Consider the following 57,671-nt stretch of genomic DNA (forward strand, 5'->3'; position numbering starts at 1 on the left):
GCGTCGAGCGCCGGCAGGTCGAGGTTCCACAGGTGGACCACGGTCCGGATGGACGGGTCGAGGTCCGCGAACAGCTCCCGCAGATCGTCGGCCGAGTCCGGCCGGACGGTCGCGTACGGTTCGCCGAGCCGGTAGGCGCGGCCGGGACGTACGAGCCGGCACTGCCCGCCACGGGCCCGCACCAGCTCGCCGATCCGGTCGGCGAGGCCGTCCGCATCGGCGAACAGCAGCAGGCCGGGACCCCGCGTACCCGACGGGCCGACGGACGCCTCACCTCCGGACCCCTCCGGTTCGGGCTCCTCCGACGCCACTTCCTCCCAGCCGACCTCGGCCAGCCAGCCGTCGATGGTGCTCAGCTTCACCGCCGACGCCACGCTGTCCACCGCCGCCGCGCGGAAGCCGGTGATCCTGCCGAGCGGGGTCCCGTCCTCGGCGTACAGGGCCAGATCGCCGATCAGCTCCTCGCCGTTCTCCTCGGTGACGGTGGCGTGCGCCCACAGCGGCCGGTCCCCGACCGGTTCGAGGCGCACCTCCTCGATCCCGACGGGCAGGCGGATGCCGGCGGAACGCCCGCCGTCCGGGGACAGCGCGGTCAGCATGGTCTGGAAGCAGGCGTCCAGCAGCACCGGATGCGCGTGGCAGTCCGCCGCGTCGGCGCCGATCTCCGGGGTGGGACGGATCAGGGCCAGCGCCTCGCCGGGCCCGGTCCACACCTCGTCGATGGCCTGGAAGGCCGGGCCGTAGTGATAGCCGAGCGCCGCCAGCTCTCCGTAACACGCGGTCCGGTCGAGACGGCGCGCACTGCGGGTCCGGACGGACTCGGCGTCCAGTGGTCCCGTGACCCGGCGCGGCTGGCCGGTGCGTACGACTCCGCTCGCGTGCACCGTGGGGTCGGCCGCTCCGGTTCCGGCACCGGCGTCCGCGGGGGAGGCGATGGTGAACCTGGCCTCCTCCGGAGCGAAGGAGAGCTGGACGGTGGCGGACTCACCCTCGGGCAGGAACAGGGCCCGGGAGAACTCCACGTCGGCCAGGGTGGCGACATCGCCGCCGGTCATCGCACGTACGGCCTGGGCGGCCATCTCCAGGTATCCGGCGGCCGGGAAGACCGTACTGCCCTCGATCCGGTGGTCGGCCAGGTACGCCAGGCGCTCGGTGTCCAGGCGGCTCTCCCAGGTCGGCTGGAGCGAGGCGGTGCGGCGGCCGAGCAGGGGGTGGTCGAGCAGGCCGAGGCGGATCTGCTCGACCGGCCGGGGCTCGACCCAGTACCGGTCCCGCTGCCACGGGTAGCGGGGCAGCGGCACGGGCCGCCCCTCGGGCTGGAGCACCGTCCAGTCCACCTCGACGCCCAGGGTGTGGAGTCCGGCCAGGGAGCGGGCGAACCGCTCGGGTTCGTCCTCCCGGCGGCGGATCGAGGGCAGGGTCAGCCCGTCCGCGGCCCGGGCGTCCAGGCACTCCCGGATCGAGTGACCGAGGACGGGGTGCGGGCCGAGCTCCAGGAACAGGGTGTACCCGTCGTCGACGAGCCGGTCGATCGCGGAGCGGAACCGGACGGGCTGCCGGACGTTCTCCCACCAGTAACCGGCGTCCAGTTCGGGGCCGCGCGCGCGTCCGTCCCGGGCCGTCAGGTACAGCGGGAGCGTCGCAGGACGCGGCTCGATCCCGGCCAGCGCCTCGTGCAGCTCGGCGCGGATCGGGTCCATCCGCACGCTGTGGTAAGGCACTTCGACGTCGAGGAACCTGGTGAAGACCTGGTCCCGGCCCAGCCCGTCGGCGAGTTCGCGGAGGGTGTCCGGGTCCCCGGAGAGCGTCACCGAGGCCGGGCTGTTGACGGCGGCCACCGACACCCGGTCCCGGTACGGGCGGACGAGCCGTTCGGCCTCCTCCTCGGGCAGGTTCGCCGCCAGCATGGTGCCGGTACCGGCGAGCCGGTGCTGGAGGCTGCTGCGGCCCAGCGCCACCCGGACCGCGTCCTCAAGCCCGTACACCCCGGCCTGGTGGAAGGCCGCGATCTCGCCGGTGCTGTGTCCGACCACCGCGTCCGGCCGTACCCCGTAGTGCGCCCAGAGTGCCGCAAGACCCGCCTGGACCGCGAAGTTGGCCGGCTGGGCGAGCCAGGTCTCGGCCATCCGGGACTCCGACTCGGGCCTGGTCAGTTCGTCGAGCAGCGACCAGCCGGCCTGCCGGCGGATCTCCCGGTCGCAGCGCTCCACGGCCTCTCGGTAGACCGGCTCCGCGTCGAGCAGTTGGCGTCCCATGCCCCACCACTGCGGCCCCATGCCGGTGAACACCCAGACCAGCCGCCGCTGCCCGGCGTCCCGCCGGCGGCCCCGTACCGCCCGGGGGTGCGGCTCACCGCGTTCGCAGGCGGCCAGCGCCTCGTCCAGGGACTCGCGGGAGGAGTGGACGATCGCCAGCCGCTCCTCGAACCGCTGGCGGCGGTGCGCGAGCGTGTGCCCGAGGTCCGCGAGGGGAACCCCCGCGGCGATCTCCCGGCGGATGCCGCCCGCGAGTTCCGCCAGCCCGGCCGCGTGGCGGGCGCTCAACGGCAGCACGGAGAGGGGCGGCGCCTGGTCCGCCGCACTCCGCTCACCTCGCTGGATCTGCGGCGCCTCCTCCAGCAGGACGTGCGCGTTGGTGCCGCCGAAGCCGAAGGAGTTGACGCCCGCCCGGGCGGGGCCTTCGTGCTCCGGCCAGTCCACCGCCGCGGTCGGGATCTCGAACGGCAGCGCGGCGAAGTCGATGGCGGGGTTGGGGCGTTCCAGGTTCAGGTGCGGAGGGACGCGACGGTGCCGGAGGGCGAGCGCCGTCTTGATCAGTCCGGCCACTCCGGCCGCGGACTCCGTGTGCCCGATGTTGGTCTTGACCGAGCCGACGTAGCAGCGCGCCCCCGGTGCCCGGCCGATCGCCAGCACCCGGCCGAGCGCCTCGGCCTCGATCGGGTCGCCGACCGGCGTGGAGGTGCCGTGCGCCTCGACGTACTGGAGGCTGCCGGGCGCGACCCCCGCCTCGGCGCACACCCGCTCGATCAGCCTGGCCTGGGCGTCCGCGCTGGGCACGGTGATGCCGTTGGTCCGCCCGTCCTGGTTGACGCCGCTGCCGATCACCACCGCGTGGACCGGGTCGCCGTCGCGCAGGGCGTCCGACAGGCGCTTGAGGGCGACCACGCCGACGCCCTCGGCCCGTACGTAGCCGTCGGCGGAGGCGTCGAAGGCCCGCGAGCGCCCGTCGGGGGAGAGGAAGCCGCCCTTGGTCTCGGCGATCGTGTACTGCGGCGCCAGGTGCAGCAGGGTGCCTCCGGCCAGGGCCAGTTCGCTCTCGCCGCGCAGCAGGCTCTGGCAGGCCAGGTGGACCGCGACCAGGGAGGAACTGCACGCCGTGTCGATCGAGACGCTGGGGCCGCGGAAGTCGAGGCAGTGCGAGATGCGGTTCGACACCATCGTCATCATGGTGCCGGTGGCGGTGTGAGCGGCCAGCGTCTCGAAGCCGAGGTCGGCGAACTGCAGGATCTTGTAGTCCAGCGTGAAGGCGCCGATGAACACCCCGACGTCCCGCCCGGCCAGCTCGCCCGGCTTCTGCCCGCCGTCCTCCAGCGCCTCCCAGGACACCTCCAGCAGCTTCCGCTGCTGCGGGTCCATGTGCTCCGCCTCGCGCGGGCTGATGCCGAAGAAGTGGGGGTCGAACTCGTCGAAGCCGTCGATGTAGCCGCCCCGGCCACCGATGAGCCGGCCCGGCTTGGCCCGGTCACGGCTGCCGAGCGTGGTGGTGTCGTACCGGTCCGCCGGGGTGGGGACGAGGCAGTCCCGCCCCTCGATCAGGTTCCGCCAGAAGGCCCGGTGGTCACCCGCGTGTCCGGGGAGACGGCAGCCGATGCCGATGATGGCGACCTTGTCACGGAAGGCGGCGTTGGGTGAGTCGGTCATGGTCCAATCCGGAAGTGATGGCGCCTCGGTACGGGCCAGGCGAGGGGCGGTTTTCGGGCACGACGCCCGTACGGCACGGGGCTACGCGGCACGGGGCTACGCGGTGCGGGTCGGGCGGCGCCAGGGATGGAGCAGGCCGGCGAGGACCGCCCCGGTCTCCGGGAACGCCGTCGGATCCTGGACGCCCACCACGGCAGGCCGGCGGCCCGGCCGCCAGGTGAAGCTGCCGAAGAGACGGTCCCAGACCGACAGGTCGACGCCGTAGTGCCCGGCCTCGGCCACATCGGCGCTGTGGTGCAGCCGATGCTGTTCAGGGCTGGCCAGCACGTGATTGAACGGCCCGAGCCGGACATCGACATTCGCGTGCACGAAATAACCCTGAACGATGGTGAAGAGCGCCACCGCGAAGAGACAGTCGGGAGAGAACCCCAACAATCCGAGACTCAATTGAACGACACCCTGTTTGAACGCGACGTCCAGCACGTGATTGACGCCGTTGTTGGCGACATTGACCTTCCCCGGAACATGGTGAATCCCGTGGACCTTCCAGAGCCACCGATTGGAATGCGCGAATCGGTGCGCCAGGTACCCGGCCAACGAGGAAGCCAGCAGGGCCACCGGCACCTGCACCCACAGCGCAAGCCCGAGCCCCCCTCCCGGAGCCGCCGCGACGACGAACGCGACGACCGTCTGGGCGAGTACGGCTCCCGCCATGGTGAACACGAAGTAGGCCGCGTACCAGCAGAGTTCTCGCACGCTGGGATGCCAGTCGGAGCGATGGGGGATCAGTCGTTCCAGCACCGCGAGATAGAGAATGGCACCGACCAGGAAGAACTGGACGGCCTGCCCGCGGTCCCAGCCGTAGTGCAGAGTCGAGCTGAAAAGCCAGACCGCGGAGAGGGCCAGAAGCGGATAGGCGACATGCCGAAGCACCTCGCGCGAGGAAGCTCCAATGGCCCACGATTTAGCCGAAAGTGACCCCATCTCGGGTCGATTTTCCATGCGGAGAATCTCCCTCACGTCCGAATGAGGGACTGAACACTAGCAGCGGCCGAGAGGGCCCGTTCATTCCTCGACGACGCTTTTTGGCCAGCGCGCGGCGAGCGATTTCGAACGGCGATTGATAGGAAGAAGTGCTTTACGTTCGTGATCACCGGCATATCCGGGATGACGATGCAGGCGGGCCGGCCCGTCGGCAGCAACGATTCAGCGCCGCTGTGAAGCGCCCGTGGCCTCCCGCCGTCACCACCGGCCGATGCGCGTCGGGCGCGGGGCCGGACCGCCGCACCACCTCCGACCGCCACCGGCTCGCGACGGCGCGGAGGCGGATCAGGGGAGTGCCCCCGAAAACGGAAACGCCCGAAAACGCAGCCTCGGCACAGCCGGAGGAGGCCATCGCCTCACATGGCGCTCAGCCGCACCTCCGGCAGGTATCCCGTCGGCGGTTCGGCGTGCGGCGGCGGTGCGATTACGCGATCACGCGGCGCGGTACCGAAGCGTGGGGATGGCATGATCTGGTCATGTCACAGGTGTACCGGGGTGGGGGAATGACAGAGACCACCGAGGCAATCGGGGAGCAAGAGCAGGGCCGCGACGCAAAGGCATGCCCCGCGTGCGGGGAGCGGATGCCGGTCGATCCGCGGTTCGTGGTGTGGTGCGCCGCCTGCGGTTGGAACGCGGATCCGGGAGGCGGCGAGCCGGCCGAAGGCGGCAGGATCGACCGGATGCGGCGGGGTATGGCGCAGCGGTACGGGGAGCAGCTGTTCGCCGAGCTGGCACACGAGCCCGACGCCGCCGCCGTACCGGGACCCGGTGCCGCGGGCGTATGGGCGGCGGCCCTGGCCGCGGTCGTCCACGGGCTCACCGCGGCGCTCGTCGCCCTCGGCCTGTGGCTCGTGATCGCGGGCTGGGGCGAGGGTCTCCAGCCCGTGCTCGGCCTGCTCGCGCTCGGCTTCGCCTTCGTCCTGCGGCCCCGGTTCGGCAGCCTGGCCGGGGTCCGGCAGGACGCGCCCGTCCTCGAAAGGGCCGACGCTCCGGGGCTCTTCGCGCTGCTCGACGAGGTGGCCGGCGCGGTGGGGACCGTGGGCGTCGAGGCTGTCGTGGTCGGCGCGGAGGCGAACGCGAGCGTGTGGACGTACGGCGTCCGGCAGCGGCGCGTGCTGCGGCTCGGCATGAGCCTGTGGGCCACTCTGGGGCGGCAGGAGAGGATCGCTCTGCTGGGCCACGAGTTCGGGCACTACGCGCACGGCGACACGCGGCACTCCCTGTGGGTCGGCAGCGCCCTGCGGTCGCTGGACACCTGGAGCTACCTGCTCGCGCCGAACGACGGCGACACCCTGATGGACCAGTTCGTGAACATGCTCACGGCCCTTCCCCGCTGGACCGTCCACGGCCTGACCCTGCTCCTCGACCAGACGACGCTGCGTGCCTCCCAGCGCGCCGAGTACCTCGCGGACAGCTCCGCCGCCCGCGCCGCCGGACCGGCCGCAGCCGCCGCCCTGATGGACGGCCTGCTCTGCGCCGAAGGCGCCGAGACCACGCTGCAGCGCGAGACCGTCGCCGCCCGCACCCGGCTCGGCGGGGCGGCGGCCCGGCACGACGACCCGGCCGACGGGCTGTGGGACCGCATCGCGACGCAGATGGCGGCCGTCCCGGATCACGAGCGCGCCCGCCTCCGCAGGGTCGCCGAGCTGCGCGGCCACTCAGTCGACGCCACTCACCCGCCCACCCACCTGCGCCACCGCCGCATCGCCGAAAGCGAAGCCCGCACAGCCCGCGTCGTCCTGGACGAAGAACGCGCGGCCACCGTGGACCGCGAACTGGCCGGGGCGGCCCAGGCCGTGGCACGACGGATCATGCGCGACGGGCACGCGTAAGAGCCGAGCGGCGACGCTTCCCCGCCAAGGCGTTCGGCTCAGGTCGTCACGCCGGGACGTAGTCGACGGTCTGCATCATGCCGAGGTCCTCGTGCTGGAGCTGGTGGCAGTGGGCGATGGTGCGGCCGGTGAAGTCCTCGTACTTGACGAGGAAGGTGACGGAGTCGCCGGGTTTCCCGCCGGCCAGGCCGATGGTGTCGTGCCAGACCGGCGGATCAAGCCGTCGGCCGTTGCGGTGGGTGAGCAGGACCGGGTTGGTGTGCAGGTGGAACGGGTGGTGGTGCGGGGGCAGCGTCTCGTCGGTGCGGACGGTCCATCGCTCGATCGTGCCGAGGCGCAGGGTGTGGTTGGTGAAGCCGGCGTCGAACAGGCCGTAGGCCGGGTCGCGGGTGAGGTCGCCGTGGGGATCGGCCGCAGGCGTGGGGTTGGTGCCCAGGACGCGGTAGGCGTTGGGGAACGGCCCGCCGAAGACACCGGCGTCGGCGTGGAAGACCACCTCGCGGTCGGCGCCGGGGTTCGAGATGTCCTTCTCGTCGAGGAACGGCCTGCCGGGCGGCAGGGAGGCGGGCAGTTCCATCGGCGGCTGTACGGGCTCTCCCGCGACCTCGATCGTCATCAGCGGCCCGGACACCCGGTCGGCCCGCAGTTCGTACCGGCCGGGGGCACCGCCCCGGATCAGGACGTCGGCACGGTTGCCCATGGCCAGGTCGATCCGGTCCTGGACGACGGGCTTCGCGAGAGTGACCCCGTCCTGGGCGATCTGGTGCAGTGGCAGGCTGCCGCTGTCCCCGCTGACCTGGAGCCGCAGCGCGGTGAACGCGGTAGCGCAGACCAGCCGCCACCGCTGCACCTCGCCCGGGCGCAGCTGGAGGGTGGGGTTGACGGCGCCGTTGACGGTGAAGGTGGAGGGGACGCCGGTCACCCAGCCGCCCGAGGTGAAGGCGGGGATCTTGCCGTCCTTGACCTTGAGTTCGTTGACGCACACGACGATGTCGGCGGCCGCCCTGATCTCGGGGACCTCGTCGACGTCACCCTCGATGATGACGACCCCCGCCATGCCGCCGGCGATCTGCTCGGCGATCGATCCGTGCAGGTGCGGGTGGTACCAGTAGGTGCCGGCGGGGTGATCAGCCGGCACGTGGATGGTCGTCTCGTACCGCGGCTCGGCGGCACCGGCGGTGACCTCGTCCGAGGTGCGCGGCGCGAACTCGCGCAGGACGTTGTCGGCGTCCCCGGACGGACGGACGTGCAACCCGTGGGTGTGCACGTTGAAGCTGTTGGGACGGTGTGGCGTGTTGGCGCGGCTCATGTGGGGAGGGTTGGGCGGCAGCCCGTTGACGTGCGTCAGCCGCAGGGTGTGCCCGGCCCGCAGGCGCAGCGTCGGTCCAGGGAACGCCCCGTTGTACGTACGCGTGGTGACCCGCCCGAACCCCGGCACGGAGACATCCGTCAACCGGACGTCCAGCGTCTGCTCCAGCACCCCCGACGCCCACCAGGGCACCGCCCGAGAGGCCGAGACGACAGGCTGCGGAAAGCCCGCCGACGCCGCGACGGCATGCCGCGAGGCCAGGATGTGGCCGGGCACCACCGCGAGCCCCACGGCGGGGATGGCCTTCAGCACCGAACGACGGGTGATCCCGTCACCATTTCCCATAGCGGGGCAATCTAGTCCAAATCACCACTGGCATCCTGGATGGCGCACCGTGGGCCTCCGGCACGCCATGAGGCCGGAGGCGTGAGGCCGAGACGGAGGCCTCGGGCCAGGTGCTCCTCCCCGCCCAGCGGGCCCGGGCCGCCCCCGATGTCAGGACGGCTGCCGGCCCGCCCAACAGCATGACCGTGGAGGGCGAGGAGGGGCCGAGGGCCGGGAGGAACAGGGGCGCGGCGGCGACCAACGCGGCAGCCGCGGCGGACGTACCCCGCGGGTAGCGCCCCGCGCGTCCGCCCCGCGGTCGTCACGCGAACGAGGTCATCGGCGGGTCGGGAAGCCGTGGTGGCGGGCGGTGGCCGTGACGGTCAGGGTGAGGGCCAGTAGCGCCAGGGCCGACCAGGGCAGCGAGAGCGGGCCCGTGTGGTCGAGGAGGAGGCCGCCGGCGAATGCGGCAGCGGCTGACGCCGAGGTCCGTGCTCATCGCCGGCAGGACACCGGCCGGCAGGGCCTCCGTCATCAAGGTGACGAACCCGGCGGTGCTCAGGGCCAGCAGCGCCGGCCAGGGCAGTCGGGGCGGGTGCGTGGGCGGTGCCATCGGACGGGTGGGGGAACGGAGTTCGTTCGTCGACATGGGCGGATCGTCTATCGTTGACATGGAATCAAGGAGTACCTGTCGGTGGTCAGCGAGCTCGCCGTCCCCCCGGCCGGGGCCGGCTCGGAACTGCCTGCTTGACCTTGACACGAGTGTCAAGGTCGGAGGGTGTGGCCATGACCTACTCCGCCATCCGGCACACCGCATTCGGCGACGGCACGCCGCTCGTCCTGATCCACGGCTACACCGTCGACCACCGCGTTCTGCTGCCGCTCGAACCCGCCTTCGCCGACCGCCCCGGCTGGCGGCGCCTCTACCTCGACCTCCCCGGCCACGGGGCCAGCCCCCGCCTGCCGGGCCCGACCTCGGCGACCGCCCTGGCCGAAGCCGTCTTCGAATGGATCGACGCCGAGCTCGGCGACCGGCCGTTCGCGGTGGTCGGGCAGTCCTTCGGCGGCCAACTGGCCCGGGCGGTGACGGCACGGTACGGGGGGCAGGTGCTCGGCTCGGCGCTGCTGGTACCGGTGGTGCGCTGGGGCGCCGACCGGACCTTGCCCGGGGGAACAGCACTGGAACGCGACGAGGAACTGCTCGACCGCCTCCCGGCCGCCGACCGCGCGCTCTTCGGCTACGTCATGGCCCACCTGGACAAGCCCAGATGGGAACTCTTCGAGCGATACGTGCTGCCCGGCTGGCGGGCCCACGACGAGGCGGCTGCCGCCGAGCTGGAGACCGACTTCCTCCTGCCGCACTGGCCCGAGCACCAGGCCCCCGCGCACCACGGGCGCCATCTGCTGGTCACCACCCGGCAGGACGCCCTGGTGGGCTGGCGCGACCAGCTGGCCCTGCTCGACCACTACCCCCGGATGGCGGCAACGGTGCTCGATGCCGCCGGGCACAACCCGCAGGTGGAGTGCGCCGAGACCGTACGGGGCCTGTTCGGGCGCTGGCTCGACGGAATCGCGCGCCCCTGCTGATCGTTTCGGCATGCCGTCCTGAGTCGCGGACGGTCCTGGAGGCCGGTGCCGGGCGTCCTCCGAGGCGCGGTCCTGACTGTTCCTGACTGTCTGTATCCCTCACGGCGTGTGGCGCACCCTCGCCAAGGGCCATTGAAAGGATGGTGGGGTGGAAAGGGTGGCCTTGCTCCTCGAACGAGGTGCAGAGCCGACGCTTGGAGAAGACCTTGAAGCGTGTTCCGTTCCGCCGATCCGCAGGGCTGATGGGCGCCGCCGTGGCCCTGATGGCAGCTCCCGCCCTGTCCGCCCACGCCTCGACCCCGACTGCCCGGACCGAGCAGCAGACCTATTCCGAGCAGGCGCGCGCCGCCGGCCTCAGCGACGAGCAGGCCGGGCAGCTCCAGCGGCGGGTCGACGCCGTTCTCGCCCGGGATCCGCGGGCGCGCCAGACCTCGGCGAACACCCTCGCCATCCCCGGCGGCACCGCGACGGTCCCGGCACCCGGGCAGCCTGAAGCCCGCGACCTGGCAGCCCCCGACGCGCCCCGGGCCTGCAACGAGGGACACCTGTGCATCACTGACGGGCGCGGCGTCAACTACGACTACTACCGGTGCGGCTACTACGACTTCAACGGCATCGGCGACGGGACCTTCAACAACAACCAGACCCCCGGCACCCGCGCCCGCTTCTACAACAGCGACGGCAGCGAACGCTGGTCCCACGTAGCCAAGGGCTCCGGCACCGCGTCCTGGACCCCCGTCTACCACATCCGGCCCTGCTGATCCCCCATCCCATCCCACCCCCCACTCCGCCCTCCCTGAGGGCGGAGTGGGGGCGCAGCCCGCGGCCTTGCCCGAACCCGGTGCGCGCCGTGCCCAGAACGGAGGGTCGGCTGCCGATATACTTCGTAGGTCGATATATGCTCGGTCCATGACACGACAGAGCCCGTCCCTGACGGAACCGCAGTACTTCATCCTCGCCGCGCTCATGGACGGGCCGCTGCACGGTTACGGCATCATCAAGGCCGCCGAGCAGGCCACCGACGGGCGGCTCCGGATCGCCGTCGGCACGCTCTACGGCGCTCTGGACCGAATGGAGCGGGCCGGGCTGGTGGCCGCCGGTGACGAGGAGATCGTGGACGGGCGGGCTCGCCGCTACTACCGGATCACCGAGGACGGCACCCAGGCGCTCGGCCGGGAGGCGCTGCGGATGCGGCAGGCCGCGGCCGTCGTCCTCGGGCGGACCCGGGATGTCGGGGTGGCCCCGGCATGAACCGTCTGCTGCTCGCCGCCTACCCCGAGCCCTACCGCTCCCGGCAGGGGAAGGAGTTGCTGGACTGTCTCGCCGACGCGTACCCCGGCCGTTCCTGGCCCCCGCCGAGGGAGGTCGTCGCCGTGGTACGTGCCGGGGTGCAGGCCCGCGCCCGCGCCGTCGTGGACGACACGGCCCGCCCGTGGTGGCTGGACGGCATCCACCTCACCGCCCTCGTCCTCGCGGCGCTGGCACTCGTCCCGTACCTCCAGGACGTGTGGCACTGGGCCCTGCACATCGATCCCGGCCGGCACGCCATCGCCTTCGACTTCTCCGGCTGGTACCCGTGGGCGCAAGGTCCCGACACCCGGACACGGATCCTGCCCTACGGGCTGCTTCCGCTGGTCTGCCTGGTCGCTCTCCTGCGGGGCAAGGCGTGGATCGCCCTGCCGGCCGCAGCGGCGATGATCCTCGCCGGCGCCACGTACGGCAGCAGCCCGTTCTTCGGCGACGAGGGCAAGGCGGGCCTCGGCTACTACGGACTCGGCGCCCCGATCACCGCCCGGGACCTGATGCTGTCCGGGGCCCTGTGCACCGCGTGCGCCGTGCTGACGGCCTGCCGTCCCGGCCGGCTGCGGCGCCACTCGTACGGTCGGCTGCTCCCCGTCGTACTCGCCATGTTCGTGGCCGGGTCCCTGCACGTCATCTCCGTCAGTCCGGCCTTCCAACGCGGCCTGTTCACCCTCGAAGTCGCCGCGCTGCTCGGCGCGTGGGTGGCGACGGCCGCCACCGGCGACCGACGGTGGCTGATTCCCGTCGCCACGTTCGCCTTCATCCGTACCCAGGCGATCGTCGGCCAGCCGAACGGGTTCATGCAGTCCCTGCCCGACCTGGTCGTGCTCGTCCTTCTCGTCGCTCCCCTCCCGGCCCTGGCGATCACCGCCCAACGCCGGCAGAGCCGGGCGCTCCTCGGATAGGAGCGGAATCCCGGTGGGCCGACCGGGTCGGCTCATCCCTGCCGGCCCAGTCGGACCTGCCGACTCACCCCGCGCCTGAACCCGCGCCCGAAGCGGCACGTGACTGTGCTGCCCGCCCACGACGACAGAGAAGACGATGACTCAGCACGATCCCTCGACCACCCTGTCCACGCGCCCGAACCCCGGCCAGATCCCGGGCACCACGATCGGACCCGGACCCGGACCCGGACCTGCACGCGCACGGCCGGCGCGCCTGCGGATCTCCGCTCCGCTCTGCCTCCTGACCTTCCTGGCGGTCTACCTGCTCGCCGTCTGCACCCCGTTCGGGCAACGCGCGGAGAACGCCCTGCTCAGCGGAGACGGCGCCAACCCGGCGTGGATATACGACTGGTCCGGCGCCGCCTACCAGTCCTCGGCCCTCCCGCCCCTGGAGCACACCGCGATGCCCACCCTGCTCGTGGGCATCGCGGTGATCGTGGCCGTCGCTCTGGTGCGCAGGCGCTGGTGGCAGGGGGTCGCGGCGATCGGGATCGTCATCGGGACGATCGGGTCCAAGGAGCTCGCCAGACTGGTCCTGCCACGCCCCGATCTCGTGGACGCGGGGGTCTCGCTCACCGAGGCCAGCTTCCCCAGTGGACACGTGGCCGTCCCCGCCGGGCTCGTCCTCGGCGCCACCCTCATCGCCTCTCCCCGCCTCCGCCCGTACGTCACCACCGTCGGCGTGCTGTGGCTCGCCGTCACCGCCGGCGCCGTCCAGGCCACCTACCACCACCGCCCCAGCGACGTACTGGGCTCCACGCTGCTGGCCTGCGCCTGCTACGCGTTCGCGACCCGCTTTCCGCGCACGGCCGACGCGCCGGGCGCCGCCCGCCACCCCCGCGTCCTGTCGGCGGTGGCCCTGTCACTGGCCGCGGCGGGCGCGCTCGTCGCCGGCGCGCGGGACGACTCCGTCACCCAATCGCTGGTCTTCGCGGCGGCGGCCTTCCTGTGCGCGGGCCTGTTCTGGCTCACCACCGCGGCCGCGAGCCCAGCCTGCCGTCCACCCGCATGGGCTTGAGGTCAGCGAGGGGCGAGAAGGCAGAACTCGTTGCCTTCCGGGTCGGCCAGAACCGTCCAGGAGATCGCGCTCTGGTCGATCCCGGGGTCGGTGGCGCCCAAGGCGCGCAGTCGGGCTTCCTCCGCCTCCAGGTCGTCACCGGGGTAGGGGCGGACGTCGAGGTGGACGCGGTTCCATCCGCTCTTGGTGTCGGGGGTGCGGATGAACTCCAGGTAGGGGCCGACGCCTTGGGCGGAGCGCATGGCCGCCTGGCCGTCGGTGACTTCGTGCACCGTCCAGTCCATCGCCTGGCCCCAGAACCGGGCCATCTCCCGTGGGTCGGCGCAGTCGACGACGACCGCGGCGACCGGCCCGGTGTCCTGGTAGATCGGGCGGGGCTCCAGGACGCAGAACTCGTTGCCTTCCGGGTCGGCCATGACCGTCCAGGGGACGTCGCCCTGACCCACGTCGGCGAGCGTCGCACCGAGATCCCGCAAGCGCGCGATCAACTCCTTCTGGTGGGCGGTCGAGGTGGTGGCCAGATCGAGGTGCACCCGGTTCTTCACCGTTTTGGGCTCGGGGCGCGCGACGATGTCGACGCAGACGGCCACGGGGTCGGGGTAGGCGAACCCCACGGGTTCGAGGTTGGTGACGCCGGGCGCCTCGCTGTCGATCCCCCAGCCGAGCGCCTCCGCCCAGAACCGGCCGAGCGCGGCGGCGTCCTGGGCCTTCATGTTGATCTGCACGAGTCTTGTCGCCATGCCCAAGATCCTAAAAGCCAAGTCGGTCCCAGGCCGCCGCGGTCATGGGCTGGTCGCCACGCGACACCACCGACGGACGGCCCCCTGCCCCCCCCCGAGAACGCTCTCGGCGTCCTCGTGCCGGCCGTGCGCCCGGACAGCGCGTCATCCGTTCCACGTGCTCTGCGGAGCGCCACCGGCGCCGCCGCCTGCCCCGCTGGGGTGCTCGCGCACCGCGATCCGGGCCAGCTTCGTCAGCATCATGCCGTTGCGGATCGAGACGACGTAGTCCACGGGCAACCCGTGCATCCGGGTGCCGGGTCCCCGCAGGGGATGCCAGTCGAGGACGAAGAGCGTGTTCTCGCCCCAGGGGATCAAGTTCATGGCGATGCGCGCGGCACCGAAGTGGCCTGCCTTGGCTTCCAGCTCCAGTCGGCGTCGCGGCTCACAGATGCGTACGACACAGGTGTCGTCGAGGACCAGGGGGCCGACGCCGACCCGGACCCGCAGGCGGGCGCCCACCTCTGGCCAGTGGGGGTCCGTGGCGATGACCTGTTGTGTCCCTGTGACCCATTCCCCGTAGCGATGGCCGGCGGACAGCAGGCCCCAGACTCCGGACGGCGAACTCAGGATCAGCCGACGATTCCGGGACACACCGACCACGCTCCTTCCTGCCGTGGGGACCGGCTCTCATGACCACGCCGTCAGGCACGGAAGCGCCTGATCAGCTGCTCGGAGTGCTCCTCGACCCTAGCCGCGGTGCGCACCCCCGGCATCTGCGGCAAGGGTCAGGCACGGCACCGGCGTGGCATCGAGAACGGAGGGTGACCGGGCCACCCGGCGCGGCCATGCCCCTTTGGGTGCCGTCCCTCCAGGACGGCTCAGAGCGGTGCGCGCGGCCAAGCGGGTGACGGCGGCCACGAAGAGGGCGGCATCGTCGTTCCTGCCGACTGACGGCGCCGGGAACGCGTGTGACCCAGGTCATAGTGCTGGTTCTCGTCTTTCCGTTATCCAGGTCCGGTCGGTGGCTCTCCCTTGCACAGGGATCTCCACAAGAGGCAAGTGAGGGGCGGTCGGCGTGCAGCGGACGACGGGTTTGACGCATCTGACGGAGGCGGAGCTGATACAGGCGGCGCAGTACGGGGACGCCTGGGCGCGAGAGCAGCTGATCGGCGGCTGCCGGCCTCTTGTCCACGCGCTCGCGGCCCGTGCTCTGGAGGGCCGGCCCGGGGCGGATGCCGCCGTGCACGCGGTGGTGCGGGACACGCTGAGCCGTGCCGAGTTCGCGCTGGGCACCCTTCCGTCGCCGGACGCCTTCCGCTCCTGGCTCCTCGGGATCGGCGTGGCGAGCACACTCGCTCACGCCGCCGGCCTGCCCGTCCAGGCCGCTCCCTCCGCCGTTGTGTGCTGGCTCGACATCGAGGACGCCGTGCTGGCCGCCCTGTGGTCGCTGGAGCAGGAGGGCCTTCTGGGTCGTTACGAGACGGCGGCGGCGTTGCACTGGTCGCCGCAGGAGCTGGCGCTGCGCCTGGACGAGGTGCGCGTACGCCTGGACGCGGCCCGGTCGGTCACGACCGCTCTGGCCCGCGCCCCGCGTTGTCCCGCCCTCGACGAGCAGGCTGCCGTCTGGGACGGCCGTCCCGGCGCCGGCCGGCGTGACGAGCTGGCCGGGCACACCGCCCGTTGCGGGTACTGCGCGACCGGGATCTCCGCGGCGGGGGTCGTCGGCACTCCTCCGGCGTACGCGGCGACTGTCGCGGGCGTTGCCGGGCCGGGTGTCTCGGCAGGCGGCGCGGTCGGCGGCTTCGGCGCGGTCGGGCCCGAAGCGCTCGCCCCGACCGAGACGTTCGCGGCCGTCCCCTTGGGCGCGCCCGGGCCCCCCGCCCCCGAAGAGCGGGCCGCCACCGTCACCGCAGCAGGGCGACGTGGCACCCGGGCCGACCGTCGGCGTCGTCGCCAGGCCGACGAGCGCAACCGTCGCCGCGTGGTCGTCGCGGCGGGTCTGGCGGTCGTCGCGGTCACCGGCGGCGCGTTCACGCTGAACGCCGGACGCGGCGGTGACGAGGACCTGCTGGAAGCCAACCGGGCCGCGGCCCCGGGCCTCGACCTCCCCCTGACGAACGACCCAGGCACCCTCACGGCCTCGCCGTCCACCACCTCGACATCCCCCTCCGCGTCCGCGTCCGCGTCCGCTTCCGCGACGCAGACCCCCGGCGCGCCGAAGTCGCCCGCCGCGACCCCGAGCAAGGCCCCCCGTCCCACCACGGCGGCCCCCGCCCCCCAGCGCACCACCGCATCCGCCGCCACTACGCCCGCCACCCGGCCGAAGACGACCCCCACCCGGGGCTCGCGGCAGGACTCCGGCCAGTCCTCGGTCGCCGCCCAGGTCGTCGCCCTCGTCAACGCCGAGCGCGCCAAGGCCGGCTGCGGCCCCCTGACCTTCAACGCCACTCTCGCCAGGGCGGCCCAGGGCCACTCCGACGACATGGCGGCCCGAGACTTCTTCGATCACACCAATCCCGACGGCGCCGGTCCCGGTGACCGGGTGACCGCCGCGGGCTATCCCTGGTCCACGTACGGCGAGAACATCGCCAAGGGTCAGAGCAGCCCGGAGCAGGTCATGGAGGCCTGGATGAACAGCCCCGGTCACCGCGCGAACATCCTCAACTGCGACTTCAAGGAGATCGGCGTCGGCATCCACGACGCCGGCGGCCCGTACTGGACCCAGGTCTTCGGGGCCCGCTGACGCCGGGGCAGGGCCGGAGGGCGCAGGACAGGTGTCACCGGCCCGCCCCGCCCAGCCGCGCCACGTCGAAAGCTCCTGACGTTCGCCGACTCGACGTTCTCCTGGGCTGCCGAATCGTTTCGTTGACAAGGGGACTATGATCTACGGTGACATCGCGTGTCGATCACCGGCTGGGTGAGGCATGGAGGTGTCGGAAGGTGCCTTCGGAGGCATTCCTTGTCAGTCGAGTTGAACCACACGATCATCCATGCCCGGGACAACCGGGAGTCCGCCCAGTTCTTCGTGGACCTGCTGGGCCTTGAGATCACCTCGGAGTGGGGCCCGTTCGTCGCGGTCCGTCTGAGCAACGGCGTCACGCTGGACTTCGCCACGATCCCCGCAGAGCACATCGTCATGCAGCACTACGCCTTCCTGATCTCCGACGAGGAGTTCGACGCGGCGTACGCGCGGATCAGCGAGCGTGGCATCGAGCACTACGCTGATCCGCACCGGCAACAGCCCGGGGCGATCAACCACAACGACGGCGGCCGCGGTGTCTACTTCATGGACCCGGCGGGTCATGCCATGGAGCTGATCACCGTCCCGTACGGCGGCTGGACTTCCTGAGCACCGGCGCGGAGGGCCGCACCCCGGCCAGGGGTGCGGCCCTCAACCGTCCCCGAGGCCGGTGCCCACGTCCTCGCGCCCCGCAAGCCGAACTGACCGCAGCCGGAACCCGGTCGCCCTGGACACGACATACCCTCGGGTCCGAGAAGACCAAGGGGAGTCATGTCCGGAGAAGAGCCCTATGGGGACGTCCTGCGTGCGCTGCGGCAGCGGGCGCGCCTGACGATGGAGGAGTTGTCCGAGGCGTCGGGGGTGAGCGTCCGGGCCATCGGAGACATGGAGCGGGGCCGTAGCCGCGTACCGCAGCGGCGCACCGTGGTGGCCCTGGCGGACGGGCTGGGGCTCGCTGAGGGCGAGCGCGAGGTTCTGCTGGCGGCGGGCCGGGCGGGGCGGCCCACGCGTACGGTGGCGACCGCGGGCGCGGCGGAGCCGCCGCGGGCCGTGCGCGACTTCACCGGACGGGCCCCGCAGCTGGCCCGGTTGAAGGAGATGGCCGGACGGGCGGGCGCCGGTGACGGTGCGTCGGTGGCGGTGATCTCGGGCCCGCCGGGGTGCGGCAAGACGACCCTGGCGCTCCAGGCGGTCGCGGAGCTGGCGGAGGACTTCCCGGAGGGCCGCTTCATGGTGGACCTCCACGGCGTCGACGGCGCCGTGGACCCGGGGGAGGCCCTGGTGAAGCTGCTGAAGGCCCTCGGGGTGTCGGACCGTCGACTGAGCCAGGAGGGTCCGGCCGGCCACGCGGGGCTGCTGCGGGCGCTGCTGAGCGAGGGACGCCACCTCGTGGTTCTGGACAACGCGCGCGACGAGCGGCAGGTGCGCCCGCTGCTGCCCGCCGGCGGCCCCAGTCTCGTCCTGGTGACCAGCCGGCGCCCGCTGACCGGGCTCGAGGACGTCGACCGGCTGGCGCTGGAGGAGATGGCCCAGGACGAATCGGTCGAGCTGCTGCGCCGGATCCTGGGCGAGGAGCGGGCGGACGCGGAACCCGACGCCGTGGCGAGGGTGGCGGAGATGTGCGGACGCCTGCCGCTCGCCCTCCGCGTGGCCGGCAACTGGCTGGCCATCCGTTCGGCCTGGTCCGTCGACCGGCTCGCCGGCCGTCTCTCCGACGAGGAACGCCGGCTGAGCGCCCTGACCACGGACGACGTACGGGTGGAAGCGGCGTTCGAGCTCTCCTACCGGGAGCTGACGGACACGGCCGCCCGGATGATGCGCCTGCTGAGCCTGGTTCCCGGGCCCGACATGACCGCAGCGTACGGAGCCTGCCTGGCCGAAGCCGACGTCTTCGAGGCCGAGGACGTCATGGAGGAACTGGTCGAGGCCGGGCTGCTCCAGGCCACCTTCGACGGCCGCTACCAACTCCACGATCTGCTGCGGCTGTTCGCCCGCGGGCGACTGACCCGCGAGGAGCCGCCTGGGGAGCGGCGGGCGGCGGAGGACCGGCTGCGCGGCTGGCTCCTTGAGACGTCCGTGGTCGCCGGCCGCTGGTACAAGCCCAAGTACGGTGCGCCCCCGGCCTCCTGGCGGGGCATCGTCCCCCTGGAGAACGCCGAGGAGGCCCGCGCCTGGCTGCAGGGCGAGGCTCCGTCCTGGCTCGCGGCGCTGCGCGCCGCCGCGGGGAAGGGCGAGCACCACCGCGTCGTGGAGATCGGCGACGCCATGGAGTGGTTCTGCAACCTGTGGGTCTTCTGGGGCCACTGGTCCGAACTGTACGAGCTCGCCGGCCGCTCGGCCGCGGCACTCGACGACCCCGGCATGCGCGCCTACAGCCACAACATGCACGCGTGGGCCCTCATCGTGTGCGACCACCGCTACCGGGAGGCCATCGAACAGGCCGGCGCGGGACTCGCCTGCGCGCGTCTCGCCGGTGACGTCCCGCAGCAGGCCTCCGCCCTCTCGCACGCGGCGGTCGCCCACCGGAAGCTGGGCGAACTCGGGGAAGCCGCGGACAAGGCCCGCGCGTCCGTGGACCTGTACGAGGGGGTCGGCGACCGCGAGGGCTGGCTCGGCGCCATGGTCAACCTCGGATCCTGCCTGCGCGCCCTGGGCCTCGGCGCCGCTGCGCACACGGAGAACCTGCGGGTCATCGCGTTCCTCGACGCACCGGACAAGGAGGTCGGCGCGCACCTCGCGGACATGGTGCGCGCCCACTCGACGTACGCGCTCGGCCTCGACCACGCCGAGATGGGCCAGTGGAGCGTGGCGCTCGACCGGCATCGCGACGCGCTGGACCGGTTCCGGGGCCTCGGCATGCAGCACATGCAGGCGAGCGCGCTCCTGGGCACGGGCGAGGCCCTGATCGAACTGGGCGAGGTCGAGGAGGCCCGCCGGTGCCTCGGCGAGGTCCTCGAACTCGCCGACGTCGCCGACGCCGAGATCGTCAGCGGCGCGCGGAAGCGACTGGAGGCACTGCCCGCCCGATGAGCGGCGGCAGAGGGCCCGCCCGCGCCGCTGGCCTGCGGTTTCGCCGTAACCGGCACACCGTATTCTTGCTCCGGGGCGGGGAGGAAGAGGAGTTGTGCACGGGGAGAAGCCGTTCGGGGCCGTTCTGATCGACCTGCGGCAGCGGGGCCGACTGACGAGGGAGGAACTGGCCGAGAAGTCGGGCGTGAGTGTCCGGGCCATCGGCGACATGGAACGGGGCCGCAGCAGGGCTCCGCAGCGACGCACGGTGGTCGCGCTCGCGGACGGGCTGGGGCTCACGGAAACGGAGCGGGAGGCGTTGCTGGCCGCGGCCCGCACGGCCCGTCCCGCGCGCGCGGTCACCGTGGCGGGCACGCTCATGCCGCCCCGGTCGGTGGGCGACTTCACGGGCCGGGAAGCGGAACTGGTGCTGCTGCGGGAGGCGGCGGAGGGGGCGCCGGCCGGCGGGAGCACATGGGTCGTCTCGGGTCCTCCGGGATGCGGGAAGACCGCCCTGGCGCTGAAGGCGGCGGCCGACCTGAGGGAGCGGTTCCCCGACGGCCGCTTCGTGGTGGACCTGCACGGAGTGGACGGCCCCGTCGACACGGACGAGGCGCGGCTGAGGCTGCTGAAGGCCCTGGGCGTGCCCGACCGCCGGCTGGCGCAGGAGGACCGGCAGGGCCGCGCCGGGCTCCTGAGGACGCTGCTGGCCGCCCGTGCGTGCCTGCTGGTCCTGGACAACGCCCGCGATGAGGAGCAGATCCGCACCCTGCTGCCCGCGGACGGGCGCAGCCTGGTGCTGATCACCAGCCGCAGGCCGCTGAGCGGGCTGGAGCAGGTCCACCGCCTGGCACTGTCGGAGATGACACAGGACGAGGCCGTCGCCCTGCTGCGCCGGATCCTCGGCGAGGAGCGGGCGGACGCCGAACCCGACGCCGTGGCGCGGGTGGCCGAGCTGTGCGGGCGCCTGCCGCTGGCCCTGCGCGTGGCGGCCAACTGGCTGACGGTCCGCTCCGGATGGACCGTCGGCCACCTCGTCAGGCGCCTGGCCGACGAGGAACGCCGCCTGGGCGCGCTCGCCGCGGGCGACATGCGCGTGGAGCCGGCCTTCGAACTGTCCTACCGTCAGCTGACCGGCCAGGCCGCCCGCATGCTGCGGCTGCTGAGCCTCGTCCCGGGCCCGGACATGACCGCGGCGTACGGCGCCGCCCTCACCGGGACCGGCGTCCTCCAGGCCGAGGACGTGATGGAGGAGCTCTTCGAAGCCGGCCTGCTCCAAACCACGTTCACCGGCCGCTATCAGCTGCACGACCTGCTGCGCTTGTACGCCCGTGGCCGCCTGTCCCGCGAGGAGGCCCCCGGCGACCGGGAGGGCGCCGACGAGCGGCTGCGCGCCTGGCTCCTGGAGACGGCCGCGGTCGCCGGACGCTGGTACCGGTCCGCGCCCGGCGCGCCGCCCTCCTCCCGGCAGGGCCCTGTGCCGCTGGAGAGCGCCGAGCAGGCCCGTACCTGGCTCCGGAACGAAGCCCCCTCGTGGCTCGCCGCCCTGCGAGCCGCCGCTCACCGGGGTGAACACACCCGGGTCGTCGAGACCGCCCGCGCCATGGAGTGGTTCTGCGACCTGTGGGTGCACTGGGGACACTGGCCCGAGGTCTTCCGGCTGGCCGCCGAGGCCGCCGCCGCGCTCGACGACCCGTACCTGCGGGCCTTCCACCTCAACTGCCTCTCCTGGGCCCTGACCACCTGCGAGCAGCGCTACCGCGAAGGCGTCGAAAGGGCCGACGAAGCGCTGGCGCACGCCCGTCGCGCGCAGGACGTGCACCAGCAGGCGTCCGCGCTGATGCTCGCGGCGAGCGCGCACCGGCAGCTCGGCGAGGTCGGGATCGCCGCGGACAAGGCCCTCGCCGCCGTGAGACTGTCCGAGGACGCCGACCACTACGAGGTGTGGCCCCAGGCCATGCGCCTCTACGGGATGGCGCTCCGCCTCCTCGGCCGCGCCGAGGAAGCCCTGACCCGGCACCAGAGCATCGTCGACTTCCTCGACGCGCCCGACTGCCCCGTGAGCGGCCTCGTCGCCGAGGTCTTCCGGGCCCACGCGTACCAGGCACTCGGTCTCGACCACGCCGCGCTGGGCAGGTGGAGGGAGGCGGCCGACCACCATCGGCGCGCCCAGGAGCAGTCGCGTCGGATCGGCATGCCCCACCGCGAGGCGGAACAGCTTCTCGACCTGGGGGAGGCCCTGATCGCGCTCGGCGAGACCGCCGAGGCCCGCTCCTGCCTGCTCCAGGTCCTCGCCCTCGGCGACACGGCCGTCGACAAGGAACTGCGGGCCGCGCAGCGGCTCCTCGACACGCTCCCCGCCGCGTGAGCCGTGCCGACGCCGGCACCGGGGCGGACGCTCAGCCCCGGTGCCGGTGCAGGGCGACGTGCACGGTGTCGAGGACCTGGACGAGGGCGGCGCGTGCGGCATCCGTGTCGCGCAGCGGATCGAGCACCATGAAGCCGTGGATCGTGCCCTGATAGCGCAGGGAGACCACCGGCACACCGGCCGACCGGAGCCGGTCCGCGTACGCCTCGCCCTCGTCGCGCACCACGTCGGCCTCGCTGGTGACCACCAGCGCCGGAGGAAGGCCGGCGAGCTCGTCGAGGGACGCCCGCAGCGGTGACGCGGTGGCCTGGCTCCGCAGCCGTACGTCGGGCAGGTACTGGTCCCAGAACCAGCGCATGGTCGCCCGGTCCAGGAAGTAACCCTGGGCGAACTCCCGGTACGAGGGGGTGTCGCAGGCGGCGTCGGTGACCGGACAGAGCAGCACCTGCCGCAGCAGACGCACCCCGCCGCGCTCCTTGGCGAGCAGGGTCAGCGCCGCGACCAGGTTGCCGCCCGCCGAGTCGCCCACGGCGACCATCCGGCCGCCGTCCAGGCCGATCTCGCCGCCGTGCGCGCAGATCCACCGCGCGACCGCGTAGCACTGCTCGACGGCGACCGGATACCGCGCCTCCGGGGCACGCTCGTAGTCGACGAACACCACAGCCGCGTCCGCGCCGAGGGCGAACGCGCGCACCAGGCGCCGATGGGTGTCGGCGTCGCCCAGGGCCCAGCCGAGTCCGTGCAGGAAGAGGACGACGGGGAGCTCACCAGCGGCGTCGGCCGGTCGGACCACCTGAACCCGTACGTGACCGGTCGGGCCGCCCGGCAGGGCGAACCACTCGGAGGTGGTGCCCTCCTCGTCGAGGGGATCGGCGCCGGCGATTCCCTGGAGGCGCGCGAGGCTCCGCCGGGCCTCTTCCGGGTCCGGGGCGTGCGCCGGCGGCGGGCAGGCGTGCAGGTCCACGAAGGCGCGGGTCGTGCGGTCCAGTACCGGCGGCCGAGCGGACGAGGGATCGAAGTCGGTCACGCACGGTCTCCTGCCGTCGGGGCCTGAAGCGAAGGGGGAGCCCGGGACACCGGGCCCGGGCTGAGCGCCGGAACGCGGTGCGGCGCCCGTGGCGCGAGGGCTGCGCCGCCGCGGGCCCAGGTCGGCCGGCGCGGCTCCGAGCGGGGACCTTACCCGCTGGAAAGCGGGAGGTCAGCCCCCTTGGGGCTCGGCACCCCGCACCGCGGGGGCGTCCTGGTCGGTGCGCAGGGAGCGCCATTCACGGGGGGAGACGCCGTACTCGGCGCGGAAGGACCGGCTGAAGTGGGCGGGGTTGACGAAGCCCCACCTCTGGGAGACGGCGGACACGGTGGGCGTCGTCCTGCCGCGTCGGGCCAGTTCGCGCCTGCACTCCTCCAGGCGCCGCCGCCGGACGAACTGCCCGACCGTCGTCTCCTCACCCTCGAACAGCCGGTGCAGGTACCGGACCGAGATCCGGTGCTCCCGGGCGATGCGCTCCGGCGACAGATCCGGGTCGCCCAAGTTCCGGTTGATGTGCTCCAGGATGCGCAGCATCAGGTGGCTGCGCCCGTCCGCGTCCGCGCCGTCCCGGTGGGCGCGCTCCGCGATCAGGGTGGAGAGCAGGTCGACGACGTTCCCGGCCAGGCGGTTCGCGACCGCCTGCGGGTAGCCGTCGGCGCCGGACGAGGCCAGCCTCGCCAGGAACGGCAGCAGCATCGCGCCGACACCGTCCGCCGTGCCGATGGTGCTGCCGGTGACCCGCCGGACGTCGCCGTCCGCCACGCCCAGCGTGCGGCGCGGCAGCTGGAACACGTGGGTCGCGAACCGCCGCGGGTAGTCGAAGGAGTACGGCCGGGTCGTGTCGCACACCACGAGGTCGCCCTCCGCCACCTCGGCCCGCCTGCCGTCCTGGACGAAGGTGGCCGTGCCGGAGACCTGCACCGCGACCGACACCAGGGCCTCGGACGACCTGGCGATCAGCGCCGGCGTACGGTTGACCCGCTCCGCGTCCGCCTCCATGGTGCACACCTGGAGGTAGCCGAGCCGACCCGAGGCGATCCGGCCGTCGAACGGCCCCTCGTCCCGAGGAGTGACCGTCATCGGCACCAGCGCCCTGCTGACCGCGTCGTTCCAGTAGGCGACCTTCTCCCCGTCCGGCACGGAAGCGGTCGTCAACACCAAGCTCAACTTGCTCTCCAGTCAGGGGAATCGACTCAGGAGCGCGACCGGGCCGCTCGCCGGGGCCCGGGCTCCTGCCCACACCGACCAGCCAAGCAGCGGGCCGTTTCCCCCTCCAGGCAGAACCACAGGCAGAACGGGCAGAACTGCCGCGAGCGCGAGGCCCGACGGACACGTGCCGGCCCCGCCCGGACGGACCTGGGCACCCGCATCAGCGAGGAGGCCGTCCGCAACAGCTGGGACACCGCCGCCCGCGGCGGTTCCTTCGCCGCGTCCGCTGTGCACCCACGCCGAGCAGGTCAACACCGCCCTCCTCGCCTTCCTGGCGAAGTGACGCACCACCGCCGGGCCGGCGAGGAGAGCTCGTGCAGGGCCGGGGCGGCAAGCCCAGGGCCGGGGGTGAACACGCCGATGCGGCGACCCGGGGCGTGAACACGCAGCTGCGGCGGCCGGGAACGATCTCCCGGCCGCCGCAGCGGTCGACCAGCGTCGGCGGCGCGGCCCACCGCCGCAGCGGTCGACCAGCGCCCGCGGCGCGGCCCTCAGCTCAGGGTCTTGAGCGCCGCCGCGTCGTACGGCTTCAGCTCGTCGGTCCGGCCCGCGAGGACCTTGGCCGCCCACTCCGGGTCCTGGAGCAGCGCGCGGCCGACGGCGACCATGTCGAACTCGTCCCGCTCCAGACGGTCGAGGAGCTCGTCGATGCCCTGGAGCGGCGCGCCCTCGCCCGCGAAGGCCTGGAGGAAGTCGCCGTCGAGGCCGACCGAGCCGACGGTGATGGCGGGGCGGCCGGTGAGCTTCCTGGTCCAGCCCGCCAGGTTGAGGTCCGAACCGTCGAACTCGGGGATCCAGTGACGCCGGGTGGAGGCGTGGAACGCGTCGACACCGGCGGCGGCCAGCGGGGTCAGGATCGCCTCAAGCTCCTCCGGGGTCTCGGCGAGCCGGGCGTCATAGGCGTCCTGCTTCCACTGCGAGTAGCGGAAGAGCACCGGGAAGCCGGGCGAGACGGACGCGCGGACCGCGGCGACGATCTCGGCGGCGAACCTCGTACGGGCCACGGCGTCGCCGCCGTACGCGTCGGTGCGCCGGTTCGTCCCCGCCCACAGGAACTGGTCGATGAGGTAGCCGTGGGCGCCGTGCAGCTCGACGCCGTCGAAGCCGATGCGCTCGGCGGCCGCGGCGGCCTCGGCGAAGGCGCCGATGACGTCGTCGAGGTCGCTCCGGGTCATCGCCTTGCCCGTGCCCTCGGTGCCGTCGGTGCGGATACCGGAGGGGCCCATGGCCGGGGCGTCGGGAAAGGGCGCCTGGCCCTGCTCGCGCACCATGCCGATGTGCCACAGCTGCGGCACGATCGTGCCGCCCGCCGCGTGCACGTCCTCGGCGACCTTCGCCCACCCCGCCAGCTGCTCCTCGCCGTGGAACCGCGGCACACGGTCGCTCTGCCCCGCCGACTCGTGGCCGACGTAGGTGCCCTCGGTGACGATCAGGCCCACGCCGGCCGCGGCACGGCGGGCGTAGTACGAGCGGACGTCCTCGCCGGGCACGCCACCCGGGGAGAACATGCGCGTCATCGGCGCCATCACGATGCGGTTGGGGACGGTGAGGCCGTTCAGGGCCACGGGCCGGGAGAGGATCTCGGCCGCGCGGGAGGCGGGGGACGCGGTGACGGTCACAGGGGCGCTCCTTATGGCGTTTACTTGACAACCTTGATGCTTGAGAACTTCATGCAATACGAAGAAGGTAGAGCCATATATTTGAGATGGTCAAGTTTCTCGGGATAGAATGGGTCCCATGACAGAAGCTCCTCGTGCGCAAGCGCCCGTCGACACGGACCGGCTCATGGAGCAGCTCTCGATGTCCTGGGGCGTCTACCTCGGCGACTTCACCGTCGCCGCGGCGAGCGAGAACCTCACCGCGAGCCAGGCCAAGGCGCTGACCGTGCTCCGCCGCGGACCCGCCGCGATGCGCGCGCTGGCCGAGACCATGACCTGCGACGCCTCCAACATCACCGGCATCATCGACCGGCTGGAGAAGCGGGGTCTGGTGCGCCGCGAGGCCGACGTGTCCGACCGGCGCGTCAAGAACGTCATCCTCACCACCGAGGGTGAACGCGTCACCGACGCGATCCGCGCGAAGATGCGCACCACGCAGGACGGCCTGGACGGACTCGGCGCCGAGGAGCGCGCATCCCTCTCCCTCCTGCTGGAACGCGTCTTCGGCTGCCGGCCCACGACCTGACCGGCTGCCCCGCGCGGGTTCACGCGGGTGACACCGGTCGGGCAACGCTCGGCGATGACATTTGTCATGGCCAAGAGGTGACTCCCGGACCTGCCAGGCCCCCTGCCGGTCTTCGTAGACTCCAGACCATGATGAATTCACGCAAAGCCGGACAGGATGACGCTTGGGAAGGTGTCGTCGTGAGCAAGTCCCGAGGCATGCTCGACGGCTCGAACCTGTACCACTTCGTGGAAGTCCGCCTCGCCGACGGCGAAGGCGAACCCATGAAGGTCAGGATCGGCCGCCGCCTCTGGAAGTCGCTCGACGTCAACGACCGGGTCATCAAGCGGCCGGGCGCCGAGCCGGCCAAGGGATAGCCCTCCCGGGTCGAGACGCGTTCATGCGGCAGACACCTCGGAGCGGGCAGCGGGTCGATCAAGTTGCGTATCCATAACGGGTCTAGTTCAAAGAGCGGTGGCCCCGGGAGCGTGTGCGGGGGCTGAGCGGCCGGGCGCGCCAGGACGGGCGCCCGTCGGCGGCCGCCGCCCGTCGGAAGGAAACTCCCCGTGGATCGCAGATCTCTGCTCACCGTCGCGACCGGCGCGGTGGGCGCGGTCGCCGCCTCCCAGATACCGGCGAGCGCGGTGACGCCCGCGCACGCCGGACCCGGGCGACCGCTCACCACGTTCAACGTCATCAGCGACATCCAAGGCGACCTCCGGGACCTTGGTGTGGCGTTGGAGGACATGAACCGGACCAACCCCCGGAGTTCGGGCCTCGCGATCGCCGGCGACATCACGCCGCGCGGGTACGACGCCGAGTACGCGGCCGTCAGAGCCGAACTCGCCCACCACACCCACCCGAAGACGCTTGCCTGGGCCATCGGAAACCACGAGTTCTACGTCCCCAAGTGGCTCGACCCGGCGACCCTCGCCCAGGCCACCTGGCCCAACGGCACCACCGAGGACTCACTCTTCAAGAGCTTCTACACCTTCGCCGGCCGCAACACGGTGTACGCGGAGCACTCCTTCGGCGGCATCCCGGTCCTCAGCCTCGGCACCGAGAAGTACATGCACTACCACGACCCCAAACTGTGGGACGAAGTGTGGATCAGCGAGGCGCAGTTCACCTGGCTGGAGCAGCGCCTCGCGCACTGGGCGCGCCGCCGCAAGCCCGTGATGGTCGTGACGCACCACCCGCTCCCCAACACCGTCTCCGGCAGCCACAACCAGCTCTACTCGCGCGACTACCTCCAGTCGGACCGGCTCCTCGGCATCCTGGGCCGACACCGCGACGTCTTCCTCTTCTGCGGCCACACCCACTGGGACCTCGCCCTCTCGGACTGGTACGTCCGCAGGGTCGTGCCCGGCACCGCGAACCTGGACGGCTTCTCCGTCATCAACACCGGCGCGGTGCAGACGGGTTACACGGACGACGGCAAAGGCGGGGAGGTGTCCGTCCCCGGCACCTTCAACCAGGGCCTCCAGGTCGAGGTCTTCCACGACCGGGTCGTCGTCAAGGCGCGGGACTTCGCGGCCGGTTCCTGGCTGAAGCAGATCACCGTCCCGCTGTCGACAGGCATCTGAACCACGCGTGCCCGGCGGGCGACGGCCGCCCTGCCGTGCGAGCCGTCCGGTCCGGCAGCAGCGGTACGCGCTGCTGCCGGCCGGGCAGTTTCGTGCCGAGTGCGCGTAGTGCACTGTGTAGCCGCCGCCCCACTGATGTGATCACGCCACATTCGCGTAATTCCGTCAATTCGTCCGAGGTCGCTGGACGGGTGCCGACGCGGGCCGGTTGTCTCTGGTCGATCCGGCTGAGGGCATGATCCGAGGGGGTTGCACCATGGCAAGGACGGGACGGCGGCAAGGCCCGGTGAGGGGAGCCAATCCGGCGGCGGACGAACTCGCCGGATTCTTACGGGACATCACCGCGCATCTCACCGTACGAGAACTGGCGGATCGTTTCGGCGGAGGGCGGACGCTCTGGAGCGAGTACCGGTCGGGTGCCCGCATCACGCCGCTGGGCAGGCTCAACGCGGTCGTACGCGACCGATTCCGGGATGCGCGGGGGCGTGCGGCCATGCTGGAGCGCGCCCGGGTGCTGCATGACGCGGTACTCACCGCGCAGGCCGTGATGGATCCGGCGGTGTCTCCGGGCGAGGCGCTCCGGCGCGCCGAGGCGACGGCGGCCGATGCCGCTGTGCTCGTCGACGTACTGCTCACCATCATTCGGCTCCTCCAGGGGCCGTTCCTGGCCGCGGGGTCCGGTGGGGGAGCCGTGGCCGGCGTCGACGAGTCGGGGAGCGCGGACAGGAGTCCGGGTCCCCTGGTCGGCGCCGTGGTGAGGTCCACAGCCGTTGTCCGGGCGGAAGACGCTCTGGTCCGTCTCGCGGCCGTGCGGGAGGTGCAGGTCGCGGCCTTTCGTCTGGCCAACGAGATCGAGCCGGGAGCGGTGCGAGGGGAGGCGGCCGCGGACCCGGAGCACGTCCTCGCGCTCGCGCGGCTCTGGTGCCTTCTCCAGCACCACGGGGATGAGGTGCTCGTGCTCCAGTGGCGGATCAGCGGGCAGGCGCTCGGCCCGTACGCCGGCGAACTGGCTCCCTGGGCCGTGCCGCCGAACGGCGACGCGGGCGGCATGCGGCGGAGTCTCCTCGCGCTGGGCGGCGAGGGCTCGAAGGCGAGCCGGTCGGGGGGACTTTACGCGGCAGGTGCGTTGTGCCTGGCTCTGATGTCCGCAGCGGCGGGTGTGGTGATCGCGGGTGGGCGGGCGCCCGCCGCGGGCGTGGCCGGTGATGTGCCGCCCAGCGTGAGCGTCACGATGGTGATGCCGTCCCCGGGCATGCTCCCTTCGAGTGGCGCGGGCGGTGGCTCGCCGGCCGCCGCGACGCCGAGGGCCGGATCCGCGTCGCCCACCTACCAGAGCGCCTCTCCCGCGGGGCCCCTCAAGCCGCGGCGGACCAACTCGGCGGCCCCGCCCTCAGGCGGTGCTTCGGCGCGCCCCACCTCAGAAGCATCGCCCTCGGCCACCGCAGGCCATGGTGGCGCGGGACGGCCTGCCGCGCCTCCGCTGCCGGGCGGCCTGTTCCGCCTGACGGGCATGGCCAGCCGTATGTGCCTGTCCGGGCCTCGGAACAGCGACATTCCCGCGGCGGGAATGGTGCAGACCACATGTGCCCCGGACGCGGAGCAGTTCTGGAAGCTGACGCCGGAGAAGACCGGGCGAGCGGGGACGGTGTACTCGGTGCGCAACCGGTTCAGCGGCCTGTGCCTTTCGGTCGACGCGGCGCGGACGACGGACGACGCGATCATCACCCAGTACCCGTGCGGCGACGAGGCGGGGCTCTTTCCCGATCAGTTCTGGTCCTTCCGTTACCGCCCGTCGCACCGCGCGTGGCAGCTGGTCAACCGCAACAGCGGCAAGTGCGTTGCGATCCGCCCCGGTGCCGCCGACCTGGAGCAGGCGCTCCAGGCGTCCTGCGCGGACGATCCGTGGATGCTGTGGCGCCCCTGAGTCGCCTGCCCGGCGCCCGCCGTTGTCCCCGGACAAGACATTGTCCACTCGTACGACGGCCCTGACCTGCGGTGATGACAGCGTGTCGGTCAGGACAACCCTGCATGCCGCCACCCTCTTCGCAGCACGGGCAGGCCGCCGTCCACACCGGATCCACGGGGGTGGTGTGGACGGCGGCTCGGAGATGTCACGGCAGGGAGAACTCACTTGAACGGCAAGACGACCCAGCAGCCCATGGACGCGACGCCGTTGCGGCGTGGGGCACGCGCTCGCCGCCTCGCCTCGATGGCGGCGGCCCTGTTCCTCACCTTCGGCACGTCGGTGGGGCTGGCCGGAGAGGCATCCGCCACAGCCACCGCGTGCGCGGGGTTCGGCTGCGACGACCACAACCCGAACATCCAGACCTGGCAGAGCGGCCCGGGCAGCCAGTTCGACATCCCCCACCCCTTCGGAGGGCTCTCCCTGCGCCTGGGTACGACGGACGGGGACCGGTACGCCTGGGCACGCGCGACCTATGCGACGGGCAGCGGCGGCGGCCACGTGTACGTGAACCGCCGGAACTACGGCGGCGGCGGCTTCGAAGGCGGTCTGGGACCGCGTGAGCTGGGACAGAGCGACTGGACCACGTCCGCGGGCACCAACACGATCGCCACCTGGTCCGGGATGTACTACGACCCCTCCTACAAGCAGGTTCAGGCGTGCGTCTACCTGAACGCCGACGGCCGTTCCTGGTGCACGCAGTGGTTCCCGTTCTGACGGCCGACACCAAGGAGGGAGAGACATGTCCGCACGCTCATTCCGGTCCGCGCAGGGGCCGCGACTCCGCGACAGACCACCGCTGCCCGGTGCGCGGCGCCTGACGTCAGCCGTGATGGCCGGCACGCTGGCGGTCACGCTGCTGGCCGGTTCCGAGTCGGCGTTCGCCGCGCCCGTACGCCCGAATCCGCACGCCGAGGCGCCCAAGCCGGGCGCACCCGTCCACGACCTGGCCTCCGCACGGCTCGCGGCGAAGCTGTGGGGCCGCCGGGTCGAGATCCTGGGCGCACGCACGACGACGTCCACGACGTGGGCGAACCCGGACGGGACACTCACCACGGAGACGGCCGCGGGGCCGATCCGGTTCCGGCGGGGCGCGGACTGGGTCGACGTGAACGTCGCGTTCGCCCCGCGTCCGGACGGCACGATCGCGTCCCAGGCGCACCCGCGCGGCCTCAGCCTGTCCGGGGCGAAGGGAACGGCGGCACCCTCGTTCACGGCTGCCTCCCAGGCCCCCGCGCAGGAACTCCTGTCGTTGTCGGCGGGCGCCAAGAGCATGTCCTTGCAGTGGAAGGGCGGCCTGCCGGCCCCGACCGTCGACGGCGCCCGGGCCACGTACCGTAACGTCCTGCCGTCCGCCGACCTGGTGGTCGACGCGACCCGCACCGGATACGAGCAGTCCCTGGTGCTCAGGAAGCGGCCCGCGGGAACGGCCGCGTTCACGCTGCCGATCAAGGCCCCTGGAGTCGCGGCACGTCAACAACGCTACGGATCCGTCCTGTTCACCGAGAAGGCGACCGGTCGCAAGCTGTCCACCATGCCCGCTCCGGTGATGTGGGACGCCGCCGTCGACGGCCGGTCGCTGGAGCACACCCACAAGGCGCCGGTGGGACTGAAGGTGGTGCAGCTCGGTGACGACATCGAGCTGCGACTGACGCCGAACGCCGGATTCCTGGCGGACCCGGCCACGAAGTACCCGGTCACGGTCGACCCGTCGGACGGCGTCCTGTCGGACGTCTTCGACACCTTCGTCCAGCAGGGCGACACCGCCGACCAGTCCAACACCACCGACCTGAAGATCGGCTGGCCGGGCGACTACGCGGATCCCGGCCCGAACACCAAACCCCGGGTGGCGCGCTCGTTCATCACCTGGGACATGGCGCCGATCAAGGACGCCCTGGTCTCCAAGGCGACGCTGTCGCTCTTCAACTACCACTCCTGGGACTGCACCAGGCCCACGTCCTGGGAGGTGTGGGACACCGGCACCGCGAACACCGGCACCGTGTGGACCGCGCAGCCGACCTGGTACCAGAGGTACGGCACCTCGACCGAGACCAAGGGGCAGAACTGCTCCAACGGCGGGTACGTCAACGCCGACGTCACCACGCTGCTCCAGTACTGGGCGGGGCAGACCACGGTGGCCCGACAGGGGCTGGGCATCCGCGCGACCGACGAGGCCAACACCCTGGCGTGGAAGCGGTTCTACTCCGGCAACGCCGCCGCTACACAGATCCCCAAGCTGTCGGTGACCTACAACTACCGCCCGAAGACGGGCACCGACCTCCAGGCCGGGCCGCCGTTCTTCGCCAACGGCAGCGGCTACGTCGTCAACACGCTGACGCCGAACCTGCGCGACACGTTCTCCGACACCGACAACGACCAGATCAACGGCACCTTCCAGATCTTCGACGGTGCCATGGACACACAGATCGGCAACCTGCTGGTCTCCCCGTACGCGCCCAGCGGACAGCCGGTCTCGGTGACCGTGCCGGCCGGACTGCTGCAGAACGGCAGGACCTACCGGTTCCGCACCAACCCGTACGACGGCACCCACTACAACGTGGACTGGTCGGCGTGGCGGACGTTCACCGTCGACACCACGGCCCCGTCCGCGCCCGCGTCGGTGGCCTCGACGGACTACCCGTCGTCCGGCTGGGTGAAGGGCGTCGGTCAGACCGGCGCGTTCACCGTCACCCCGCCGTCCGCCGACCACGAGTGGATCGAGTGGTCCCTGGACGGCACGACCTGGACCAAGGTCGCCACCAACGGAGCCACCACCCCGGTCACGCTCCAGGTCACCCCCGACAAGGGCGGCACCAACACCCTGCAGGTCCGCAGCGTCGACAAGGCCGACAACAAGTCCGAACCGGTCCCGTACGTCTTCCACGTCGGCGCCGGCGGCATCACCTCCGTCGTCGAGGGGCAGCGCACACCGGCCCGCCTCCCGCTCGCCGCGGAGGCCGACGCCTCCAAGTACGACAAGGTCACCTTCGCGTGGCGCCGCTCCGACGCGGACCCCTGGGCGCCGATCCCGCCCGGCCACGTCACCCGCGCGGGCCAGCCGCTGTCCACATGGCCGGTCGCCCTCACCGACGGCACGAGCCCGCAGCTGGTGTGGAACGCCACCAGCACCGCCGACCCGGACGGCGCCGTCCAGATCAAGGCCGACTTCACGGGTCCCGGCGGCAACGGCAGCGCGGACGCCCTGCGCGTCGTCGTGGACCGCACCGCGGACGGCGCGGCCTCGACGGGCGTCGGCCCCGGCACCGTCAACCTGCTGACGGGCAGCTACAACCTGGGCGGCAACGACGCCTCGGCGTTCGACATGACGGTGACCCGCAGCGCGAACTCGCGTACCCCGGACGCCGGCGCGCGGCAGGACGGTCAGGCACCCATCTTCGGCAAGGAGTGGGTCTCCGGAGTCCAGGCGGCCAAGACCAACCCCGACCACACCGCCGTACGCCAGACGTCGGACACCTCGCTCGACCTGGTGAAGAACGACGGCACCACCATCGGATTCACCGCCAACACCGCCGGCACGGGATGGGTCCCCGAACCCGGCGCGGAACACCTCACCCTCACCGGCTCCTTCACCGGCGTCTTCACGCTCACCGACAACGCCGGCTCCGTCACCACGTTCGCCAAGGCCTCCCCGGCGGCGACCGTGTGGACCGTGACCACCTCGCTGTCGAACGGCCTGACCAACTCGACGACCGAGGTGATCTCCGAGACCGTCACCACATCCGACAACAAGACGCTGGCCCGCCCCAAGAGGATCATCACGGCCAGCAGCGCGGTCACCCTCGCCGCCTGCGAGGCGAACCAGGCGGCCCGCGGCTGCAGGATCCTGGAGTTCGTCTACGCCGACACCACCACCGCGACCGCCTCGACGCTCGGCGACCACACGGGCCAGGTCCGGACGATCCGGCTCTGGGCCACCGCGCCGGGAGCCGCCGCGTCGACCGCGACCGAAGTGTCCCGGTACGCCTACGACAGCGCTGGACGCCTGCGCGAGGTGTGGGATCCGCGCATCAGCCCCGCGCTGAAGACCGCCTACGCCTACGACGCCGCCGGCCGGGTCACCCAGCTCACCCCGGCGGGCCAGCTCCCGTGGACGTTCACCTACGGGCAGGCCGGCGGGTCGGCGACGGCCGGTGACGGCATGCTGCTGTCCCTGGCCCGCCCGACGCTCGCCGCCGGCAGCACCGACCAGACCGACGGCACCGCGACGACCACCCTCGTCTACGGCGTCCCGGTCACCGGCGCCTCCGCCCCGCAGAACCTCGGCGCCGCGGCGGTCGCGGGCTGGGGCCAGACCGACCTCGCCACCGACGCCACCGCGGTCTTCCCGGCCGATCAGATCCCGGCGTCCAGCAACGGCCCGCAGCTCGCCGCCGGCTCCTACGGACGCGCGACGACCACCTACCTCGACGCCTCCGGCCGGCCGGTGAACACCGTCCGACCCGGCGGAGGCATCACCACCACCGAGTACGACCGCACCGGCCACCTCGTGCGGGAGCTCACCGCCGGCAACCGGGAGCTGGCCCTCGGCAGCGCGCCGGGCGCGGCGGCCACGCTCAACGCGCTGGGCATCAGCGGACTCTCGACCGCCGAGCGCGCGCTGCAGCTGTCGACGCAGCGCAGGTACAGCCCGCAAGGCACCCGTGAACTGGAGGTCCGCGGCCCGCTCCACACGATCACCCTGGCCGGCGACCTCGTCGACGGCTCCACCACCGTGGCGGCGGCGGGTACCGCCATCGCGGCCCGGACCCGCACGGTCAACGAGTTCGACACCGGCCGCCCGACCGACGGCACCGCCGTGTCCCGCGACGAGATCACCAAGACCAGCGTCGGCGCACAGCCACGCGTGAACACGGCACTGCTCGCGGACACCCGCGTGACCGCCACCGGCTACGACTGGACCAAGGGCCTCGCCACCAGCGTCACCCAGGACCCCGGCGGCCTCAACCTCACCAAGACCACCTCCTACGACGCCCAAGGCCGAGTCACCAGGACCACCCTGCCCGCCTCCAACGGCACGGACGCGGGCGCCACCGTGACCACGTACTACAGCGGCGACGGCACCGGCCCGTGCGGCGGCAGGCCCGAATGGGCCGACCTCGTCTGCACCGTCGGACCCGCCGCAAACGTCACCGGCGGCGGCGCGAACCCGACCCAACTGGCCACCAAGACCAACGAGTACGGACTCCTCGGCCAGGTCACCAAGGTGACGGAGGCCGCCAACGGCGTCACCCGCACCACGACCACCGGCCACGACGCGGCCGCCAGGCCCACCACCGTCACCGTCACCGGCGGCCTCGGCACCACCACCCCGGCCACCACCACCGGCTACGACCCGGCGACCGGCCTGCCCACCACCAGCGGCTCGCCCACCGCGGGCACGATCACCAAGGCGTACGACCGGCTCGGCCGCCTGACCTCCTACACCGACGCCGACGGCGGCGTGACCACCACCCAGTACGACGCGCTGAACCGGCCGACCAAGGTCACCGACACCGCGCCGTCCACCACCACCTACACCTACGACACCGGGATCGACCCGCGCGGCCTGCTCACCTCGACCGACGACTCCGCGGCCGGCGTCCTCACCGCCCGCTACGACGCCGACGGCGCCCCCGTCAGCGGCGGCCTCCCCGGGGGCTACACCATGCGGCAGACCAAGGACACCGCCGGCAACCTCACCGCACGCACCTACACCCGGGACACCGACAACGTCACCGTCATGAACGACAGCGTCGCCGTCACCACGCACGGTGGATGGGCCGCCCACACCGGCACCCCCGGTCAGGCGTCCAACCAGGCGTACACCTACGACGCGATCGGCCGCCTGACGCAGGTCGCCGACAGCGCCAACGGGGTGTGCACGACCCGCACCTACACCTTCGACAAGAACACCAACCGCACGGCCCAGGGAACCACCAAGGCCGCACCCGGGGCGCCCTGCACGACCTCCGGAGCCACCACCGCCACCCACACCTACGACTCGGGCGATCGGCTCACCGACACCGGATACACCTACGACGCCCTCGGCCGCACCACCGCGCAGCCCGGCGCCACCACCGCCTACTACACCAACGACCTCGCCCAGCAGCAGACCGCCGGCAACAACCGGCAGACCTGGACCCTGGACGCCGCCCTGCGCTTCCGCGGCTGGACCACCGAGACCAACACCGCCGGCACCTGGTCCCCGACCGCGAGCAAGCTCAACCACTACGGAGCCGACGGCGACAACCCCCGCTGGATCGTGGAGAACACCACCACCGGCGGCACCAGCCGTCAGGTGACGGCCCCCACGGGCAGCCTCGCCGCCGTCACCACCGACACCGGCGCCGTCGCACTGGAACTCACCGGCCTGCACAACGACATCAACATCACCCTGCCCCTCAACTCCTCCCAGGCACCCCAGGTCCTGGACTACGACGAGTACGGGAACCCCAAGTCCGGCGGTACGGACCGCTACGGCTGGCTCGGCGGCCACCAGCGGTCCTCCGAGACCCCCACCCGCAGCATCCTCATGGGCGTCCGCGTCTACAACCCGGCCACCGGCCGCTTCCAGAGCACCGACCCGGTCCGCTACGGAAGCGCCAACGCCTACGACTACGCCGACCAGAACCCCGTCACCAACCAGGACCTCACCGGCCTGTGGCGGGTGCGGCTGTGCTGCGGCAACTGGTACAGCGTCGGCATCCGATGGGACCGCGACTTCACGTTCTCCATCATGCTGAGCACCCTCTCCACGTACTGGATCAGATTCCTCATCCCGCCTCCGTGGGGCTGGCTGGTCGCGGGCGCCGTCTACGCCGGAGCGTGGAACGCGCGCCAGGCCATCAGCAAACGCAAGTGCGCCTACAGCAGGGTCTACCTCTCCGGATACGTCTCATGGGGCAACACCCCATGCTTCTGACCCCGGACCGGCCTGACCCGGCATCCCCGGACACCTGACCCACCGAGCGGCCCGCTGAGCGATCAGCGGGCCGCCGAACCCGCGAGCTCGCGACACACTCCACCGTGAAACCGACAGCGAGGGAAGACTTCGGCGGCTCGAAGTAGCTCGAAGAACACTTGGCTCCCAAGGCCCGCGGTGCCCTGCTAGCGTGACCGCATGCGCGTCCTGGTGATCGGGGGCAGCGGCTACGTCGCCGGACTGATCCTGCCTGCCCTCACCGCCCGGCACGAGGTCACCGTCCTCGACCCGCGCCCCAGCACCGGCGCCCACACCCACCTCACCGGATCCGCCACCGATCCGGCCGCGCTCACCGCTGCCATGGACGGTACCGACGTCATCCTGCACACCGCCCTCACCAACCCCACCGGCGACCAACTGGCTGACGCGGCGAACGCCTTCGACACCAACGTCACCTCCGTCCACCTCGCCCTGGCCGCCGCCCACCAGGCCGGCGTCCCCCACGCCGTGCACCTGTCCAGCCTCTCCGTCTACCGCGACTTCGCCGCACGCCACCTCGACGAGTCCGTCCCGCCGGACGCCACCGACCTGTACGGGCTGACCAAACGCCTGGCCGAACAGGTCTGCCACGCCGCCACCCGCCAGTGGGACATGTCGGTGACCGTGCTGCGCCTCGCCTGGCCGACCACCAACCAGGCCTGGCCCGCCTGGGCACTGCCCGGCCAACCGCCCAGGACCCATACCGCGGACGGTGTGCGGGTCCAGGCCCTGGCGGCCGACGACCTGGCAAGCGCGGTGCTGGCCGCCCTCGAACACCGCAACGGGTTCGACGCCTTCCACATCACCGGAACCGATCAAGCCGGGCTGTGGAACCAGACCAAGGCCCGCCACCTGCTGAACTGGCACCCACGACGCCACTGACCACGCACCCAGCGACAAGACCCCGGCCGACGCGCGCTCGTGAGCCGGCTGGCCGCCGCCCCGCGGGCGGACGGCGTTCCTTGCGCCGATGACGGCGGCGCCCGTCCCCGCGCAGTCGGGCGAGCCGTCCGCGCCTGTTGATGACGCCCGGCCTGTCCGTGCCCGCGCCCGCCGTGCCCTGACCGCCGCTGCCGGAGCCACACCGTCCGCGTCGCCGCCGGCCACCGGGCCGTGGCGTCGTCCTGCCCGAACGTACCGGGAGGGCGACCCCGGCCAGGGCCGCCCTCCCCGCTTCGGATGCTGGTTACGGCTTGCGTCCGCACCACGCCACGAGGCGGTCGATGGCCGGCGCGTCCGCGTCGACGTCCACCGCGGCCTCGAACGGCGCGCCGTCACGCGGTCCGGCGGGCAGGCCGCGCGTCATGGCGGCGTACGAGATCGCCACGAGCTCGGGGTCCCAGTCCGGGAGTTGGCCGGTCGCGGTGGCCACGTCCCAGGTGTGCACGGTGAACTCCGACGTCCAGACGGCTGCCGCGGCGGCACCCGGAAGGCTGCCGAACGGCAGGGTCAGCGTCCGGCCCAGGATCGCGGGATCCGCCCACGCCGCCTCGACCTCCCGCACCGCGGCGTCCCACGCCTCCTGCCAGGCGGCGTCCGCGAGGTCGTCGGCGACCGTGGGGAGACTCGCCACGTCGCCGCCGCGCCCGGCGAGGGCGATCCGGCGCAGGACGGCGACGAGATGCCCGGCCAGTCGCCGGACGGTGAACTCGGTGCAGGGCGTGGGCTCGTCGAGCTGCTCGGGACGGACCGCGGCGACGGTACGACCGGCCAGTGCGACGGCCTTCAGCAGGGCCTGGCGAGGGTCGTCGCCGACGTGAGGGGCGACAGTGGACGGTGCGGTGTTCTCGGTGTGCGTCATGCCCCCATCCTGGAAGCCGAACAGGTCATCTCCTGACCTATTTCCCGAAGAGAATCGCCGGCATGAGAGCCGATCGTCTGGTGGCAACCCTGTTGTTCCTCCAAACACGCACCCGTGTGACCGTCGCCGAAGTCGCCGCCGAACTCGAAGTGTCGCCGCGGACCGCACGCCGCGACCTGGAGGCCCTGTCCACCGCGGGCATCCCCGTCTACTCGCAGCGCGGCCGCGGCGGCGGCTGGTCGCTGGTCGGCGGCGCACGTACGGACCTCACCGGGCTGACCGCCGAGGAGATCCGGGCCCTGTTCCTGCTCGCCGGCCCTTCGTCGACCACACCCGAACTCCGCACGGTTCTGCGCAAGTTGGTGCGTGCCCTGCCCGCACCCCTGCGTTCGGGCGCCGAGGCCGCGTCGCGGGCCGGCCATACCGACGGCACGCACTGGTCGCGCGCCGACGTCACCGCCACCGCGCCGCACCTCGACGCGCTCCGGCGGGCCGTCGTGGACGGCATCCAGGTGCGGCTCGGGTACGCCGGACCCGGCAAGCCCGTCGGCGTGCGGACCGTCCATCCGCTCGGGCTCGTGGCCAAGGCGGGTCACGACTACCTCGTCGCCGAGACGGAGCGCGGCTTGCGGACCTTCCGGCTCAGCCGGGTCGCCTCGGTCGAGGCAACCGGCGAACCCGTCGTACGGCCGCACGGCTTCGACCTACCCACGGTCTGGCGTTCGTTCGCCGCGCGCTTGGAGGAGCGGCTGTACGCGGCGACGGTCCGTGCCCGGGCCGAGCCAGGCGCCATGGCCATCCTGGAGAGGCTGTTCGACGGGCGCCTGCACGTCGGCCCGAAGCTCCCCGACGGGTGGACGGAGATACGGGTCGACGGGCCGACGCCGGAGGTCATCGCGACACAGCTGGCCGGGCTGGGGGCACGCGTCGAGGTGCTGGACCCGCCGGAGGCGAGGGAGCGGCTCGCGCGCCTGGCGGTCGAGCTGGCCGGTGTGTACGGACCGCCGGGTTCTTCTTCCTCGCGCGCGGAGAAGTAACGTGCTCGCTGGTGAGGTCGCCCACGGCGAGTGAGCATGGGGCTGGTGGGACAGTGGCGGGTGGAGATACGTCACCAGCGTCACGGTGTCGCCGTCGCCCCACCGCGATCAGCTGGCGGCGAACCGCGCCGCCTCGGCTTCGGACGGCAGGACCACCGACACCTGCGCCCCGGAGCCGGTCTCCGGAGTGGAGTACTGGGCGCTCCACACGTCCTGCCCGGGCACTTCCAGGGTGTCCGCGCACAGGGGCTCGTAGTAGCCCTCGGACGGGAAGGAGGACCAGTACCAGGCGGAGAACTCGTCCGGTGGCATCTCGGCCGGGTCCAGGAACCCCGGCGCGGTGGCCGCCGAGGCGGGCCGGGGCCCACCGAGTACGGAGGCGAGCAGCGCGGCCCTCCGGTCAGCCGACCGTCCACTTCTGGTTCGTGCCGCCGCTGCACGTCCACAACTGGAGCCGGGTGCCGTTCGCCGAGCTGTTGCCGGTCGCGTCCAGGCACTTGTTCGCCTGGATGTTCACGATGTCCCGTGCTCCGCTGACGGCCCAGCGCTGAGCCCCCGTGCCGTTGCAGTCCCACAGCTGCACGAGGGTCCCGTCCGCCGTACCCCCGGAGGTCGCGTCGAGGCACTTGCCGAGCGCGCGGATCGTGCCGTCCGAGCCGACCGTCCACTGCTGGGCGGCGGTGCCGTTGCAGTCGTAGAGCTGGATGGGGGTGCCGTTGGCCGTGTTCGCCGCCGCGACGTCCACGCACTTGCCACCGATGCCCGTGATCCGGGCACCCGTGCCGGGGGCGTCCCCGGTGGTGACACGGACGTGGTCGACGACGAGTTGCTGCGGGAAGGCGGTCGAGCCGTCCGGGTCGCCGGGCCAGTAGCCGCCGACGGCCAGGTTGAGGATCAGGAAGAACGGCTTGTTGAAGGCCCAGGTGCGGCCGCCCAGGTCGGCGGGCGTACGGGTCTGGTACACGGTCCCGTCCACGGACCAGGTGATCCGGTCGGGCGCCCAGTCGACGGCGAAGGTGTGGAACGCGTCGGCGAAGGCCTGCCCGCCGGGCAGCGTGTAGCCGGCGCCGATGCCGCCGGAACCCGAGTAGCCCGGACCGTGCAGGGTGCCGTGGACGGTGGAGGGCTCGAAGCCGACGTTCTCCATGACGTCGATCTCGCCCGAATTGGGCCAGCCGACCTGGCCTATGTCGTTCCCGAGCATCCAGAACGCGGGCCACATGCCCTGGCCGCGGGGCACCTTCATCCGCGCCTCGACCCGCCCGTACTGGGCGGTGAACTTGCCGGAGGTGTTGAGGCGGGCCGAGGTGTACTCGCAACGCCCGTACCAGCATGAGTAGTTGCCGGGGTTCTCGCGCCGCGCGGTGATGACCAGGTGGCCCTGCCCGTCGAGGGCGGCGTTGGCGGCACCCGCGGTGTAGTACTGCCGCTCGTGGTTGCTGACGTTGTCGCCCGTCTCGATCTGCCAGCGGCCGGCGTTGACGGCGGAGCCGGCGGGGCCGTCGAAGTCCTCGTCGAAGGTGACGGCGGCGGCCTGCGCGGCGGGGGCGACGTGGGTGTCGGCCTCGACGGCGGGTGCGGGAGCGGTGGCGGCGACGCCGAGCAGCAGCGCGGCGCAGGCCAGGCCCGAAAGGGCCTTGCCGAGACGGCGGCGGGGTGGGCGGGAGGAGTGCATGCTCTCTCTTCCGTCAGTGGTGTGGGGGGAGGGCCGGGCGTTCCCGAGGCCTGGTGCGAGCTCGCTCCGAGCGGATCGAGCGGGGGATCCAGGTAAGCATGCTCATGACATGTCACAGCTCCGGGGAAGGCGCGACTCCTTTGTTTCCCCCATGATTTAAGAAGTAAGTTAATGGGCCGTCAAGAGGGTTGGAGCGAGTCTGCGCCCCGTCGCACCGTCAGGGAACGTCGTACGTCAGGTGCGTCGCCGTCGAGGTCACCGTGACGCTCCGCTGCGTCAGCGTCCGGGGCGCGCCACCCGTGAACAGCGGCGTGCCGGCGCCGAGCACGACCGGGGCCAGGTGCAGCACCAGTACGTCGACGAGCCCCGCCTCCAGGGCGGAACCGACCGTGGCCCCTCCTCCCATCAGGACGACATCGAGCTCGCGGCCCGAGGCCGCCGACGCGGCCTCGGCGCGCTCGCGCGCGACGGCGACGGCATCGGTCAGACCGGTGGTGACGAAGGTCCAGTCCAGGTCGCCGAGCCGGACCGTCGCGGGCGGCGTGCTCGTCACCACCACGAAGGCCGGTTTGGCGACCTCGCGAGCCCCGTAACCGATCGTGTCGTCCCAGCCGTGCGGCCCGTCGACCACGTCGAAGAGTCGACGCCCGAGAACGACGGCGCCGGAGCGGGCGGTCCCTTCCGCGAGGACGCGCCGGTCGTCGGGGTCGTCGGAGAAGGCCCAGGTGTGCAGGGCGTCGCCACCCGTGCCCAGACCGGTGTCCGGCCCCGGGCCGGGACCCGTGACGAAGCCGTCGAGGGAGACCGAGATGTCGGCGACGACACGCGTCATGCGGCCACCGCCCCGACCCGGGGCCCGCGGCCTCCGCCCCTCCCCTCGCCGTCCGCCGTCCGTGAGGGCGGGGGAGGCGAGGGAACCGGACGGCGGCCGTGCAGCAGTGGAGAGCAGCTCATGCCCGTCACAACGACACGGGGGGTCGCAGGGACACCGCTGCCCCAGTCCCCCCGCGGAAGGCCCAGGGGTGCGCGTACGGCCTCCGCGTGCAGGCCGGCGAGGCTCGGGGAGTCCGCGCATTGGAGTGGCGCGGAGGCGGGGGAGCGGCGTGGTCCCGCCGGCGGCCGGTGCCGGTCCCTATGGTCGGCGGAGGCACGGCACAGGGCCGGCCGCCGGGATGCGGTGGGTGAGCGATGAGACGTACGACGGTCGGTTCCGACGCGGTGACCGCGCGGCCCGCCGAACGCCCCGCGGCACGCCGATGGGGCCGCCGGCTGGCCGCGGCGGCCGGCCTCCTGGCCCTGTGCGCGCTCCCCGTCGGGGCGGCGGGCGCGACCGGGACCGGGCCGGGACGGCCCCATGAGCCGACGAGCCTGTACGTGTCCGACTACGGCAACAACCGGGTGGTCGTCCTGCCCACGGGCGGCGGCGCCCAGACCACCGTGCCCTTCGAGGGCCTCGTACGCCCGACCGGCATGGCGTGGGACGCCGACGGACGCCTCTACGTGTCGGACACGGGGAACAACCGCGTGGTCGTCCTGGCGGCTGCCGGCGGCGGCCAGTCCACCGTCCCGACCGAGGGGCTCTCGCGGCCCCTCGGACTCGCCGTCGCCCGTGACGGGGACCTGTTCGTCGCCGACAGCTTCAACGACAGGATCGTGAGGATCGCGGCCTCCGGTGGCGGGCAGACGACCGTCCCGACCTCCGGCCTGCTGCACCCCTGGGGGCTCGCTCTCGATGCCGCGGGGAACCTCTACATCGCCGACTTCGTGAACGACCGGGTGGTCAGAGTGGCCGCCGACGGCAGCGGCCAGTCCACCGTGCCCACCGTGGGCCTCTCCCAGCCCACGGGGCTCGCCCTGAACTCCGCCGGGGACCTGTTCGTCGCCGACAGCGGCAACAACCGTGTGGTGAAGGTGGCGGCCGACGGCGGGCGCCAGACGACGGTGCCCACCGACGACCTCGCCGATCCGCTGGGCCTCGCACTCGACGGCTGCGGAGGCCTGTACATCGCTGACGGCTTCCACAACCGGGTGGTGCGCGTCCGGGAGACCGGCGGCGGTCAGACCACCGTCCCCTCGACCGGCCTCAACACCCCGACGGGCCTCGCGTTCCCACCGGTACGGCGATGAGTGCCGGCGTCACTCCTTCGGGGCGGCATGTCACGCGCGGAGCCGTATCCCGGGACGGAAGGATGGCTGCGGCTTCGACGCCGCATCGCCGTCGCGTGGACGGGTGAGGTCTGCCTCGCCACCGGTCTCCTGCGCAGTCGGCGGGCTCCGCGGACTGCGAGGCCGCTGACCGACTGGTCCTGTCGAGACTGTCTGTGAGGCTTCATGTCCGGTACTCCGTCGTACGTCGACCCGACCAAACCCAGTATCGCCAGGGTGTATGACGCCTTCCTGAAGGGCACCGACAACTACGAGGTGGACCGCGAGGTGGTCCGGAGCGTGATGAGGGCGGCTCCGGAGGCGGCGGACCTGGCGGTGGAGAACCGTGCCTTCCTGATCCGCGCGTGCCGGTTCCTGGCCGGCCAGGCAGGCGTCACCCAGTACCTGGACTGCGGCTCGGGCCTGCCGACCGCGGAGAACACCCACCAGGTGGTGCAGCAGGTCGACTCGGACTCACGGGTCGTCTACGTGGACAACGACCCCTTGGTGCTCGCGCACAGCCGCGCGCTGCTGGAAGGGAGCGAGAACGCCGTCATCGTCTCCGAGGACATCTTCGAGCCGGAGCGGCTGCTTTCGAACGAGCTCGTGCGCTCTCACCTGGACTGGGACAAGCCGATCGCGTTGCTGCACATGGGCACCCTGCACCACTACAAGCACGAGGAAACCCGCACGCGCAAGGACATCATGCGCGACTACATCGACGCCCTTCCGCCCGGCTCCTACGTGGCACTCAGTCACTTCCTGGACCCGGAGGACGAGTACAGCGAGACCGCCCGCATGATGGAAAGCATGTTCCTCCACAGCATGATGGGCAGTGGCACCTTCTCGACCAGGGACGAGCTGAAGGACCTGTTCAACGGCCTGGAGTTGGTCCCCCCGGGGCTGGTGCGATGCGCCGACTGGCGACGGGACGATCCGCGGACCGAGCAGAACGCGGCCCAGCAGTGCATCGCCGGTGGCGTCGCGCGCAAGCCGTGATCCGCGAGGCCCGGGGTCCCGGTACCGACCGCCGGTCGGTCCGATTCCCGGGCCCCGCCTCAGCCTGCCCGCCCGCAGCGCTCGGTGTCGATCTCGGCGAGGGTGACCTCGTTGTAGCGGGCGCCGTGCACGGTCGCGGCGTTCAGCGCCCGTCCCGCCGCGTCGAGCACCTCGCCGGGTACCTCGGCGTCGAGCGTCGACAGGTTCTCCCGCAGGTGGGCCACCGACCGGGTCCCGGGGATCGCGATGACGTGGGGACCCCGGGAGACGACCCAGGCCAGGGCCAGCCGCGGAAGGCTGATGCCGGCCTTCTCCGCCAGCCGTGCCAGCTCGGACCGCCGGGCCAGGTTGGCAGGGTAGTGGCGGGCGTCGAAGCGGGGTATGCCCCGACGGATGTCGGAGGCCGGCAGGGTCTCCGGGTCCGGCGGTGCGTCGGTGAGGACGCCGCGGGCCAGCGGACTGAAGGCCACCAGGGCGACCCCCAGCCCGCGGGCCGCCGCCAGCGCGCCCTCCTCCGGGTTGCGCGACCAGAGGCTGTACTCGTTCTGCAGCGCGGCGATCGGGTGCACGGCGTGGGCCCGGCGCAGGGTCACGGCGGACACCTCCGACAGGCCCAGGGCGCGCACCTTCCCGGCGGCGACCAGCTCGGCCATCGCGCCGACGCTCTCCTCGACCGGCACCTTCCGGTCGAGCCGGTGCAGGTAGTAGAGGTCGATGACGTCCGTACGCAGCCGGGTCAGCGCCTCGTCGGCGGTGCGCCGGATCGTCTCCGGACGCCCGTCGATGACCCGGCGGCCGTCGACCCCGGTCATCCCGCACTTACTGGCCAGCACGATCCGGTCCCGGTGCCCCGCCAGCACCCGCCCGACCAGCGCCTCATTGGCACCGAAGCCGTACAGCGCGGCAGTGTCGAAGAGCGTGACACCCTCCTCCACAGCCGTCAGCAGCAGCCGCTCGGCGGCCTCCGGCGTCGGGGGGACGCCGTACGCGTGGCTCAGGTTCATGCAGCCCAGACCGACGGCCGGGACCTCGAACGGCCCGATCCGGCGCGGGGCGTACCCCGCGCCGGAACGTGTCGGCACGCTCACGCGCCCGCGACAGCGTTCAGCTGCTCCTCCAGGGCGGCCAGCGTCCGGTAGCAGGCCAGCACCTGGGCGACGGAGGAGTTCGGCTCGCGGCCCTCGCGGATCGCGGCGACGAACTCGCGGTCCTGGAGCTCGATGCCGTCCATCGACACATCGACCCCGCTCACGTCGATCGGCTCCTCCTTGCCGGTGAACAGGTCGTCGTACCGGGCGATGTACGTGCCGGTGTCGCCGATGTAGCGGAAGAACGTGCCCAGCGGCCCGTCGTTGTTGAACGACAGCGACAGGGTGCAGATGGCGCCGTTCGCCGCGCGCAGCTGGATCGACATGTCCATTGCGATGCCCAGCCCGGGGTGGATCGGACCCTGCACGGCGTTGGCCTGCACGACCGGCGAACCCGTCTGGTACGCGAACAGATCGACCGTGTGCGCGGCGTGGTGCCACAGGAGGTGGTCGGTCCAGGAGCGCGGCTGTCCGAGCGCGTTGAGGTTCTCGCGGCGGAAGAAGTACGTCTGCACGTCCATCTGCTGGATGTTGAACTCGCCGGCCTCGATCCGCTGCCGCACCCACTGATGGCTCGGGTTGAAGCGGCGGGTGTGGCCCACCATCGCGACGAGCCCGGTGCGCTCCTGCGCCGCCACACACGCCTCGGCGTCCTCCAGCGAGTCGGCGAGCGGGATCTCGACCTGGACGTGCTTGCCCGCCTCCAGGCAGGCCAGGGTCTGCGCGGCGTGCATCTGGGTGGGGGTGGCGAGGATGACGGCGTCGATGTCGTCCATCGCCAGCACCTCGTCCAGGGAGGCGACAGCGCGGCCCACGCCCTGCTCCGCGGCGAACTTCTGGGCACGTTCGAGGGAGCTGCTTACGACGGCAGCCACCTCGACGCCCTCGATCCGCTTGAGCGCGGCAGCGTGCTTGGCGCCGAAGGCTCCACCGCCGGCCAGGGCGATCCGCAGGGTCCGGTCGTCAGTCATGTCACTCCTTCTCGGCGGGCTCTTCAGCCCTCGGGCGGTTTTCCAGGATCAGGTGTCCGACGGCGGTGTTGGACGCCGGCACATGGTAGAAGCGGTGCTTGACCTCGACCTCGCCGGAGCCGTCGACGTCGCTCATCGCGCCGCGGGCGATCAGCCACATGACCAGCTCGATGCCTTCCGAGCCCGCCTCCTCGACGTACTCCAGGTGCGGGACCTCGGCCAGGCCGGCCGGGTCCGCGACCAGCCGGTCCAGGAAGGCGTTGTCCCACTCGCGGTTGATCAGGCCGGCGCGCGGGCCCTGCAGCTGGTGGCTCATGCCGCCGGTGCCCCACACCTGTACGTTGAGCGGCCGGTCGTAGGACTCGACGGCCTTGCGCAGAGCCTGGCCGAGCTTGAAGCACCGGGCACCCGAGGGGACCGGGTACTGCACCACGTTGACGTGGAACGGGATGACCTTGCACGGCCACTTCTCGACGTCGCCGAACATCAGCGACAGCGGGACGGTCAGACCGTGGTCGATGGGCATCTCGTTGGCGAGGGTCAGGTCGAAGTCGTCCCGTATCAGCGAGTGCGCGATGTGCGCGGCCAGATCCGGGTCGCCCTCGATACCGGGCACGGGCCGGGGCCCGTACCCCTCGTCGGCGATGGGGTAGGAGGCGCCGGTGCCGAGCACGAAGGTCGGGATCAGCGACTGGTCGAAGGCGCTGGCGTGGTCGTTGTAGACCAGGCAGACCACGTCGGGGACGTTCTCCCGCTGCCACGCCTTGGAGGGCTCGTACCCCTCGAACACCGGCTGCCAGTACGGCTCTTCGGTCTTGCCGTGGTCCAGCGCCGCGCCGATCGCCGGCACGTGCGAGGTGAACACGGCACCGGTGATGGAGGCGTGCTCGGCGGGCGCCGCCGGGGCGTGGGCCGCTTCGAGGACGGCGTGGTCGATCCGGTTCCCCTCGACCGGGCGGCCGCCGCCGACCATCATGTCGCGGTACTCCTGCTCGGTCATGCCGGTCATCGAGCCCGCCATCTGCTGGAACGAGAACCCCAGCGTGGCACCCCACTTGGCGAGGAAGTAGATGTTGCCGCCCTCGCGCATCGCCGCGTTGAGGTCGCGGTCGAGCAGCGCCTGCTTCTGCTCCTCCCGCAGCGGCCACGCGTCCAGGTAGGCGCGCTCGTCGGCGAGGTAGCTCGCCCGGTTCTCCGCCGTCATCAGCGACATGCAGAACTGGTTGAGGTGATAGCCCTTCGCCGACTGCTCGGAGTCGAAGATGGTCGTCCCCGGCACCAGCTTGTAGGTCTTGTCCAGCGACATGCCGGGACTCCAATCAAGGGGGGGATCAGTTGACGTCGGGCCAGTACAGGCGGTTCGGGTTGTCGACGAGCAGCTTGCGCTGGAGCTCCGGCGTCGGCGCGATGTGCGGGACGAAGTCGACGAGCAGCCCGTCGTCGGGCATGTGGTCGGTCAGGTTGGGGTGCGGCCAGTCGGTACCCCACAGCACCCGGTCGGGAAACTCCTCGACCACACGCCGGGCGAAGGGGACGACGTCGCGGTACGCCCGCCGCTCCCCGTCCGTGGCCGGCGGGCCGCTCACCGAGAGGCGTTCCGGACACGTCACCTTGCACCAGATGTCCGGCCGGGCCCGCAGGAAGTTCAGGAACGCCTCGAAGTCGGGCCCGTGCGGGTCCTTCGCCGTGTCCGGCCGACCCATGTGATCGACGACCAGCGGCACCGGGATCGACAGGAAGAAGTCCCGCAGATCGGCGAGGTCCGCCGCCTCGAAGTAGACGACGACGTGCCAGCCGTACGGCGCGATCTTCTCGACCACGTCCCGCAGGTCCTGCTGCGGCGCCGCGTCCACCAGCCGCTTGACGAAGTTGAACCGCACCCCGCGGACGCCCGCCAGGTGCAGCTCCCGCACCTCGGCGTCCGTCACGTCGCGCCGCAGCGTCGCCACGCCCCTGGCCCGCCCGCCGGAGGCCCGCAGGGCGTCGACCATGGCCGTGTTGTCGGCGCCGTGACAGGTCGCCTGCACCACGACGTTACGGGCGAATCCGAGGTGGTCGCGGAGCGCGAAGAGCTGCTCCTTGGACGCGTCGCACGGCGTGTACTTGCGCTCCGGCGCGTACGGGAACTCCGCGCCCGGACCGAAGACGTGACAGTGCGCGTCGACGGCGCCGTCGGGGAGCCGGAACTGCGGCCGGCTCGGACCCGCGTACCAGTCCAGCCAGCCGGGGGTCTTCTCGAAGCTCGTCGTCATCGTCAGTCCTCGTACCGCAGCCCGAGCTCGGCCAGCGGGCCGCGCATCCCGTACATGTCCAGGCCGAGCCTGCCCGCACGGAACTGCGCGCGCTTGCCCTCCTCGGCGGCCTCGCGGGCGGCCGAGGCGGCCGCCACGTCGGCGGCCCGCTCGCGCGGCACCACGACGACGCCGTCGACGTCCGCGACGACCACGTCACCGGGCCGGACGAGGGCGTTGCCGCAGACCACGGGCACGTTGACGGAACCGAGCGTGGCCTTGACCGTCCCCTTGGCGTTGACCGCGCGGGAGAAGACGGGGAAGTCCATCCGCTCGAGGTCGGCGACGTCGCGGACACCGCCGTCGATGACCAGGCCCTGGCAGCCCCGGGCGCGGAACGAGGTGGCGAGCAGCTCGCCGAAGAAGCCGTCCTCGCTCTCGGTCGTGCAGGCCGCGACGACGACGTCCCCGTCCTGGATCTGCTCGGCGGCGACGTGCAGCATCCAGTTGTCGCCGGGCTGGAGCAGCACGGTCACGGCCGGGCCGCACAGCCGGGCCCTGGAGTAGACCGGGCGCAGGTACGGGCGCATCAGCCCGACCCGGCCCATGGCCTCGTGGATCGTCGCGACGCCGAACTTGGACAGCTCCGCGACGGCCTCCGGGTCGGTGCGGTCGACCTTGGTGTGGACGACGCCGATCTCGGTGTGTTCCATGCGTACTTCTCCTGGGGTCAGCGGCCGGCCGCGGCGAGGCGGGCGGCGAGGCGGGGGTAGACGCGCAGGGCGTTGCCGGAGTACACGGCGGCACGCTCCTCGTCCGACAGGTGCTCGGTGGCGTCGACGTAGCGCTTCGTGTCGTCGAAGTGGTGCCCGGTGTCCGGGTCGATGTCGCGGACCGCGCCGATCATCTCGCTGGCGAACAGGACGGACCGGCTGGGGATCACCCGGGTCAGCAGGTCGATGCCGGGCTGGTGGTAGACGCAGGTGTCGAAGAAGACGTTGTCCAGCAGCGTCTCGGGGTCCGGCCGGCCCAGAGCCATCGCCAGACCGCGGAACCTGCCCCAGTGGTAGGGCACCGCGCCGCCACCGTGCGGGATGACGAACCGCAGCGTCGGGAAGTCGGCGAACAGGTCGCCCTGGACCAGCTGCATGAACGCCGTCGTGTCGGCGTTCAGGTAGTGGGCGCCGGTGGTGTGGAAGGCGGGGTTGCACGAGGTGCTGACGTGGATCATGGCGGGGATGTCGTACGCGACCATCGCCTCGTAGAGCGGATACCAGCTGCGGTCGGTCAGCGGCGGCGCGGTCCACCGGCCGCCCGACGGGTCCGGGTTGAGGTTGACCGTCACCGCGCCGAGTTCCTCGACGGCGCGGCGCAGTTCGGGCAGGCAGGTCGCGGGGTCGACGCCAGGGGACTGCGGCAGCATCGCACCCATCGCGAAGCGGTCCGGGTAGAGCGTGCTGACGCGGTGGACGAGGTCGTTGCAGATCCGCGCCCAGGTCGACGAGGTCTCGAAGTCGCCGATGTGGTGGGCCATGAAACTGGCCCGCGGGGAGAAGATGGTCAGGTCGCTGCCGCGCTCGTCCATGAGCCGCAGCTGGTTGCTCTCGATCGCCTGGCGCAGGTCGTCGTCACTGATGACCAGGGAGTCGGGATCGGGCGCGTCCTCCGGGGTGCCGACCGCCGCCACCTGCCGGTCCCGCCACTGCGCCAGCTGCGGCGGCGCCGTCGTGAAGTGACCGTGACAGTCGATGATCATGGGTTGTCTCCTGAAGTCGTCGGGATCAGCCCAGGGAGCTGACGGGCCAGCCGGTGTACTGCTCGGCGAGATAGGCGCGACCGGCCTGCGTGCCCACGACGTTGTCGAGCTCGCCGAGCTGGCGCCGCAGGTCGAACGGCGAGGCACCGGGCGCCGTGTGCAGCAGCTGGGTCATCCAGTGCGAGAAGTTCTGCGCCCGCCACACCCGCTGCAGCGCGCGCGGCTGGTACTCGTCAAGACCGGCCTCGCCCGCGGGGCCGAGTGCCCGCAGGAGGACATCGGCCAGCACCTTCACGTCGTGCAGCGCGAGGTTGAGCCCGCGGGCACCGGTCGGCGGCACGGTGTGCGCGGCGTCCCCGGCGAGCACCAGCGAACCCCAGCGCATCGGCTCCTGCACGAAGGACCGGAACCGCAGCACCGTCTTCTCGGTGATCGGCCCCTCCTTCAGCCGGAAGCCGTCCTCACCGGCCACCCGGGCCTGAAGCGTCTCCCAGACGCGGTCGTCCGACCAGGCGTCGACGGACTCGTCGGGGGAGCACTGGAAGTACATGCGCTGCACGGACTCCGTGCGCTGGCTGATCAGCGCGAAGCCGTGCTCGGAGTGGGCGTAGACCAGCTCGGGCGCGCTCATCGGCGCCTCGGCGAGGATGCCGAACCACGCGAAGGGGTACTCCTTGCCGTACCGCACCCGCCGCTCCTCCGGCACCAGATTGCGGCACATGCTCCGCGACCCGTCCGCACCGACCACGTACCGCGCGCGGATCTCGTGCCGGGACCCGTCGGGCGCGGTGTAACGCACCCGGGGAGCGCCGGTCGTGACGTCGAGGACCTCGGTGTCCCTGACCCCGAAGTGAACCGTGCCGCCGTCGCGGTCCCGCGCGTCGGCCAGATCGACGAACACGTCCGTCTGCGGGTAGAGCCACACCGACTCCCCGACCAGCTCCTTGAAGTGGATGCGATGCGGCCGGCCGCCGAACCGGAGCTCGGTGCCCTCGTGCTCGTGGCCCTCGCGCAGGATCCGGTCGGAGACGCCCGTCTCGACCAGATCCCGGGCCGCGTCGGCCTCCAGGATGCCCGCCCGCTGCGTCGTCTCGATCTCACGCCGGGTGCGGGTGTCGATCACGATCGTGTCGACTCCCGCGCGCCCCAGCAGGTGCGCCAGCATCAGGCCCGCTGGGCCGGCCCCGACCACAGCGACGGGAACCGAGGCAACGGTGTCGACGACGGCATCAGCCATGGCATCTCCTGGGAAACTGCGAACGTTCCGAACACGTCGAACGTTGGCACCCGGCGCCGCGGCCAGTCGCTGCCGTTTCCGTCAGGCGGAAGCCTGGTCGGAACTCAGGCAGTCGTGCGCGTACGCCGCCCCAGCTCGTCGGAGATGCCCTGCACGGCCCTCGAGAGCGGCTCCCGCAGCTTGCGCGCATGGCCCGCTCCATGGGCCGTGATCACGATCCCCAAAGCGGCACTGACAGGCCCCCTCCGACCGATCCGCACGGGCCCCGCCACAGCGACCGTGGTCTCCGAGAGCTGCCGGTCGCTGACGAAGACCTGCTCGCGGCGGATCCGGTCCAGCTCCGTGCGCAGCGCCTTCGGATCGATGACGGTATGCGGCGTCCAGGACCGCAGCGGCGAGTCGAGAACCTCCTCCTGGATCTCTGACGGCGCGTGAGCCAACAGCACCCTCCCCATCCCGGTCGAGGCGATCGGGAAACGGGTCCCCACCATGGTCAGCAACTCCACCGACCGATGCCCCGCGATCCGTTCGACGAACACGAGCTCCGTGCCCTCGCGCACCGCGAGCTGGATGTTCTCGTGGGTCACCTCATAGAGATCCTGCATGAACGGCAGCGCCACATCCCGCAGAATCTGGGTACGCGGGCACCCCGAGGCGATCTCCCAGAGCCGCAGCCCGACATGCCACGCCCCGTCGTCGCCCCGCTCCAGCACGCCCCAACTCGCCAGCTCCGCCACCACCCTGTGCGTGGTGCTCAACGCCAGACCCGTACGCTGAGCGACCTCCGACAGCGTCTGCGAAGGGTGCTCACGGTCGAAGGCCGAGAGGACCTTGAGGACTTTTCCTGCCGCGGAGATCTGGGTTGCGCTCACGCGGCCAGTCTCGCAGACCGGCGTTGAGCAGCCCGACTTCCCGCCGTACCATCTGCCGCACACCAAGGAGACCATGTGAACCGAGAGATCTCCGGACTGTCCTCGATGGCGACCCGGCCGATCCTGGCCGAACTGTCCGAGCACATCCGGCTCGCCCACGGAATCCCCGTCCGATTCGAGGCCGCCGGCGGGGTCGAGACCGCACGGCGCGTACGCGAGGGCGCGGAGGCCGACCTGCTCGTGCTCGCCGACGGAGCGCTGGCCGCGCTGGAAGAGCAGGGGCACCTCGTGGCCGGTACCGTGCGCCCGCTGTGGATCTCCCAGGTCGTCGCCGCCGTCCCGGAGGGAACACCCATCCCAGCACTCGGCTCCGCATCCGACCTGCGGGCCGCTCTCCTGTCCGCGAAGAAGATCGCCTACTCCACAGGCCCGAGCGGGGCGGCACTCGTCGACCTGATCAGCAGCCTCGACCTCACCGACACGCTCGGCGGCCGCCTCGTCCAGGCCCCACCAGGTGTGCCCGCCGGCAGCCTGCTGTCGTCCGGACAGGCCGACCTGGCCTTCCAGCAGCACAGCGAGCTGATGGACCTGCCGGGCGTCGTGATCGTCGGCCCCCTGCCGGGCGACACCGCGATCAGCTCGCTCTTCAGCGCGGGGGTACTGAGGTCCTCCACCCAGCCGGAGCGAGCCCGCGAAGTCCTCGACCTCCTCGGCTCCGACACGGCGACGAGGACCGCGCGTGCCCGAGGCATGCGGGCGCCAGGGGCCGAATGACCAGAAGTACGCACGAACGTACCCGCCGCCGGACCCGGCCTCAACGGGGGTGGGGCCGCGCCGGCACACAAGCGGGCGCCGATCTCCCCGCCCCACTCAGCCGGTCTCGAACCCGCGCAGCAGATCCGCCGCGACACTGACCGCGATCGTCGCGGGCTCCTTGCCGGTGATGTCCGGCAGGCCGATCGGGGTCTTGATGCGGTCGATGTCGGCGTCGTCGTGCCCGCCCTCGGTGGCGAGGCGCTTGCGGAACCGTGACCACTTGGCCGCCGAGCCGATCAGCCCGATGGAGCCGAGATGGCTCGTGCGCAGGGCGGCATCGCACAGCGCGGCGTCCTCGGCGTGGTCGTGGGTCATGATCAGGACGTGGGTGCCGGGCGGCAGTGTCTCCAGGACCTCTTCGGGCAGCAGCGGCGTGTGGTGCACCCGTACCTGCGCGACGGCGTCCGCGAGTACGGCGAGCCGCTGCGTGGTGAGGGTGTCGGCGCGGCTGTCGATCAGGTGGAGGTCCAGGTCGTGACGGGCCAGGATCCGGGCCAGTTCGAGTCCCACGTGCCCGACGCCGAAGATCGCCACCGCCCGTACCACCGGCAGGGGTTCGAGCAGCACCGACACCGTGCCGCCGCAGCACTGCACCCCGTGGCGGTTGGTCACCTTGTCGTTGAGGGCGAAGTCGATGAGCTCCGGTTCCGGCGCGGCCGAGGCGATCATCTCCCGGGCCCGGTCGATCGCGACGGCCTCCACGTTGCCTCCGCCGATCGAGCCCCAGGTCTCGGTCCGTCCGACGACCAGCTTCGCGCCGGCGTCGCGCGGGGCGTGGCCGCGCACGGTCGCGACGGTCACGAGCACGCCGGCCTCCCGGCGTGCCCGCAACCGCGCGACCGCGGCGAACCACGTCATGTCAGGCACCCCGCAGGGCGTCCGCGCCCGCCCGCGTACCGTCTTCGGCACCGCTCGGGGCGTCCCCGCCCGCCCGCGCACCCTGTTCGGCGCCGCGCCGGGCGGTCTGGACCGCCCAGTACACCGCCTCCGGCGTCGCGGGCGAGGCCAGCTCGACGCCGATCCCGGCCGGCCCGAACGCAGCGGCGGCCTGCCGCAGCGCCTCCCGGACGGAGAAGGCCAGCATCAGCGGGGGCTCGCCCACCGCCTTGGAGCCGTAGACCGCGCCCTCCTCCGCCGCGTTCCGCAGCAGCGTGACGTGGAACTCCTCGGGCATCTCGGAGAAGCTCGGCAGCTTGTACGTACTCGCCGCCTGAGTGAGCAGACGCCCGCGGTTCGGTCCGTCGCCGGTGTCCCAGCGCAGGTCCTCCAGGGTGAGCCAGCCCGCGCCCTGCACGAAGCCGCCCTCGATCTGGCCGATGTCGATCAACGGGGAGAGGCTGTCACCGACGTCGTGCACGATGTCCACCCGCCGGATCCGGTACGCGCCGGTGAAGCCGTCCACCTCCACCTCGGCCGCGGCGGCGCCGTGGGCGAAGTACTTGAAGGGGGAGCCGTGGAACGACTTCGCGTTCCAGTGCAGCCCTTCGGTGCGGTAGAAGCCGGCCGCCGACAGCTGGACGCGCTGGAGGTAGGCGGTCCGCACCAGCTCGTCCCAGCCGAGCTCCGTGTCGCCGCCCAGGCCGCGCGCGACGCCCTCGACGATGCGGACGTCCGCGGCGTTCCTGCCGAGCCGCGTCGCGGCCACCCGCAGCAGCCGCTCGCGCAACTGCTCGCAGGCGTTCTTCACCGCCGCGCCGTTGAGGTCGGTTCCCGCGCTGGCGGCGGTCGCGGAGGTGTTGGGCACCTTGTCGGTACGCGTCGGGGCGAGGCGCACCTTGTGCGGCGGGATGCCGAGCGTGGTGGCCGCCACCTGGAGCATCTTGGTGTGCAGGCCCTGGCCCATCTCGGTGCCGCCGTGGTTGATCAGGACGGAGCCGTCCTTGTAGATCAGCACCAGCGCGCCGCCCTGGTTGAACGCGGTGAGGTTGAAGGAGATGCCGAACTTGAGGGCGGTGAGGGCGAGGGCCCGCTTCGTGTGCGGGTGTGCGGCGTTGAAGGCGGCGATCTCCCGCTGCCGGTCCGCGATGCCGCCGTTCTCCTTGACCTGCTCCCAGACGGCGGTGATGCGTTCCGGCTGGACGACGGGCTGCCCGTACGGTGTGGACTGGCCCGGCCGGTAGAAGTTGCGCTCCCGCAGCTCCGTCGGGTCCAGGCCGAGCAGCGGCGCGCACCGGCCCATGATGTCCTCGATCACGAGCATGCCCTGGGGTCCGCCGAAGCCGCGGAAGGCCGTGTTGGAGACCTTGTGGGTTCGGGCGATCCGGCCGGTGACGCGGGCGTTGGGGAGCCAGTACGTGTTGTCGATGTGGCACAGGGCGCGGGCCACCACCGGTTCGGACAGGTCCAGGCTCCAGCCGCCGTCCGCGGTGAGCGTCGCGTCGAGGGCCTGGATGTGTCCCTCGGCGTCGAAGCCGATCTTCCACGAGGCGTGGAAGCCGTGCCGCTTGCCCGACATCGTCAGGTCCTGGGTGCGGTTGAGCCGGACCCGCACGGGCCGGCCGGTCAGCCGGGCGCCGAGCGCGGCGACGGCCGCGAACCCGTGCGGCTGCATCTCCTTGCCGCCGAAGCCGCCGCCCATCCGCAGGCACTGCACGGTCACCTCGTGACTGTGCAGGCCGAGGACGTGCGCGACGATCTCCTGGGTCTCGGAGGGGTGCTGGGTGCTGCTCTGGACGAAGACCTGACCGGCCTCGTCGATGTGGGCGAGCGCCGCGTGCGTCTCCAGGTAGAAGTGCTCCTGGTCGGAGAACCGCAGGTCGCCGGTGAACACGTGCGCCGAGTCGGCGAAGCCGGCGTCCACGTCACCGGTCTCCATGACTGGCCGGGCGCCGTGGAAGCTCTCCGCGGCGATGGCCTCCGCCAGGGAGATCAGGGAGGGCCGTTCGTCGAGCTCCACCTCCACGGCCGCGGCCCCGAGCCGGGCCGCCTCCAGCGTCTCGCCGAGCACCCAGGCGACCGCGTGCCCGTGGAACATGACCTCGTCGGGGAAGAGGGGCTCGTCGTGCTTCATCCCGGCGTCGTTGACGCCGGGCACGTCGGCGCCGGTCAGCACGCGCACCACCCCGGGCACGGAGAGCGCGGGCGCGGTGCGCAGCGCGGTGATCCGGCCGTGGGCCCGCATGACCTGCACCGGATACGCGTGCAGGACGTCCTTGGTGCGGTGCACCAGATCGTCGGTGTAGAGGGCCGTGCCGGTGACATGCTGGGTCGCGCTCTCGTGCGGCATCGGGAGGCCGACGACGGGCTTGTCGGGGCGTTCGGACAACTGGCTCATGACGACACCGCCTCGGTGGTTCGCGCGTACAGCTTCAGCAGGCTCTGGCCGAGCATCGCGGAGCGGTAGGCGGCACTGGCCCGGTGGTCGTCCATCGGCGTGCCCTCCTCCCGCAGCACGGGCGCGACGGCCTCGACGGTCTTCGCGGTCCACGGCCGCCCGACGAGGGCCGCCTCGGCCGCCAGGGCACGGATCGGAGTGGCGGCGACGCCGCCCAGCCCGATCCGCGCCTCGCGGACGACGCCGTCCACGACGTCGAGCGCGAAGGCGACCGCCACGCTGGAGATGTCGTCGAAACGCCGCTTGGCGATCTTGTGGAACGCGGTGACCGGCGACAGCGGCAACGGTACGCGGACGGCACGGATCAGCTCGCCGGGACGCCGCACGCTCTGTCGGTAGCCGGTGAAGTACTCGGCGAGGGGCACCTCGCGCTCCGCGTCGGCGTCGGCGAGCACGAGCGAGGCGTCGAGCGCGAGGAGCACCGGCGCGCTGTCACCGATGGGGGAGCCGGTGCCCAGGTTCCCGCCGAGGGTGGCCCCGTTGCGGATGAGCCGGGACGCGAACTGCGGGAACAGCTCGGCGAGCAGCGGCACCCGGCCGTCCAGCCGCCGCTCGATCTCGGTGAGGGTCAGCGCCGCCCCGATCTCCAGGACATCGGACCCGACGCGCAGCTCCCGAAGCTCCGGAAGACGGTCGACGGCCACCACGCAACGGGCGCGCCGCGACCGGATGTTCACCTCC

At 72.1% G+C, this 57,671-nt stretch carries 44 protein-coding genes (2 of these 44 only partly in view); 21 read left to right on the top strand and 23 right to left on the bottom strand.

The genetic code is table 11. The features are described 5' to 3' along the window. On the bottom strand, nt 1–3,920 hold the beginning of the coding sequence (locus tag ACZ3ZE_RS27615; RefSeq protein WP_467261128.1) for an amino acid adenylation domain-containing protein. Its footprint begins 5,467 nt before the window's first position; 3,920 of the gene's 9,387 nt are visible here — the first part of the coding sequence; it begins with the start codon at nt 3,918–3,920; the stop codon falls past the left edge of the window. Nucleotides 3,921–4,016: 96 nt separating this feature from the next. After that, nucleotides 4,017–4,922 (bottom strand): sterol desaturase family protein, encoded by a 906-nt coding sequence (locus tag ACZ3ZE_RS27620; protein WP_361177375.1) that lies wholly within the window; start codon nt 4,920–4,922, stop codon nt 4,017–4,019. Nucleotides 4,923–5,545: 623 nt separating this feature from the next. Between ACZ3ZE_RS27620 and ACZ3ZE_RS27625 the strand changes: the two genes are divergently transcribed. Then, nucleotides 5,546–6,796 carry a M48 family metallopeptidase gene (locus ACZ3ZE_RS27625; protein ID WP_361177378.1) on the top strand — a complete coding sequence of 417 codons (1,251 nt, stop codon included), beginning with the start codon at nt 5,546–5,548 and terminating at the stop codon, nt 6,794–6,796. A gap of 46 nt (nt 6,797–6,842) precedes the next feature. On the opposite strand, the gene ACZ3ZE_RS27630 is transcribed toward ACZ3ZE_RS27625, so the two are convergent. Next, nucleotides 6,843–8,450: a multicopper oxidase family protein gene (locus ACZ3ZE_RS27630; RefSeq protein WP_467261130.1), complete on the bottom strand. Its 1,608-nt coding sequence runs from the start codon at nt 8,448–8,450 to the stop codon at nt 6,843–6,845. Nucleotides 8,451–9,215: 765 nt separating this feature from the next. Between ACZ3ZE_RS27630 and ACZ3ZE_RS27635 the strand changes: the two genes are divergently transcribed. The 5 genes from ACZ3ZE_RS27635 (at nt 9,216) to ACZ3ZE_RS27655 (ending at nt 13,280) form a co-directional block, all read left to right on the top strand. Then, entirely contained in the window at nt 9,216–10,016 is an 801-nt protein-coding gene (locus ACZ3ZE_RS27635; RefSeq protein ID WP_467261132.1) for an alpha/beta fold hydrolase, read from the top strand. A gap of 206 nt (nt 10,017–10,222) precedes the next feature. Beyond that, nucleotides 10,223–10,777, top strand: a complete 555-nt coding sequence (locus ACZ3ZE_RS27640; RefSeq protein WP_467261134.1) for a hypothetical protein — start codon at nt 10,223–10,225, stop codon at nt 10,775–10,777. 148 nt (nt 10,778–10,925) lie between these two features. Beyond that, on the top strand, nt 10,926–11,267 hold the full coding sequence (locus tag ACZ3ZE_RS27645; protein ID WP_361177384.1) for a PadR family transcriptional regulator: 342 nt from the start codon (nt 10,926–10,928) through the stop codon (nt 11,265–11,267). Beyond that, nucleotides 11,264–12,223, top strand: coding sequence for a hypothetical protein (locus ACZ3ZE_RS27650; RefSeq protein WP_467261136.1), 960 nt, complete (start codon nt 11,264–11,266; stop codon nt 12,221–12,223). Before ACZ3ZE_RS27645 ends, ACZ3ZE_RS27650 begins: the two co-directional genes overlap by 4 nt. Nucleotides 12,224–12,359: 136 nt before the next feature. Next, nucleotides 12,360–13,280: a phosphatase PAP2 family protein gene (locus tag ACZ3ZE_RS27655; protein ID WP_467261138.1), complete on the top strand. Its 921-nt coding sequence runs from the start codon at nt 12,360–12,362 to the stop codon at nt 13,278–13,280. 2 nt (nt 13,281–13,282) lie between these two features. Here the strand turns inward: ACZ3ZE_RS27655 and ACZ3ZE_RS27660 are convergent, their stop codons facing one another. Both ACZ3ZE_RS27660 and ACZ3ZE_RS27665 read right to left on the bottom strand, forming a co-directional pair. Further along, nucleotides 13,283–14,020, bottom strand: a complete 738-nt coding sequence (locus ACZ3ZE_RS27660) for a VOC family protein (protein ID WP_361177390.1) — start codon at nt 14,018–14,020, stop codon at nt 13,283–13,285. A 144-nt stretch (nt 14,021–14,164) separates the two neighbouring features. After that, nucleotides 14,165–14,653: an SRPBCC family protein gene (locus ACZ3ZE_RS27665; protein ID WP_442305780.1), complete on the bottom strand. Its 489-nt coding sequence runs from the start codon at nt 14,651–14,653 to the stop codon at nt 14,165–14,167. 442 nt (nt 14,654–15,095) lie between these two features. Between ACZ3ZE_RS27665 and ACZ3ZE_RS27670 the strand changes: the two genes are divergently transcribed. The 4 genes from ACZ3ZE_RS27670 (at nt 15,096) to ACZ3ZE_RS27685 (ending at nt 22,119) form a co-directional block, all read left to right on the top strand. Then, a complete protein-coding gene (locus ACZ3ZE_RS27670; protein WP_467261140.1) occupies nt 15,096–16,745 on the top strand; it encodes a CAP domain-containing protein in 1,650 nt (549 codons plus the stop codon). A 216-nt stretch (nt 16,746–16,961) separates the two neighbouring features. Next, nucleotides 16,962–17,351 carry a VOC family protein gene (locus ACZ3ZE_RS27675; protein ID WP_361177396.1) on the top strand — a complete coding sequence of 130 codons (390 nt, stop codon included), beginning with the start codon at nt 16,962–16,964 and terminating at the stop codon, nt 17,349–17,351. Between the two features lie 162 nt (nt 17,352–17,513). Continuing rightward, complete coding sequence (locus tag ACZ3ZE_RS27680; RefSeq protein WP_361177398.1) at nt 17,514–19,772, top strand: ATP-binding protein; 2,259 nt, start codon at nt 17,514–17,516, stop codon at nt 19,770–19,772. 94 nt (nt 19,773–19,866) lie between these two features. After that, nucleotides 19,867–22,119, top strand: a complete 2,253-nt coding sequence (locus ACZ3ZE_RS27685) for an ATP-binding protein (RefSeq protein ID WP_361177400.1) — start codon at nt 19,867–19,869, stop codon at nt 22,117–22,119. Nucleotides 22,120–22,150: 31 nt separating this feature from the next. On the opposite strand, the gene ACZ3ZE_RS27690 is transcribed toward ACZ3ZE_RS27685, so the two are convergent. The 3 genes from ACZ3ZE_RS27690 to ACZ3ZE_RS27700 form a co-directional block, all read right to left on the bottom strand. Beyond that, complete coding sequence (locus ACZ3ZE_RS27690; RefSeq protein WP_467261142.1) at nt 22,151–23,146, bottom strand: alpha/beta hydrolase; 996 nt, start codon at nt 23,144–23,146, stop codon at nt 22,151–22,153. Nucleotides 23,147–23,317: 171 nt separating this feature from the next. Continuing rightward, a complete protein-coding gene (locus tag ACZ3ZE_RS27695) occupies nt 23,318–24,313 on the bottom strand; it encodes an AraC-like ligand-binding domain-containing protein (protein WP_467261144.1) in 996 nt (331 codons plus the stop codon). Nucleotides 24,314–24,846: 533 nt separating this feature from the next. Beyond that, nucleotides 24,847–25,974 (bottom strand): NADH:flavin oxidoreductase, encoded by a 1,128-nt coding sequence (locus tag ACZ3ZE_RS27700; RefSeq protein ID WP_361628772.1) that lies wholly within the window; start codon nt 25,972–25,974, stop codon nt 24,847–24,849. 118 nt (nt 25,975–26,092) lie between these two features. On the opposite strand from ACZ3ZE_RS27700, the gene ACZ3ZE_RS27705 reads away from it, so the two are divergent. The 7 genes from ACZ3ZE_RS27705 to ACZ3ZE_RS27735 all read left to right on the top strand — a co-directional run bounded on the left by ACZ3ZE_RS27705 (nt 26,093) and on the right by ACZ3ZE_RS27735 (nt 37,910). Then, on the top strand, nt 26,093–26,539 hold the full coding sequence (locus ACZ3ZE_RS27705; protein WP_361177407.1) for a MarR family winged helix-turn-helix transcriptional regulator: 447 nt from the start codon (nt 26,093–26,095) through the stop codon (nt 26,537–26,539). A gap of 131 nt (nt 26,540–26,670) precedes the next feature. After that, nucleotides 26,671–26,895, top strand: coding sequence for a DUF7489 domain-containing protein (locus ACZ3ZE_RS27710; protein WP_467261344.1), 225 nt, complete (start codon nt 26,671–26,673; stop codon nt 26,893–26,895). A 189-nt stretch (nt 26,896–27,084) separates the two neighbouring features. Beyond that, nucleotides 27,085–28,104 carry a metallophosphoesterase family protein gene (locus ACZ3ZE_RS27715; protein WP_467261146.1) on the top strand — a complete coding sequence of 340 codons (1,020 nt, stop codon included), beginning with the start codon at nt 27,085–27,087 and terminating at the stop codon, nt 28,102–28,104. Nucleotides 28,105–28,360: 256 nt separating this feature from the next. Then, on the top strand, nt 28,361–30,028 hold the full coding sequence (locus ACZ3ZE_RS27720) for an RICIN domain-containing protein (RefSeq protein WP_467261148.1): 1,668 nt from the start codon (nt 28,361–28,363) through the stop codon (nt 30,026–30,028). A gap of 207 nt (nt 30,029–30,235) precedes the next feature. Beyond that, nucleotides 30,236–30,784 (top strand): hypothetical protein, encoded by a 549-nt coding sequence (locus ACZ3ZE_RS27725; RefSeq protein WP_361177416.1) that lies wholly within the window; start codon nt 30,236–30,238, stop codon nt 30,782–30,784. A 115-nt stretch (nt 30,785–30,899) separates the two neighbouring features. After that, nucleotides 30,900–36,989 (top strand): DNRLRE domain-containing protein, encoded by a 6,090-nt coding sequence (locus ACZ3ZE_RS27730; RefSeq protein WP_467261150.1) that lies wholly within the window; start codon nt 30,900–30,902, stop codon nt 36,987–36,989. Nucleotides 36,990–37,187: 198 nt separating this feature from the next. Further along, nucleotides 37,188–37,910, top strand: coding sequence for an NAD-dependent epimerase/dehydratase family protein (locus ACZ3ZE_RS27735; protein ID WP_361177420.1), 723 nt, complete (start codon nt 37,188–37,190; stop codon nt 37,908–37,910). Between the two features lie 304 nt (nt 37,911–38,214). Here the strand turns inward: ACZ3ZE_RS27735 and ACZ3ZE_RS27740 are convergent, their stop codons facing one another. Then, nucleotides 38,215–38,829 carry a TIGR03086 family metal-binding protein gene (locus ACZ3ZE_RS27740; protein WP_361177422.1) on the bottom strand — a complete coding sequence of 205 codons (615 nt, stop codon included), beginning with the start codon at nt 38,827–38,829 and terminating at the stop codon, nt 38,215–38,217. A gap of 62 nt (nt 38,830–38,891) precedes the next feature. On the opposite strand from ACZ3ZE_RS27740, the gene ACZ3ZE_RS27745 reads away from it, so the two are divergent. Further along, entirely contained in the window at nt 38,892–39,866 is a 975-nt protein-coding gene (locus tag ACZ3ZE_RS27745) for a helix-turn-helix transcriptional regulator (RefSeq protein ID WP_467261152.1), read from the top strand. A 108-nt stretch (nt 39,867–39,974) separates the two neighbouring features. Here the strand turns inward: ACZ3ZE_RS27745 and ACZ3ZE_RS27750 are convergent, their stop codons facing one another. From ACZ3ZE_RS27750 to ACZ3ZE_RS27760, 3 genes are all read right to left on the bottom strand, one after another. Then, complete coding sequence (locus tag ACZ3ZE_RS27750; protein ID WP_467261154.1) at nt 39,975–40,178, bottom strand: hypothetical protein; 204 nt, start codon at nt 40,176–40,178, stop codon at nt 39,975–39,977. Nucleotides 40,179–40,266: 88 nt separating this feature from the next. After that, nucleotides 40,267–41,541 (bottom strand): ricin-type beta-trefoil lectin domain protein, encoded by a 1,275-nt coding sequence (locus ACZ3ZE_RS27755; RefSeq protein WP_363293280.1) that lies wholly within the window; start codon nt 41,539–41,541, stop codon nt 40,267–40,269. 217 nt (nt 41,542–41,758) lie between these two features. Next, on the bottom strand, nt 41,759–42,373 hold the full coding sequence (locus ACZ3ZE_RS27760) for a dihydrofolate reductase family protein (protein WP_361177430.1): 615 nt from the start codon (nt 42,371–42,373) through the stop codon (nt 41,759–41,761). A 356-nt stretch (nt 42,374–42,729) separates the two neighbouring features. On the opposite strand from ACZ3ZE_RS27760, the gene ACZ3ZE_RS27765 reads away from it, so the two are divergent. After that, a complete protein-coding gene (locus tag ACZ3ZE_RS27765; protein ID WP_467261156.1) occupies nt 42,730–43,668 on the top strand; it encodes a virginiamycin B lyase family protein in 939 nt (312 codons plus the stop codon). A gap of 204 nt (nt 43,669–43,872) precedes the next feature. Continuing rightward, nucleotides 43,873–44,685, top strand: a complete 813-nt coding sequence (locus ACZ3ZE_RS27770) for an SAM-dependent methyltransferase (RefSeq protein WP_467261158.1) — start codon at nt 43,873–43,875, stop codon at nt 44,683–44,685. A gap of 59 nt (nt 44,686–44,744) precedes the next feature. Here ACZ3ZE_RS27770 and ACZ3ZE_RS27775 read toward each other — a convergent pair whose 3' ends face one another. From ACZ3ZE_RS27775 to ACZ3ZE_RS27810, 8 genes are all read right to left on the bottom strand, one after another. Then, the gene (locus tag ACZ3ZE_RS27775; RefSeq protein WP_467261160.1) at nt 44,745–45,767 is read right to left on the bottom strand and encodes an aldo/keto reductase; all 1,023 of its coding nucleotides are present in this window, start codon (nt 45,765–45,767) and stop codon (nt 44,745–44,747) included. A 2-nt stretch (nt 45,768–45,769) separates the two neighbouring features. Continuing rightward, nucleotides 45,770–46,744 carry a Gfo/Idh/MocA family oxidoreductase gene (locus ACZ3ZE_RS27780; protein ID WP_361630225.1) on the bottom strand — a complete coding sequence of 325 codons (975 nt, stop codon included), beginning with the start codon at nt 46,742–46,744 and terminating at the stop codon, nt 45,770–45,772. Between the two features lies 1 nt (nt 46,745). After that, nucleotides 46,746–48,050: a protocatechuate 4,5-dioxygenase subunit alpha gene (gene ligA, locus ACZ3ZE_RS27785; RefSeq protein WP_467261162.1), complete on the bottom strand. Its 1,305-nt coding sequence runs from the start codon at nt 48,048–48,050 to the stop codon at nt 46,746–46,748. A gap of 25 nt (nt 48,051–48,075) precedes the next feature. Beyond that, on the bottom strand, nt 48,076–48,996 hold the full coding sequence (locus ACZ3ZE_RS27790; RefSeq protein ID WP_361630231.1) for an amidohydrolase family protein: 921 nt from the start codon (nt 48,994–48,996) through the stop codon (nt 48,076–48,078). Nucleotides 48,997–48,998: 2 nt separating this feature from the next. Then, nucleotides 48,999–49,688: a 4-carboxy-4-hydroxy-2-oxoadipate aldolase/oxaloacetate decarboxylase gene (gene ligK, locus ACZ3ZE_RS27795; RefSeq protein WP_467261164.1), complete on the bottom strand. Its 690-nt coding sequence runs from the start codon at nt 49,686–49,688 to the stop codon at nt 48,999–49,001. Between the two features lie 17 nt (nt 49,689–49,705). Beyond that, nucleotides 49,706–50,731, bottom strand: a complete 1,026-nt coding sequence (locus ACZ3ZE_RS27800) for an amidohydrolase family protein (RefSeq protein WP_442306148.1) — start codon at nt 50,729–50,731, stop codon at nt 49,706–49,708. A gap of 25 nt (nt 50,732–50,756) precedes the next feature. After that, nucleotides 50,757–51,968 (bottom strand): 4-hydroxybenzoate 3-monooxygenase, encoded by a 1,212-nt coding sequence (locus ACZ3ZE_RS27805; protein WP_442306147.1) that lies wholly within the window; start codon nt 51,966–51,968, stop codon nt 50,757–50,759. A gap of 104 nt (nt 51,969–52,072) precedes the next feature. Beyond that, nucleotides 52,073–52,840 (bottom strand): IclR family transcriptional regulator, encoded by a 768-nt coding sequence (locus ACZ3ZE_RS27810; RefSeq protein ID WP_467261166.1) that lies wholly within the window; start codon nt 52,838–52,840, stop codon nt 52,073–52,075. A 75-nt stretch (nt 52,841–52,915) separates the two neighbouring features. On the opposite strand from ACZ3ZE_RS27810, the gene ACZ3ZE_RS27815 reads away from it, so the two are divergent. Then, nucleotides 52,916–53,614 carry a substrate-binding domain-containing protein gene (locus ACZ3ZE_RS27815; protein WP_467261168.1) on the top strand — a complete coding sequence of 233 codons (699 nt, stop codon included), beginning with the start codon at nt 52,916–52,918 and terminating at the stop codon, nt 53,612–53,614. 96 nt (nt 53,615–53,710) lie between these two features. On the opposite strand, the gene xdhC is transcribed toward ACZ3ZE_RS27815, so the two are convergent. The 3 genes in view from xdhC to ACZ3ZE_RS27830 are tightly spaced (at most 1 nt apart) and all read right to left on the bottom strand, a layout consistent with a single transcriptional unit that may run on beyond the window. Next, complete coding sequence (gene xdhC / locus ACZ3ZE_RS27820; protein ID WP_467261170.1) at nt 53,711–54,514, bottom strand: xanthine dehydrogenase accessory protein XdhC; 804 nt, start codon at nt 54,512–54,514, stop codon at nt 53,711–53,713. Between the two features lies 1 nt (nt 54,515). Further along, entirely contained in the window at nt 54,516–56,930 is a 2,415-nt protein-coding gene (gene xdhB / locus ACZ3ZE_RS27825; RefSeq protein WP_467261172.1) for a xanthine dehydrogenase molybdopterin binding subunit, read from the bottom strand. Next, nucleotides 56,927–57,671, bottom strand: partial view of a xanthine dehydrogenase small subunit gene (locus tag ACZ3ZE_RS27830; RefSeq protein WP_467261174.1) — the 3' portion only. It continues 743 nt past the right edge of the window; only the last 745 of its 1,488 coding nucleotides appear in the window; its start codon lies beyond the right edge, outside the window; the stop codon is at nt 56,927–56,929. The genes xdhB and ACZ3ZE_RS27830 overlap by 4 nt, the downstream gene beginning before the upstream one ends.

It is taken from the genome of Streptomyces sp. NPDC023157, assembly GCF_055560575.1.

Excerpts from the sequence above, each read along its gene's own strand:
- ACZ3ZE_RS27660 (WP_361177390.1), bottom strand. The coding sequence starts at position 14,020 with ATGGCGACAAGACTCGTGCAGATCAACATGAAGGCCCAGGACGCCGCC.
- ACZ3ZE_RS27720 (WP_467261148.1), top strand. The coding sequence starts at position 28,361 with ATGGCAAGGACGGGACGGCGGCAAGGCCCGGTGAGGGGAGCCAATCCG.
- ACZ3ZE_RS27755 (WP_363293280.1), bottom strand. The coding sequence starts at position 41,541 with ATGCACTCCTCCCGCCCACCCCGCCGCCGTCTCGGCAAGGCCCTTTCG.
- ACZ3ZE_RS27705 (WP_361177407.1), top strand. The coding sequence starts at position 26,093 with ATGACAGAAGCTCCTCGTGCGCAAGCGCCCGTCGACACGGACCGGCTC.
- ACZ3ZE_RS27750 (WP_467261154.1), bottom strand. The coding sequence starts at position 40,178 with ATGCCACCGGACGAGTTCTCCGCCTGGTACTGGTCCTCCTTCCCGTCC.
- ACZ3ZE_RS27735 (WP_361177420.1), top strand. The coding sequence starts at position 37,188 with ATGCGCGTCCTGGTGATCGGGGGCAGCGGCTACGTCGCCGGACTGATC.
- ACZ3ZE_RS27620 (WP_361177375.1), bottom strand. The coding sequence starts at position 4,922 with ATGGAAAATCGACCCGAGATGGGGTCACTTTCGGCTAAATCGTGGGCC.
- ACZ3ZE_RS27655 (WP_467261138.1), top strand. The coding sequence starts at position 12,360 with ATGACTCAGCACGATCCCTCGACCACCCTGTCCACGCGCCCGAACCCC.
- ACZ3ZE_RS27745 (WP_467261152.1), top strand. The coding sequence starts at position 38,892 with ATGAGAGCCGATCGTCTGGTGGCAACCCTGTTGTTCCTCCAAACACGC.
- ACZ3ZE_RS27800 (WP_442306148.1), bottom strand. The coding sequence starts at position 50,731 with ATGATCATCGACTGTCACGGTCACTTCACGACGGCGCCGCCGCAGCTG.
- ACZ3ZE_RS27650 (WP_467261136.1), top strand. The coding sequence starts at position 11,264 with ATGAACCGTCTGCTGCTCGCCGCCTACCCCGAGCCCTACCGCTCCCGG.
- ACZ3ZE_RS27805 (WP_442306147.1), bottom strand. The coding sequence starts at position 51,968 with ATGGCTGATGCCGTCGTCGACACCGTTGCCTCGGTTCCCGTCGCTGTG.
- ACZ3ZE_RS27780 (WP_361630225.1), bottom strand. The coding sequence starts at position 46,744 with ATGACTGACGACCGGACCCTGCGGATCGCCCTGGCCGGCGGTGGAGCC.
- ACZ3ZE_RS27740 (WP_361177422.1), bottom strand. The coding sequence starts at position 38,829 with ATGACGCACACCGAGAACACCGCACCGTCCACTGTCGCCCCTCACGTC.
- ACZ3ZE_RS27770 (WP_467261158.1), top strand. The coding sequence starts at position 43,873 with ATGTCCGGTACTCCGTCGTACGTCGACCCGACCAAACCCAGTATCGCC.
- ACZ3ZE_RS27625 (WP_361177378.1), top strand. The coding sequence starts at position 5,546 with ATGCCGGTCGATCCGCGGTTCGTGGTGTGGTGCGCCGCCTGCGGTTGG.
- ACZ3ZE_RS27680 (WP_361177398.1), top strand. The coding sequence starts at position 17,514 with ATGTCCGGAGAAGAGCCCTATGGGGACGTCCTGCGTGCGCTGCGGCAG.
- ACZ3ZE_RS27645 (WP_361177384.1), top strand. The coding sequence starts at position 10,926 with ATGACACGACAGAGCCCGTCCCTGACGGAACCGCAGTACTTCATCCTC.
- ACZ3ZE_RS27635 (WP_467261132.1), top strand. The coding sequence starts at position 9,216 with ATGACCTACTCCGCCATCCGGCACACCGCATTCGGCGACGGCACGCCG.
- ligA (WP_467261162.1), bottom strand. The coding sequence starts at position 48,050 with ATGTCGCTGGACAAGACCTACAAGCTGGTGCCGGGGACGACCATCTTC.
- xdhC (WP_467261170.1), bottom strand. The coding sequence starts at position 54,514 with ATGACGTGGTTCGCCGCGGTCGCGCGGTTGCGGGCACGCCGGGAGGCC.
- ACZ3ZE_RS27760 (WP_361177430.1), bottom strand. The coding sequence starts at position 42,373 with ATGACGCGTGTCGTCGCCGACATCTCGGTCTCCCTCGACGGCTTCGTC.
- ACZ3ZE_RS27765 (WP_467261156.1), top strand. The coding sequence starts at position 42,730 with ATGAGACGTACGACGGTCGGTTCCGACGCGGTGACCGCGCGGCCCGCC.
- ACZ3ZE_RS27790 (WP_361630231.1), bottom strand. The coding sequence starts at position 48,996 with ATGACGACGAGCTTCGAGAAGACCCCCGGCTGGCTGGACTGGTACGCG.
- ACZ3ZE_RS27710 (WP_467261344.1), top strand. The coding sequence starts at position 26,671 with ATGAATTCACGCAAAGCCGGACAGGATGACGCTTGGGAAGGTGTCGTC.
- ligK (WP_467261164.1), bottom strand. The coding sequence starts at position 49,688 with ATGGAACACACCGAGATCGGCGTCGTCCACACCAAGGTCGACCGCACC.
- ACZ3ZE_RS27630 (WP_467261130.1), bottom strand. The coding sequence starts at position 8,450 with ATGGGAAATGGTGACGGGATCACCCGTCGTTCGGTGCTGAAGGCCATC.
- ACZ3ZE_RS27730 (WP_467261150.1), top strand. The coding sequence starts at position 30,900 with ATGGCCGGCACGCTGGCGGTCACGCTGCTGGCCGGTTCCGAGTCGGCG.
- xdhB (WP_467261172.1), bottom strand. The coding sequence starts at position 56,930 with ATGAGCCAGTTGTCCGAACGCCCCGACAAGCCCGTCGTCGGCCTCCCG.